The sequence below is a fragment of the Pseudonocardia sp. genome, assembly GCF_050250275.1.
Lineage (GTDB): Bacteria > Actinomycetota > Actinomycetes > Mycobacteriales > Pseudonocardiaceae > Pseudonocardia.
The window spans coordinates 1-55852 of sequence record NZ_JBFWOY010000014.1; the positions used below are offsets into that span (position 1 = coordinate 1).

Here is a 55852-nt window from a genome sequence, read left to right on the forward strand (position 1 = left end):
TCGCGGCGGAGCTCAACGGCCGACCGCGGGAGACGTTGGGCTGGGACAGCCCAGCCCAACGTCTCGCTACCGTGTTGCCCACACCGAACTAACAGCAGTGTTGCCACGACCCCACGAATCCACCTCGCTTGCGCCACTGTGCCGTTCGTGCAGAAGAGAAAGCCGGGGGCTGCCCGGGGCGGCAGGGGCCGAGGGGTCAGACGCCCTTGACGGCGCGCCAGTCGCCGCGGGGAGGGGCGTCGGACTCGGGGTCGTTCACGTCGAACGGGCCCATGCTGACGATGTAGAACTGGCAGCCGTCGGGCCCTGCGGACTCGGAGCCGTAGGCGGTGCCGCCCTTGACCCAGCGGATGTCGCCGGGACGGTAGGTGCCTTCGCCCTCCACTGCGAACTCGCCCTGCGTGATGATGTAGATCGTGTCGGACGGGTGCCAGTGCGAGGGCGCCTGGTAGTTCGGGGCGAAGCGGGTGAGCATGAACGTGTGCCCGGACTCCGGGTCGATCAGCGGCTTGACGGCGGCTCCGGGCGGGATGAACCCCGTCTCGTCCTCGTAGTCCACCCACGCCTGGTCGTCGACATGGATCACCTGCATCTGGTCGAGCGGGTTCGTGGCGGTCATCCGGTACTCCCTACGTCATTGGGGGGTCTGTGGTGGGCGTGATCCAGTTCATACCCAAACAAGGGACATTGTTATCAGTGATTCGGTGCCGGGGCAACCATCCGGTGCGACTGCCCGGGCAGCAGGCCGGGGGAGGCGGGGCGCGGGCCCCGGGGACCCCGTCCGGCGGAGCCCGGGCCGGGTGAAAGCCGGCCGGGACGTCGGCTCGTGGCCGCCGTGCGCCCCCGCCCGTCGCAGGGCGACGCCGGGTGGTCTGCGCAGCACGGTGCGGCCCGACGCGGCACGGCTGCAGGCGGTGACGGCAGCCTGGACGCGGCGTCGACCACCGGGGTACACCCGGTCGCGCCGCCGCCGGTGAGCACGGGCGGCGCCGGGCGCAGCACCGCCGACAGCCGGCGCCGACGACCGACGCCACGCCGTGGACGCGCGTGCACGCCACGAATCGCGCGACGGCGCGCAACCTCACGGTCGCGCGTCACGCCGCGGACAGCAGTGGGGTTGCGGTCCCCGGTCCCCGGTCCCCGGTCCCCGGTCAGGCGTCGTGGGTGGCGGGCACCTCTCGGGGGACCCAGACCCAGTCGATCTCGGGGCGGTTCTCGATCACCCCGGCGTGCACCCGGCGCTCGGCGAGCTGCCAGCCCTCGCGCGTGTGCGCGAGGACGTCGACGTAGCGCAGGTGGGCCCGCCACTGCCGGCCCTCCCACTCCTCGTGGGAGGCGGTCACGTAGGTGACGGCGGTGGCACGGTCGGGGTCGGCGGGGTCGAAGGTGACCCGGCTCTGCCCGAGCTGGTGATGGGTCCGCCGGAACTGCGCCTGCCCGCCGGCGATCCGGTCGCGCACCGCCTCCCGCCCGCTGACGAGCCCGCCGCGGCCGGGGCCGTAGTCGGTCACGCAGTCGGGGGTGAAGAGGGCGGCGACGGCGTCGATGTCGTACTCGTCGACCCGTTCGCAGTACAGGGCCATCAGGTCACCGATGGCCACCCGGTCCTCGATGCGCATCGTCAGGTCTCCTTCAACCGTGGCAGCACCTGCTCGCCGAGGGTGGCGAGCCGGGCGAGCTGGACGTCCAGATCGGGTTCGGGGAAGAGCACGCGCAGGACGAGGTGCACGTCGGCCCAGCCGCGCAGGCCGTCGAGGACGGCCCGGAGGCCGGCGACGACGTCGTCGACACCCCCGGCGACCTGGATGTAGGACTCGATCGAGCCCTGGGCGAGCCCGGCCGAGCCGGAGGGGTCGCCGACCAGACCGGCGTAGACCGGGCGGCCGGCCTGGATCGACTCGTAGACGAGCTGTTGCGCCTCGAAGCCCACGCGGGCGGAGGCGGCGCCGCCGCCGGGGGCGTCGAGGACGCAGGTGACGTTGACGGCCCGGGTGAACGTCGGATCGGACGGGTCGCGGACCGCGGCGAGCTGCGCGGACGCGGCGTCGACGATGTGCGGCGCACCGCGGCCGACGAGGTGCCCGTCGGCGATCCGGCCGGCCCGGGCGACGGCGGTGGCCGCATACCCGCCGAGCCAGATCGGGACGGGCCGGGTCGGGGTGGGGGTGACCCGGACGTCGTGCAGCCCCAGCTCCTCCGAGGAGAACGGCTCCCCGGTCCAGGCGTCCCGGAGGACGCCGACGAGCGCCGCGAGCCGAGCGCCGCGAGACGCGGGATCGACCCCGAAAGCCTTGTACTCGTGCGCTGCGTACCCCAGCCCGAGCCCGAGGATCAGCCGCCCGCCCGACAGCCGGTCGACGACGACCGCGTCCTCGGCCAGGCGCAGCGGATGGTGCAGGGGCGCGAGGGCGAGCCCGGTCCCGAGCTCGATCGTCGACGTCGCCGGGGCGAGCGCGGCCAGCAGCGGCAGTGGCGACGGCAGGTACCCGTCGGGGAGCCCGTGGTGCTCGGTCACCCAGAACGAGTCGAAGCCCGCCTGCTCCGCGGCGACGGCGAGGGGGACGGCGTCGCGGTAGTCGCTGCCCTGGCCGGTGTAGAGCCCGATCCCGACCCGCAGCCTCATCCCCGCAGCCCCGTCATCCGAGGACGTCCCCGAGCCGGGCCCGCCACAGGCCGAGGTCGACGTAGTCGCGGAACGCGGTGATCAGCCCGGACGCCGGGTCGATCTCGACGACGCCGTTGCACTCGATGGCGTACTCGCGGCCGTCGATGCGGAAGCGGTCGACCCGCTCCAGCCAGGCCCGGGTCTCGGCGTAGCTCGCGGTGACGATCTCCCACTCGACGTACTCGGCCCGGTCCAGGATGGGCGCCAGCATCCCGCGCACGCCGGCGGGCCCGACGACGGGCGGGTGCGGCATGTTCGCGTACGTCGCGTCGGGGGCGAAGCAGGCTGCGGCGGCGTCGGGGTCCCCGGCCCCGACGGCGGCGAGGAACCTCTCGACGACGTCCCGGGCGTTCGTCATCCTCCGAAGACGACCGGGTAGGACGAGAAGTGGTCGCGCGCCGAGTGCGGGTCGCGCTGGGGCGCCCGGTCGGGGTCGGGACGTCCACCGGCGCCGAGCAGCGCGTCGAGCATCAGCGTGACGGTCCCGAGCACCTGGTCGTGGGCCTCGTCGGGGGACGGGGACGGGGACGACGGGACCCCACCCGCCAGCTCGGTCCCGATGCACGCGTGCATCCCGCCGCCGAAGGCGTGCCCCCAGCGCGGCACCTCGGCGGGGATCTCGCGCAGCGGGTCGAAGACGTCGGGACGGTCGAAGACCGAGGGGTCGCGGTTGGCGGCGGCCAGGTCGAGGACCACCGACGAGCCCTCGGGGATCTCGGTCCCGCCCTTGAGTGTGATCGGGGCGAGGGCCCGGCGCTGGGCGACGGGGCTCGCCGGGTGCAGCCGCAACGTCTCGTAGACGCATGCCTGCAGGACCGCCGGGTCCTTGCGGGCGGCGGCCGCGGCGGCCGGGTCGCGGGAGGCCCAGGAGAAGTAGTCGTCGGCGGCGTGGGTGAAGGCGTCGGCCGTCGAGTGGGAGCCGGCCTGCAGGTAGAAGGCGCATTCGCGGCGCAGGATGTCGTCGTCGATGTCGAGCTCGTCCCAGTTGCGCAGCAGCGCGGTGAGGACGTCGCGGGGCAGGTCGTCCTCGGTGATCTCGCCGGCGTCCAGCTGCGCGAGCAGTGCGCGGCGGCGGGTGATCGACGGCTGCAGGAACATGGCGTCGAACTCGTCGAGGGCCTGCTGCACCTCCGCGCGCACGGCCTCGGGGTCGCGGGTGGTGTGCACGAGCGTCGCGCCCTCGGAGAACTTCTTGGCGAAGCGGTAGAGCGCGTCGGTCTCCTCGACCGAGCCCGTCGGCTGGTCGAGCCCGGCGACCATGGCGGTGAGGTTCATGATCGTGCGATAGCCGAGCTCCTGCAGGTCGGCATGCCCGCGTTCGACGAACGGTGCCAGGGTGTCGCGGACGACGTCGCGCAGGAACGCCTTCTCCCAGTACCGGAAGGTGCCACGCCGGAACAGCCGGTTCTCGACGCGGCGTCGTTTGCGGTGGTCGGATCCGTGCAGCACGAGCAGGCAGTCGGCCATGACGACGCCACCGGCGTCGTACAGCGACTGCTGCAGGTCGTGTTGCCGGAAGGCCTCGCGGACGTCGGCAAAGCCGTCGAGGGTGATCGTCTGCATCGGCGTGTCCCTGCCCGGTCGGTTCGGCGTGATACTTCTAACGACGCTATCAAGCGGCAATGGGGTCGTCCAGGCTCCGGAACTGGAGTCGGCGGTGGAGTTCGGCGTACTGATGATGGACCCGGTGACCTCCCGTGCGCAGTGGCGCGACCGGGTCCGGCGGATGGAGGACGACGGCGTCTCGACGCTGCAGGTGTCCGACCACTTCGACCGTTCCCCGGTCAGTCCGCTGCTCGCGCTCGCGGCGGCCGCCCAGGTCACGAGCCGGATCCGGCTCGGAACCCTGGTGCTCAACAACGACTTCCGGCAGCCGGCCGTGCTGGCCAAGGAGATCGCGTCGCTGTCGGTGCTGTGTGACGGTCGCCTCGAGATCGGTGTCGGCGCGGGCTGGATGGACGGCGACTACGAGGTCTCCGGCATCGTCCGCGAGCCCGCGGGCAGGCGCATCGACCGGCTCGACGGAACGCTGCAGCTGCTGCGGGCCCTCGCGAGCGGCGGGCCCGTCGACCTCGACGCCCCGGGCGTCGTCGTCCGCGACCTGCGCAACGTCCCCGCCGTCACCACCGCGCCCCGGCTGTTCGTGGGCGGCGGCGGACGCCGGGTGCTGACGCTCGCGGCGCGCAACGCCGACGTCGTCGGCATCAACTTCGACGTCCGGGAGGGGCGCCTCGGGGCGCACGCGACGGCGTCGGCGTCGACCGCCGCGACCGACGAGAAGGTGGGCTGGGTCCGGGCCGCGGCCGGGAGCCGCGAACCGCTGCTGCACCTGGTCGCGTACTGGTCGGAGGTCACCGAGGACCCGCAGGCCGCGGCGGCCCGCCGGATCGCCGCGCTCGGGCTCGACCTGACCCCCGACCAGCTCCTGGCCTCGCCGCACGCGCTCATCGGACCTGTCGGTGCCGTCGCCGAGCGGCTCGCCGAGCTGCGGGAACGCTGGGGGTTCGGATATGTCTCGTTCTACGAGTCCGACATGGCGTCGATGCTGCCTGCCCTGGAGCGCGTGGCACGCTGACCCCGCTCGCGGGCGGCGGAGCCGGCGCGGCTCCCGACCACCGTCGTTAGGGGGTTGACGCCGCTTCGTCTGCAAGAGAAGGTTCGGTGACTCCAGTCACCCCTCGTCACCACTGCGAAAGGCGGTCACCGTGACCGAGACCCACGAGGCCGACGTCGTCGTCCTCGGCACCGGCCCCGCAGGCATGGCCGCCGTGTCCGCGGCCGCCGCGGAGGGTGCCCGGGTCGTCGCGGTCGAGGCCATGGACCACATCGGCGGCAACGCCGTCTGGTCCACCGGATACCTGGCCTTCGTGAACTCGGGGATGCAGGCCGAGCAGGGGATCGTCGACAGCGAGGAGACCTTCGTCGCCGACGCCCGGCACATGGTCGACCTCGCGCGCGACCAGTTCGGCGTCGAATGGGACGAGGCGCTGGTGCGGCTCTACGCCCGCGAGTCGGCCGAGACCTACCGCATCCTCACCGAGCGGGGAGTCCGGTTCAGCCGGTTCATCCCGCGGCCCAAGCAGCACAGCGTCGACCGGATGGCCGCCGTCGAGGACACCTGGATGATCGGCCGGGCGTTCCAGCCCGACTTCGAGCGCGACAACGTCACCACGCTCTACCGGACGCTCGCCGACCGGCTCGTCGTCACCGACGGCCGCGTCACCGGGGTACTGGCCCACCGCCGCGACGACCCCGACGCGACCGTCGAGATCACCGCCCGGCGCGGCGTCGTGCTCGCGACCGGCGGATACCAGTCCAACCCGCAGCTGCGGCGTCGCTACCAGCCGGAGTTCGTCGCACAGGCCCCCTACCTGGGCGTCGACTCCTGCCGCGGCGCCGGGCACCTGATGGGCCAGGCCGTCGGCGGCGATCTCATCAACATGACGTTCGTGCCGCCGCTGGTCATCGTGTCGTCGTCGGTCGTGGAGGACGCGATCGCGGTCAACGCGTCGGGAGAACGCTTCCACGACGAGGCCGGCCCCTACGAGGAACGCGTCGAGAAGCTGCACGCCCAGGCCGGGCGGCGGGCCTGGTACGTCGTCGACGCCGTCGTCGCCCGCGAGAAGGAAGGCCTGATCGGGCAGATGCCCGAGCCCGCGGTGCAGGCCGACACCCTCGACGCGCTGGCCTCGACCATCGGGGTCCCGGCCGACGCGTTGCGCGCCACCGTCGACCGCTGGAACGCCTTCCTCGCCGGCGACGCCGACGTCGACCCCGACCACGGGCGCGTCGTCCTGCCGCCGAACCGCCGCCCGTGCGCGACCGGACCCTTCACCGCCGTCCCGATGATCGAGGGCATCAACTTCTGCTGCGGCGGCTTCCGCACCACCACCGACATGCAGGTCGTCGACGTGTTCGGCACGCCCATCCCGGGCCTGTTCGCGGGCGGCGACTGCGTCGGCGGGCTCAACCCCGTCTCCGATCTCGGCGGGATCCACATCTGCGGCGGGCTCACCCTCGGCCGCATCGCCGGGCGGGCCGTCGCGCGCGGGGTCGACGACCGCACCGACCACGGCAGCGTGATGCACGTCGGCATGCCGAGCATGCTCGACACCAGGATCGCGCTGGTACACCTGGATCCCGATACCGAGAAGCAGTCCGTCGAGCCCTGAGCTCGACCCGAGCCGGGCGGGTCCCAACGCCGTGACCCGCCCACCCCACCACCACGAGGAGCGTCATGTCGGTCGGAGTCTTGTTCACCCAGGGGCTCGTCACGGGCGATCCGCACACGGTCCTCGGTGAGATTCTCGAACAGGCCGAGGCCGCCGACCGGCTCGGCTTCTCCCACGCCCTGACCACCGAGCACAAGTACTCCGACGAGTACTTCGGGTCGCCGCTGCACCTGTCGTTCGCCATCGCCGCGCGCACGCGCAACGTCAAGGTCGGCACCGCCATCGCGATCGCGCCGCTCTACAACCCGATCGAGCTCGCACAGGACTCCGCGATGCTCGACCAGCTCTCCGGGGGCCGGGCCTGGCTGGGGCTCGGCGTCGGCTACATGCCCGTCGACTACTCGACCGTCGGCGTCTCCTGGGACGACCGCGCCCAGCGGTTCGACGAGACCGTCCGCATCCTGCGCGAGGCCCACACCAACGACCGGTTCTCCTTCGCCGACGAGATCTACTCCTTCGACGACGTCTCCGTGATCCCCAGGCCGGTCCGCGCCGAGGGCGTGCCGCTGCACCTCGCGGCGTGGACGCCCGGCGGCATCCGGCGCGCCGGGCGCCTGGCCGACGGCTGGATCACCAACGCCCTCATGTCGCTGGAGACCATGACGGCGATGGCCGGGCAGTACCGGGAGGCCGCCGCGGCCGGGGGACGCGACCCGCACGTCACCTCGATCCGGTTCTGCTGGCCCTACCGCGACCGGCAGGCGGCGCTGGACAAGTTCGGCGACACCGCGCTGGCCATGGCGCGCACCCTGTTCGACTACGGCGCCATCACCGACCTGCCCGGCGTCACCTCCTCGGACCAGATCACGCTGGAGGAGTTCGTCCGCGACCGCTTCGTGTTCGGCACGCCCGACGAGTGCGTCGACACCATCGGCCGCTTCCGCGACCAGGCCGGCGTCGACGACTTCCTGATGATCTTCCGGTACCCGACCGGCCCCGACAACGCCGCCGTCCTGGAGGCCATGGAGCTGTTCGGGACCGAGGTGCTGCCGCAGCTGGACACCGCCGTGGTGCAGGCATGATCGCTCGTCCACTGCGGGTCGGGGTCGTCGGCGCGAGCTACGCCTCCGGCACGCACCTGCCCGTGTACGCCGAGCTGGCCGAGGCCGGCATCGTCGAGCTGGTCGCGGTCGCGACCGCCCACCTCGAGACCGCCGACGCCGTCGCCGCCAAGTTCGGCATCCCGCACGCCCACGTCGGGTTCGAAGCCCTCTGCGAGGACCCCGACGTCGACCTCGTCGACGTCGCCACCCGGCCCAGCCGGCACAAGGACATGGCCCTCGCCGCGATCGCCGCCGGCAAGCACGTGCTCTGCGAGGCACCGCTCGCCCCGACCGTCGACGACGGGCTGGCCATGGCCCGCGCCGCCGCCGACGCCGGCGTGTGCGGGGTCGTCGACATGCAGTCGCGGTTCCGGCCCGGCATCGCCGAGCTCCGCAGGCTCGTGCTCGACGGCTGGGTCGGACGCGTCGACAACATCGTGGCCCACGCCTTCTACCCGACGTTCACGCTGCCCGCGGCCGCGGCGGCGTCGGGCTGGTGCGCCGATGCGGGAGACGGCGCCAGCTCGTTGCGCGTCCACGGCCTGCACACCACCGACATCCTGCGCTGGACGTTCGGCGAGCTCTCCGACGTCACCGGCACCGCCGCGACGCGGCAGCCCGACTGGCCCGGTCCCACCGGCCCGATCCCCGCCACCAGCGTCGACAGCTCCGCCTTCACCGCCCGCACCGCCGGCGGTGCCGTCGTGTCCGTCCACACCTCGTGGGTCGCGCCGTTCGGCGCCGGCTGGCGGCTCGTCGTCCACGGCTCCGAGGGCGTCCTCGTCGCCGAGGCCGCCGGCCACACCGGGCACTTCCCCGTCGGGCTCAGCGGTGCCCGGCTCGGCGACGACGGCCTGCGCACGCTGCTGCCCGCCGAGGGCACCGCCACCGAGCCGTTCGCCCTGCTCGTGCGCGCGCTCGCCATGGGCGACACCGACGACATCCCGACCTTCGACGACGGCGTCGCGGCCCTGCGCGTCGCGGCCGCCGTCGACGCCGAGAGTTTCGCGACCGTGCCCACCACCACGGAGGAGTCATGACCGCAGTCGCCGAGGGCGCCCCGCCGATCGTGCTCAGCACCTTCGCCGACGCCAAGGACGCCTACCGCAACAAGGACCTGCGCCAGGCCCTCTACGACGAGGGCGAGGTCGTCATGTCGGGCGTCCTCGTGAACCTGCACGGGCGCGAGCACCGCGACCGCCGCCGCGTCGAGAACCGGATGTTCCGCCGGGAGGTGTTCGAGCGTTACGAGCGCGAACTGTTCCCGCAGGTCACGGTCCAGACGCTGGCCCCCTACCTGGAGTCGGGCCGCGTCGACCTCGTGCACCTCGGGCACGAGCTGATGCTCAACCTCTCCGCGCTCACCGCCGGTATCGACCGGCCGCTCGGCACCGCGGAGGAGACCGGGCGCCTCTTCGACTACAACGCGAAGTTCATCGAGGGTGCGACCATGGCGCACCACACCGGTGACAAGGACGCGCTGCGCCGCGAGATCGCGAAGGCGCTCGACGACTGGGACGAGGAGTTCCTCGCGCCGTCGGTCGCGCGCCGCGAGGAGCTGCTGGCCCGCGAGGCCGCGGGCGAGGACGTCGACGTCCCGCGCGACGTCCTCGCCACGCTGCTGCGTCACCGCGAGGAGCTGGACGTTCCGCACCACGTCATCCGCCGGGAGGTGGCGTTCTACCTGCTCGCGGGCGCGCACACCAGCGCCACCGCGTTCGTCCGCTCGATCGACCACATCCTGGGCTGGCTCGAGCAGCACCCCGAGGACGTCGACAAGGTCCGTGACGACGCGCTGTTCGTGCAGCGCTGCATCCACGAGACGGTGCGGCTCAACCCGTCGAGCCCCACGGGGCGGCGCCGGGCGCTGGCCGACGTGACACTGCGCTCGGGCGTGCACATCCCCGAGGGCTCGATCGTCGTCCTCGACCTGCAGGCGATCAACCGCGACACCGAGCTGTTCGGGCCCGACGCCGCCGACTTCTGCCCGACGCGCACCCTGCCGCCCGGCGTCGCGCCGTTCGGGCTGAGCTTCGCCGCCGGCATGCACGTCTGCATCGGCCAGGACCTCGCCGCCGGGGTCGTCGCCGTCCCGGGCACCGACCCCGACGACCACCTCTACGGGCTGGTCACCGGGGTGGTGCGGCACATGTTCGGGGTCGGCGTGCGCCGCGACCCGGACAACCCGCCGCAGCGCGATGCGTCCACCGCCCGCCCCTACTGGGGCACCTACCCCGTCCTGCTGGGGAAGTGAGCCGACCGTGTCCTACCGCATCAGTGTCGACAGTGCCGTCTGCATGAGCTCCGGCAAGTGCGTCGCCGACGCCCCCGACGTCTTCCGCTTCGACGACGACGAGATCGCCGAGATCGTGCCGGGCGCCACCCAGCCGGCCGACGAGCGCATCCTCGACCTCGCCCGGGCCTGCCCCGCAGGCGCCCTCGTCGTGACCGACGTGGACTCCGGCGAGGAGATCGACGTCGACTGACGGGTTCGGCGTCTGCTGCAGGAACGGCACTTTCCTGCAGCTGGGCTACGGGAAAGTGCCGTTCCTGCGCAACGGTGGGGGCGGCGCAGGAGGATGAGGGCATGGACTTCGGGATCGCGGGAAAGCGCGCGGCGGTGGCCGCGGCCAGCGCAGGGCTCGGCTACGCCAGCGCGGAGGCGCTCGTCGCCGAGGGCGCGCAGGTCACCATCTGCAGCTCCGACGCCGACCGGGCCCGCGCCGCTGCCGAGAAGCTGGGCGGCGGCACCGACTGGCTGGTCGCCGACCTGCGCGGACCGGACGGCGCGACGGCCTTCGTCGAGGGTGCCGCCGACCGGATGGGTGGCGTCGACATCCTCGTCGTCAACGGTCCGGGCCCGGCCCCGGGGATCGTCACCGAGGTTCCCCTCGACGCCTACCAGGCGGCGCTGGACCGGAGCCTGCTCGCGGTGGTCGCGATGTGCCTGGCCGCGACGCCCGGGATGCGCGAGCGCGGGTGGGGGCGGGTCGTGGCGATCACGTCGCTCGGCGTGCGCCAGCCCTACATGAACCTCGCGCTGTCGAACACCGCGCGCACGGGCGCCACCGGTTTCCTGCGCACCCTGGCCCGGGAGATCGCGGGCGACGGCGTCACCGTCAACTCGGTCCTGCCCGGCCTGCACGAGACCGACCGGGTCACCGGTGTCTACGGAACCGGGGGCCCCGCGCTCGACGGCGCGCTCGCCGGTGTCCCCGCGGGCAGGCTCGGCAGCCCGGCCGACTTCGGCGCCGTCGTCACATTCCTGTGCTCGCAGCAGGCGGGCTTCCTCACCGGCGCCGCGGTGCCGGTCGACGGTGGGGCCTACCAGGCACTGCTCTGACCGACGCCACGACGCGGGCGGTGCCCGGTCCGGCGGTGCCGCCTGCGATCACTCCGGCCACGCGCTGCTGCGGATGACCTCGACGAAGTCCGTCCGGTGGAAGGACGGGTCGAAGTGCGCGAGCACGTCGTCGTTCATGGTCCCGAACGTGGTGTCGGGCCGGTCGGCCATCCCGTCGTGGAACGCCCGCAGGATCCGGTTCTTGAAGTCCGGTCGCGGGTGTGCGGCGACGACCTGGGCGCGCTGCTCGTCGGTGATCTCGTGCAGGTCCAGTCCGAGGACGTCGGTCTCGACGCCGAGGGTGACGACGGCCACCTCCGGGGCGAGGTGCAGCGGGACCTCCGGGGTGGTGTGCAGCGCGATGCCCAGCCAGACGGCGCGAGCGTCGGCCCGGGACGCGCCGTGGTCGAGCAGGAAGGCCTGGGCGGCCTCGGCCCCGTCGATCTCGAACCGGCGGTCCCGGGTGCGGTAGGTGTCGGTGAGCCCGAGATCGTGGAAGAGCGCGCCGACGTAGGCGAGTTCGGGATCCACCTGCAGCCCGCGCGCCGCGGCCTTGAGCGAGCCCCAGAGGAAGACGCGCCGCGAGTGGTGGAACAGGGTGTCGTCGGCGGCGGCGCGGACGAGGTCGGTGGCCTGGCGGACGAGGTCGGTGTCCGGGATGTCGATCCCGGCGATCGTCTCCGGCATTGGGTGCCTCCTGGAGCTGCTCGTGTGTACTGGACTGGTTCCAGTCTTGCGAGCGGTCTGCGGTGTGCCCACCGCGAGACCTGCCGGGCGCCCCACAGATCCGGACATGGCACGCCCACCGGTGTCAGGGCGTGCGGCGGGGCTCCGCGGCGCGCCGCGTCGTGCCGAACCGTGCCCGGTACTGGCTCGGCGACAGGCCGAGCCGGCTGACGAAGGTGCGCCGCATCGTCTCCGCGCTGCCGAACCCCGACCGCCGGGCGACCTGCGCGACACCGTGCCCGTCCGCGAGCAGGGCCTGGGCGTGCTCGAGACGGACCTGCTCGACGAACCTGGCCGGGGTGGACTGCAGCTCCGTGGCGAACATCCGGGCCAGCTGGCGCGGACTCACCCCGACCCGGGCGGCGAGGGCGTGTGCGCTGTGGTCGAGGTCGGGCCGGGCGGCGACCAGGTCGACCACCGTGCGCAGGCCGGCGGTGCGGGGAGGGTGCCGCTGCAGGGGCGCCGAGAACTGGGACTGCCCGCCCGGGCGCTGCATGAACATCACCAGGTCGCGGGCCACCGTGCGGGCCAGCTCGGGCCCGTGGTCCTGCTCGACGAGCGCGAGGGCGAGGTCGATCCCGGCGGACACCCCGGCCGAGGTGAAGACCCCGTCGTCCTCGACGAACAGCGCGTCCGGCTCCATCCGGACCAGCGGGTGGGTCCGGGCCAGCAGCGCGGCGTGCTGCCAGTGGGTGGTGGCCCGCCGACCGTCGAGCAGACCGGCCGCTGCGAGGGCGAACGAGCCGGTGCAGATCGACACGACGCGGCGGCTGCGTGGCGCCAGCTCCCGGACCGCCCCGACCAGCTCCGGCGCGACGGGCTCCTCGGCGAGCACGTCACCACCGGCGACGATCACGGTGTCGGGATCGGGGGCGGAGCCGGGGCAGCCGTCCACGGGGAGCTCGAGCCCGATCGAGGTCCGCACCGGCCTGCCCGAGGGCGAGACGTAGCGGAGCCGGTAGCGGGCACCGAACCGGTGGGCGTCGGCGAAGACCTCGGCGGGGCCGGTGACGTCGAGCATCTTCACGCCGTCGAACACGACGAAGACGACGTCGCGGGCATCAGGCTCGCCGAGGTCGCCGTGTCGGCCTGACATGGCGTCGCCGCCCCCTCGCCCGGACGCCGGTCGTCCGGGCACCAGTGTCGCAGCCGCCCCCCGGGTGGCGTCGCCTCGTCGGCGACGCCACCGGGGGCCGCTCACGGTCAGAGGCGCAGCAGGCGGGCGGCGTTGGCGGAGAGGGTGGGGCCGAGATCGCCCGCGGGGTGTTCGCCCGCGCCGGAGTCCCAGCCCGCGAAGTTGGTCCCGAACACCAGGCGCTCGGTTCCCGCGTGGCTGACGAGAAGATCCAGCGACTCCTCGTCGTGCACGTGGGTGTCGAACCAGATGCGCTTGTAGTAGTGGTCGAACCCGTTGTCGCGCAGGGCCTTGCTGGCCCACGGGCGCTTCTCGACGGCGCGCGCGAACCGGCCCGACACGAAGGCCGCGGCTCCACCGCCGTGCGAGATGCAGATGTCGAGGCCCGGGTGGCGCTCCAGCACCCCGCCGAAGACGATCGCCGCGACGGCGAGGGTCTCCTCGTAGGCGAAGCCGAACGTCAGGTCGAGGTCGAAGCGGCGCAGCCGCACGTCGTCGGCCGGGCCGTTCTTCCCCAGGGGGGACGGGTGCACGAACAGCGGGGCGTTCAGGTCGACCAGCGCCTCGTAGAGCGGGTCGAGCTCGGGGTCGTCGAGGGTGCGCCCGGCGGGGTCGGTGTCGATGTAGACGCCGGGCATGCCGAGGTCGCGGACGGCGCGGCGGGCCTCGGCCACCGACGCGGTGATGTCCTGCACCGGCAGCTGCGCCGTCGCGAGCAGCCGCCCCTTGTGCTTGCCGACCAGCTCTGCCAGCCCGTCGTTGTGCTTGCGCGCGAAGTCGGTCGCGGCGTCGGCGGGGAGGTCGTTGAAGTAGGTGATCGGGTTGGGGGACAGCACCTGCAGGTCGATTCCGGCGGCGTCCATCGCGGCGAGCCGGACGTCGACGTCCATGAACGGGCTGCCCGCGTACTTGACGCCCATGAGCCGGTACTCGCCGACGCGGTAGAACGGGACGCCGTCGTCGGTGGCGCCGAGCTCGGGGCCGGCGGCGCCCGCCGCTCCCTCGGTGAGCTCCAGGACGGCGTGCGCGTGCACGTCGATGATGCGGGCCTCAGACATGCGACATCCGCTCCAGCTGCTCCTCGGTGAACGCCAGGGACCGGGTCAGCGGACAGGCCGCCAGGAACCGCACCTGGTCCGACGTCCGCTGCTTCTGCTCGGGGATCGGGGTGACGAGGTCGATCCGCCTGCCCGCCTTGATCACCTCACGGATCCGGGTCTTGTCCTGCAGGATCCGCACGTCGGCGAGCGGGTCGCCGTCGATGACGAGGACGTCGGCGACCTTGCCGTGCTCGAGCGTGCCGAGGTCGTCCTCCATGCGCATCGCGAACGCGCCGTTGCGCGTCGCGGCGACGATGGCGTCCATGGGCGACATCCCCATGTACTCAACGAACATCTCCAGCTCGCGGGCGTGCCACTCGCCGACGGGCGTGACGGCGAAACCGGTCTCGGAGCCGGTCAGGAACTTCACCCCGGCGGCGTGGGCCTTGGTGAGCTGCTTGGCGGTCACCTCGATCTCGGCGCGGAACACGTCGAGCAGCTCGGGGGCGGTGCCGACCTTCTCGCCGTAGTCGGCGAGGTTGCCCAGCAGGGTGAACGTCGGGCACATCGCCGAGCCGGCCTCGATGACGGCCTCGATGGCCTCGTCGTCGAGGTAGGAGGCGTGGTAGATCAGGTCGACGCCGGCGCGGGCGGCGTCGCGCGTCGAGTCGGAGTTGCGGCAGTGCGCCACGACCTTGGTGTTCAGCTCGTGCGCGGTGTCGCAGACGGTCCGCAGCTCGTCGATGTTCCAGACCTTGACCTCGGGGCCCTTCATCGACGGGATCAGCCCCGTCACCATGATTTTGATCCAGTCGACGCCGTACTTGATCTGCCGGCGGATCTCGTTGACCATCACGTCCCGGCCGGAGACGACCGTCGCGTAGCCGGTGGTGCCCTCGTCCTTGATCATCCGGCCTGCGGTGCCGCCGAGCATCGTCATCAGCGCCTGGCCGCCGGCGCGCATCCGCGGGCCCTCGACGATCCCGGCCTCGATCGCGTCGCGCAGCTCGCAGCCGATGTTCCACAGGCAGTCGGCGTCGAGCACGCTCGTGACGCCCGCCCGCAGCACCTTGCGCGCGTTGTAGGCCGACAGCATCGAGCTGTAGGCCTCGGTGCGGTGGTTGAACAGCTCGTCGTTGCCCGTGGGCTCGCCGAACGTGAGATGGGTGTGCGCGTCGATCAGGCCGGGCATCACGGTGCGGCCGGTGGCGTCGATGCGCTCGTCGACGCCGTGGGCGTCCGCGTCGTCGACCGCCTGCGTGCCGAGCGCGGTGACGCGCCCGTCGCGCAGCAGGACCGCCTCGCCCGGGCGGGCGGGGGAGCCCGTGCCGTCGATGACCGTGCCCCCGCTGATGAGGATGCTGCCGCTCACGGCGCCTCCAGGAACGTCGTCGTGGCTGGGTGGTGGGTGGCGCGGACCCGCCGTAAGAAGCCTGACGACTAGTCCCGCCCTGTGGTCAGTGTCGCACAGCTGCGGGGCATGCGGGGAGTCCTCGTGAACGGCGCATTCACGCGGATTTCTGACGTTCGCCCGGCGTGAGGACGCCGTGTCACCCCGGAGGATGTGGACGTCGACCCCTCGCGCCACTAGCGTCGTCAGAAAGCCAACGCCGCACCTCGGTCAGGCGCGGTGGTGGAGTGCGATCGACGACGGAGGTCGGGCCGTGGGGAACGAGTGGGCCGTGGTCACCGGCGCGGGTAACGGCATCGGTGCCGTCATCGCGCGCAACGCCGTCAAGGAGGGCTACCGCGTCGCCGCATGGGACGTGGACCGCGCCGGGGTGGAGGCGCTGGCCGCCGACCTCGGCGGCGCGTGCACGGCGTCGGTCGTCGACGTCACCGACGAGGCCTCGGTCGCCGGCGCCGTCGCGGCGCTCCCCGCGGCGCCCGCGCTGCTGGTCAACAACGCCGGCATCGCCCGCTTCGGCCCGCTGCTCACGCTGCCCGCCGCCGAGTGGCGCGCGGCCGTCGAGGTCAACCTCACCGGGACGTTCCTGGTCGGCCGGGCCGTCGCCGCCCGGATGATCGAGGCCGGGGGCGGCGCCATCGTCAACATGGCGTCGATCAACGGGCTCGCCGCGGCCCCCAATGCCGGCGCCTACACCGCGTCCAAGGCCGGCATCGTCATGCTCACCGAGCACATGGCGATCGAGTGGTCGCCCGCCGGTGTGCGCGTCAACTGCATCGCGCCGGGCCTCATCAACGCCGGCATGTCCGACGCCGTCAACGCCGACCCGGAGGTGCGGCGGCTGCGCGCGAGCCGGGTCCCGCAGGGCCGCCTCGGCACGGCCGAGGACATCGCCGACGCCGTGCTGTTCCTCGCCTCGGCCAAGGCCTCCTACATCTCGGGGCAGACGATCGCCGTCGACGGTGGCATCAGCAAGGGCGCGCTGGCCTCGCTGCCGCGGCCGAAGTCGGTCGACTCGGTCGGCATCCAGTAGGGCGCACCCGGTCCGACCAGCGGCGGGGGAGTGCCGCGGCGGGACGTGCGGATGCGACGATGGGCCGCATGTCCCAGCAGAGCGTCATCGAGGAGCTTCAACGCCTCGGGATGTCGGGATACGAGGCCAAGGCCTATGTGGCGCTCGTCGCCGCCGGCACACCGCTCAACGGCTACGAGGTCGCGAAGCGCTCCGGCGTGCCCCGCAGCACCGTCTACGAGACGCTCGCGAAACTCGTCGTGCGAGGTGCCGCCTACGAGGTGCGGGCGGGCGAGGCGAGCGTCGGGTACATCTCGCTGCCGCCGTCGGCCCTGCTCGACCGGATGCGCCGTGACTTCGACCACTCCATCGACACGCTGCGCGAGGCGCTGCCGCAGGTCGCGTCGCCGCCGCAGGTCCGGCTGGTGCACAACCTGTCCGACCGCGAGTCGCTGCTCGCCCGCGCCGAGGACGTCGTGGCCGCCGCGCGCGACGACCTGTTCCTCTCCGGATGGCCGACCGAGATCGAGCCGCTCAAGCCGGTGGTGCGGCGCGCGGACGCCGAGGGCGTCGACGTGTCGGTCGTGATGTTCGGCGACGACCCCGACCCCGTCGGCACCACGATCCCGCACCGGTTCTCCACGCCCGAGGTCGCCCTGGAGAACCTGGGCTGCCGGCTGCTCGTCGTCGCCGCCGACCGGGAGCAGGCCGTCATCGGCGGCGTCGTCAACGGCGACGCGTGGGGTGTCTACACCGACGACCCCGCCGTCGTGCTGGTCGCGGTCGAGTACGTGCGCCACGACATCGCCATGCACCTGATCGCGGAGAAGTTCTCGCCGGAGGACTTCGAGTCGTTCTGGACGTCCGACCCCGCGCTGCGCCGGCTGCGCGCCGACCACGGCATCCCGGCCGCGTTGCTGGCCCGTGGCCCGGTGGGGACGACGGCCCCGCCGCGGCGCAGCGGCCGCCGGGGGAGCTAGGCGTCCCGGGCGCAACGCCCCCTGGTCGCACCGCCCCCTGGCCACACCGCCGCCGGCGACGGCGTGCAGGTCCTGACCACTACCGCCTCGGGGTCGTCCCCGGGCTGCGGCGCGGCTGCGGGCGTCGGCCGCGGCGTGCCGGTCAGGCCTCGGCGCGCGCGGCCCGGGCCCGCGCCGTCACACGGCGGCACCGCACGAAACACAGCACGCTCGCCGCGGCCAGCACGACGCTCACCCCCCAGCCCAGCCCGTAGCCGCCGGTCACGTCGACCGCGAGGCCGAACAGCGGGGCGCTGAGCAGGGCGCCGAGGTAGTAGCCGGCCATCGTCGCGCCCGAGGCCCGCCCGACCAGGTGCGGCGCGGTCGCGACGACCGCCGCGTGCATCAGCCCGATCGCCGTCAGCTGGGCCATGCCGCCGAGGACGAGTCCGGCCGTCATCGACACCGGCCCGGCGACGATGCCCAGCCACAACAAGCCGACCCCCACCGTCGCCACGCCGGTCAGGAGCACGACCGGGCGGACCCGGTCGCCCCCGATGCGGTCGGCGCGTCCCGCCAGCACGATCATCGCGGCGACGGCGACCGCCGCACCGATCGAGGCGAGCGCCCCGGCCGTCGGCAACGACAGGCCACCGACCTCGTCGAGGTAGAGCACCGACCACGAGTAGATCGGCTGGGTGCCCGCGATCATCAGGAACGCCGCGATCGGGTACCACGCGAAGCCCGCGGGCAGCCGGACCCGCCGGGGGGTCCCCGGCCCGTCGCCGACCAGGTCGTGGGCCTCGACGACGGCCGCCGCCGGGTCGCCCGAGCTGCGCGCGGCGGGCAGCAGCCAGAAGCACAGCACTGCCACCACGAGGAGCACCGGCACGACGACCGCGAGGACCGGCCGCCAGCCGAACGTGACCGCCGCGGCGACACCGGCCAACGACTGCAGCGCACCGACGGCCGGGACGCCCGCGGTGCGCACAGCCATCGCGATGCCGTGCCGGGCCGGCGCGATGCTCGTCGCGATCGCCATGTTGGTACCCGCATTGGCCAACGCGTACCCGGCGCCGGTGACGGCGGCCATGACCAGCAACGACGCGAACGTCGGCACCAGCACCGCGAGCAGCAGCCCGGCCGCGAGGACCAGCATGTCGAGCCCGACCGCCTTGTGGGCGCCGAGCCGTTCCGCCCACGCCCCGCCGACCGTCGACGCCAGCCCGGTCGCCCCGAAGAAGACCCCGATCAGCACCCCGAGTGCGGACTTGGAGACGCCGAGGTCCTCCTCGAACACCGCGCCGAGATAGCCGAACAGGAAGCCGGGGATGCTGCCGAGCCCGATCGCGACCGTCGCGACGGCCAGCACGACCCCGCCGTGGCGGGGCCTGCGCCCGCCGCTCACGACGGGTCAGCCACGAATGGTCCACCCGATCGCCCGGCGCACCATCTCGCGGTGCTCGGGCACCTCGTACGACGGGACGTGATGGCCCAGCGCGTCGTAGACGACCCGGCCGCCGCCGTGCTCGCGCGCCCACAGCAACGGCTGGGCCGGGCCGGCGTCGTCGCCGGGGCGCCGGGCCGCGAGCAGCGGCTCGATCCCGGGGCGCATGTCCAGGTCGGAGTAGACCTCGTCGACGATCGAGAAGTCGTCGAGCCCGTCGACGATGGGGTGGGCGCCGGTCACCGCGACCGACACGTCCGGGCCCAGCGGCGGGTGCGACGACGACCCCCACACCCACGCCCCGCCGAGGGTGTCGCCCCAGCCCGGCCAGTCGTCGAAGCAGATCCCGGCGGTGTGCATCCCGAGGACGCCACCTCCCGCGGCGAGATGCGCGGCCAGCGCGTCCCGGGCCCGCGGGGACGGGCTCGCGCCCTCCTCCGCGGCCTTGTCGCGGTAGCGCTGCGGCGTCTGCTCGCCGGTCATCGACCAGCGCAGCGCGTTGACGACGAGCAGGGCCGCCCCGGGCAGGGCCGTGAGCGCGGAGTCGACGCCCCCGGTCCCGGTGTGCACCTCGACCTGCAGCCCCGCGGCCTCGAGCAGCCCCGACAGGGCCGCCGTCGTGGCGGGGAAGTCGTGGGTGAGCCCTCCGGACAGAACGACGGCGCGCACGACCACCTCCGACGGCGTGATGCTTCTGACGACTAGCAGACCCTAACTGTCGGGACCGTCGCGTGGCACCCCCCGCGCGGCCCGCCGCCGCAGGGCTCAGCGGGCGGGGGCCGGCGTCGGTACGGACCGGCGCCACGCCACCGCGGCCGCGGCGAACCCGACCGCGGTCAGTGGCAGGCTGCTGCTCGGCGGCGCGGTGTTCCAGGGGGCGACGGCCGTTCCCGGAGCTCACGCCACGGGAGCGGGAGGTGCTGACGCTGATGGCCGGTGGCCTGCCGATGGCGACCATCGGGGCCCGGCTCGGTCTCGCGCCCAAGACGGTGACCAACCATGCGTCGGCGGTGTTCGCGAAGCTGCAGGTCGCCGGGCGTGCGGAGGCGGTGGAGCGGGCCCGTCGGGCGGGGCTGCGGCCCGGACCGCACTGAGCACGCGTCACATGCGAGAGCAGTGCTCTTGACAGTGCGGGCGGCGAGCGGGATGCTCTCCGTGGTCGAGAGCACCGTTCTCGTTGAGGAGCAGCGATGACAACCCAGGTCCACCGACCCGCACCCCTTGCGCCCGCCGCCACCGCACGCGCGTGGGCCGGTCCCCTCGCCCTCGCCCTCGCGGGGGTGCTCTTCCTCGTCCATCCGGCGCTGCGGCCCGCCGGCGACGCCGTCCCCGCCACCACGGCCGCCGCGTTCGCCGGCTGGAGCTGGCCGGTCGCGCACCTCGCGGGTGTCGCCGGGTTCGCCCTGGTCGCGGCCGGTCTGCTCGCGCTGCGCGACCGGCTCGCCGGCACCTCGGGCCGGGGCATCGCCGGCTGGGCGCTCGGCACCTGGGCCGCGGGGGCGGCACTCGTGCTGCCCTACTACGGCGCCGAGGCCTTCTCCCTGCACGCGCTCGGCGCGAACGTCCCCGACACCACCACGCTGCTCACGCTCACCGAGGCCGTCCGGATGGGCCCGATCCAGATGACGGTCTTCGGGGCAGGACTGGTGCTGCTCGCCGTCGGCGGCATCCTGGCGGCCGTCGCCGCGGCCCGGTCGCGTGTGCTGCCCCGCTGGTCGGGGGTGCTGTTCGCGCTCGGGTTCGCCCTCTACCTGCCGCAGTTCTGGTTCCCGATGGAGCTGCGCATCGCCCACGGGGCGCTGGTCGCCGTCGGCTGCATCGTCCTCGCCGCGGCCCTGCGCCGGCCCCGCCCGGCCCGCTGACCGGGGAGATGGGGGACATGCGCGACGGAGCCGTCGCGAATGTCCCGCTTCCGGTGATCAATCCGGGAGCCGAGGGTCACGCCTCGGCGGTCTGCCTGCTGCCGTTGCCGGTGTGCTCGGGGGCCGCGACGGGCGCCGCGTCGGCGTCGGCGGAACCCGCGGGCCCGACCTCGTAGGCCGGGGCCCCGGGGGTCGGGTAGGCCCGGTGGAGCGGGGCGGTCGGGGTGTCGTTGAGCACCAGCGACACCAACTCCGGGCGCGAGTAGTGGCCGACCGAGTCGAACATCCGCTTGCGCTTGGTGATCAGCGACATGTCGAGGTCGGCGACCAGGATGCCCTCGCCCTCGGTGATCGGCGGGACGATGTGCTGCCCCTCCGGCGAGATGATCGCGGTCATGCAGCCGCCGCGCAGGCCCCGGCGCAGGCCCTCGTCGGGGGAGATCGTGGCGATCTGCTCCTCGGTGAGCCATGCGGTGGCGCACACGACGAAGGAGGCGCCCTCGGCGGCCTGGTGCCGGATCAGGGTCTCGACCTGGTCGGCGAACAGCTGGCCGACGAGCGAGCCCGGGAAGTGCGCGAGGTGGATCTCCTCGTGCTGGGCCTGCAGGGCGTAGCGGTTGAGCGGGTTGAAGTTCTCCCAGCACGCGAGCGCGCCGACGCGGCCCACGGCGGTGTCGACGACCGTGAGGCCCGAGCCGTCGCCGCGGCCCCAGATCATCCGCTCGTGGAAGGTGGGGACGGTCTTGCGGCGGCGCAGGACGAGCGAGCCGTCGGCGTCCCAGAGCAGCTGGGTGCAGTAGAGCGAACCGTGGTCGCGCTCGTTGACGCCGAGCATCACGACGATGCCGTGCCGGCGGGCCGCGGCCGACACGGCATCGGTGACCGGGCCGGGCACGACGACCGCGTTCTCGTACAGGCGCATGTGCTCGGCGCCGCTCGTCATCGGCGGCTGGACGAACGAGAAGTACGGGTAGTAGGGGACGACCGTCTCGGGGAAGACGACGAGCTCGGCGCCCTGCGCGGCCGCGTCGCCGATCGCCGCGACGACGCGGTCGACCGTTCCGGTGGGGGTGTCGAGGTCCGGGTTGAGCTGGACCGCGGCGACTCTGACCTTCCGTGCCATGTGTTGCCTCTTCCTCGAACCGTTCACTATGCGATGCGTCGTGTCGGATCGTAGGAAAGCTATAGCGGAACGTCAAACCACATGAACAGATCTTCAGTAAACAGGCGCTCACTCGACGCGACACAGCCCGGCCGCGAGTGGCGGCCGGGCTGCGGACGAGGGCGGGGCGGGGATCAGGCCAGGTGCACGTACTCGTACTCGAACGGCTGGCCGTTGATGCCGTTCGACGGGGGCGCGATCCAGCCCGCGATCTTCCCCGGCTCGTAGACCGGCCGCATCAGCGAACGGACGTGGGTCTTGTCGGCCTCCGAGGGCAGCCAGCGGTCGGCCTTCGCGTTCCAGGCGTCCTCACCGACGAGCTCGCCCGCGGGGGTGACGTGGTGCCCGGCGAACACGCCGACGTGCCTGTTGAACCCGACGTGCGGCAGCGTCAGCGTGCGGTCGACACCGGCCTTCTCCAGCACCCGGTTCCAGCGCTTGAGCCCGGACTGGCAGTCCTTGACGTACTCGTTGCGCAGGTCGTGGTTGAGCGCGAGCAGCGCCGGCACCTCGTCGGTGGCCAGTACCCCGTCGCGGACCACGTCGACGTGCGCGGCGTCCTCGGTCAGGAGATGGTCGTCCTTGCGCCGCTCCTCCTGCCAGCGGCCCTTCAGGCCGGCGGTGAAGTAGTTGGCCGCGTTGGTCGAGCGCTCGGAACCGAACAGGTCGAGCGAGACCGAGTAGTGGAAGTTGATGTACTTCTGGATCACGTCCAGCGGGATCCCGCCGTGGGGGGCGACGTCGTCGCTGTCGTGCTCGCGCATCAGCTCGGCGGTGCGCCCCACCACGCGGTCGACACCGGTGGTGCCGACGAACATGTGGTGCGCCTCCTCCTTGAGCATGAACTCACAGGTGCGCGAGAGCGGGTCGAACGCCGACTCCTTCAGCGTCCCCAGCTGGTACTTCCCGTCGCGGTCGGTGAAGTAGGTGAACATGAAGAACGACAGCCAGTCCGGGGTCTCCTCGTTGAACGCCCCGAGGATGCGCGGGCTGTCGACGTCGCCGGAGTTGCGCTGCAGCAGCGCCTCCGCCTCCTCGCGGCCGTTGCGGCCGAAGTAGGCGTGCAGCAGGTAGACCATCGCCCAGAGGTGCCGGCCCTCCTCGACGTTGACCTGGAACAGGTTGCGCAGGTCGTAGAGGCTCGGCGCGGTCTCGCCGAGGCGGCGCTGCTGCTCGACCGAGGCGGGCTCGGTGTCGCCCTGGATGACGATGAGCCGCTGCAGGTCGGCGCGGTACTCACCGGGCACCTGCTGCCAGGCGGGCTCACCCTTCTGCTCGCCGAAGGCGATGCGCCGGTCGTCGCCGCGCTCGGCGAGGAACACGCCCCAGCGGTACTCCTCCATGGCGACGTGGCCGAACTGCGCCCACCCCTCCTTGCCGACGTCGACGGCGGTGCGCAGGTAGACGTCCTGGGTCGGGACGGCCGGGCCCATGGTCTTCCACCAGTTGAGGAAGTTGGGCTGCCACGACTCCAGTGCCCGCTGCAGCTTGCGGTCGCCGGCCAGGTCGACGTTGTTGGGAATCTTCTCGCTGTAGTCGATGCTCACGATCTAGACCCGCTTCCTGTCGAACTCGGCCTTGCGTCCGGTGCCGTAGCGGCGCAGTGCTCCTTCGGGCCCGGACGCGTTGGGCCGCACGAAGATCCAGTTCTGCCACGCGGTGAGCCGGGAGAAGATCCGCGACTCCATGGTCTCGGGGCCGACGAACCGGTGGTTGGCCTCCATGCCGGTGAGCGCGTCGGGTGACAGTGACGCCCGTTCCTCCAGCATGATCCGGATCTCGTCGTCCCAGTCGATGTCGTCGGGGGCGTCGGTGACCAGTCCCAGGTCGAGTGCCTCACGGGCCTCGATGCGCCGACCGGTCTCGCCGCGCAGGGCCTCGACGTGCTCGTCGTCGCCGTAGAAGCGCGACGCGAGGCGGGTGAGGCCGTTGCTCATCGGGAAGGCTCCGAAGTTGGAGTCGGACAACATGATCTGGGCCTCGTCGCCCTGCTCGGAACCCTCCTCGTCGAGGGTGCCGTCGAGCATGTACTGCCGGTCGCAGGCCAGGGCGAGCTCCAGCAGTGCGCCCGCGAAGCAGGAACCCGGCTCGATCAGCGCGATCAGACTCCGCGAGGTCACGTCGAGCCGTTTGAGGACGCGCTTGAAGTAGTGGCGTACCTCGTTGACGAGCCAGTCGTCGCGGGAGTGCTCGGCGATGACGCGTTCCATCGCGAGCGCGTCCTCGACGTCGCCGCGGGTGCGCAGGACCCAGGTGCCGAGCTCCAGCTCGTTGGCGCGCAGGCGCAGGACCAGGTCGTCGAGCTCGCGGGTCATGGCGAGCGGCCAGAAGTCCGCGCCCAGCTCGTGGACGCGCTCCAGCGACTCGGGCACGCCGCCCTCGGGTCCGCGCACGACGATCTCGACGAGCCCGCGCTCGCGGTCGAACTCCGCGGACACGTGCCGGTAGCGGATGCCGTCGGGGGTCTCCTCGCGCTGCAGGGGCGGCAGTGCGATCCCGGTGGCGTCGGCGGGCCGGCTCGACGCCTCGGCCGCCGCCGCGGCGCGGGCGGCGACGGTCTCGTCCCAGGCGCGCTTGGGGATCGTCTCGTCGACGAACCTCCACTCGACGGCCTGCTTGCCGCGCACGCCCTCGGGGCGGGTGGCGAAGACATCGGCCCGGTCCTTGCGGACGCGCCGCTTGTCGGTGACGCGGGTGAGCCCGCCGGTGCCGGGCAGCACGCCCAGCAGCGGGACCTCGGGCAGCGACACCGCGGAGGAGTTGTCGTCGACGAGCAGGATCTGCTCGCACGCCAGGGCCAGCTCGTAGCCGCCGCCGGCGGCGGTGCCGTTGACGGCGGCGATCCAGGTCTGGCCGGAGTTGGCCGTCGCGTCCTCGATGCCGTTGCGGGTCTCGTTGGTGAACTTGCAGAAGTTCACCTTCCACGGGTGGCTGGACTGGGCGAGCATCCGGATGTTGGCGCCCGCGCAGAAGTTGCGGTCCTTCGCGCTGGTCACGACGACCGCGCGGACCTCGGGGTGGGAGAACCGCAGCCGTTGCGTGGCGTCGTAGAGCTCGATGTCGACGCCGAGGTCGTAGGAGTTCATCTTCAGCTCGTAGCCGGGGACGATGCCGCCGTCCTCGGCGACGTCGAGCCGCAGCCAGGCCACGCCCGTCTCCGCGGCCTGCGAGAGGTCGAGCTGCCAGTGCCGGTACTGCTCCGGCGACGTGTCGAAGGAGACGGCCGGGGTCTCGGCGGTGTCCGGAGCGGCCGCGGCGGCTGCCGGTCCGGACACCGTCGTGGTCATCGCTGTGGTGGTCATCGATGTGCCTCCTGCGCACAGGCGCGGTGGACGGCGCGGTGGGATGAGGAAACTCTACAACGTGAACGCGCGACGCGCTAGTTCTGTAGAACGTCAGCGCGGACGGGTGCCGCCGCCCGCTCCCGCAGCCGGTACCGCTGCACCTTGCCCGTGGCCGTCTTGGGCAGCTCGTCGACGAGTACCACCGCGCGCGGCCGCTTGAACGCGGCGAGCCCGGCCCGGCAGAACTCGACGACCTCGTCCGGGTCGACGGTCATCCCCGGCCGCGCGACGACGTAGGCGACCGGCTTGTCCAGCCCGTCGGCGTCGGGCACGCCCACGACCACGGCCTCCGCAACCGCCGGGTGCTCCAGGATCCGGGACTCCACCTCCACCGGGCTGACCCAGATGCCGCCGACCTTCAGCACGTCGTCGGTACGGCCCAGGCAGGTGTAGCTGCCGTCGTCGTTGCGGACGTACTGGTCGCCGGTGCGCATCCACTCGCCGTGGAACACCGCGCGGTTGACCTCGGTGCGGCACCAGTACCCGGTGCACAGCGACTCTCCGGCGACGTAGAGCATCCCCGACTCGCCCGTGCCGTCGACGACCGTGCCGTCGGTGCGGCGCAGCTCCACGCGGTAGCCCGGGACCGGGTAGCCGGAGCTGCCGGGCACGACCTTCCCGGGCACGTTGGAGATGAAGATGTGCAGCGCCTCGGTCGAGCCGATACCGTCGAGCACCTCGAAGCCGAACCGGTCGCGCACGCCGTGGAACATCCGCGGCGGCAACGCCTCGCCCGCCGACACGCCGCGGCGCACCGTCGCGAAGGCCGCCGGGTCGACCGTCGCCTCGTCGGCGGCGATCAGCGGACCCCAGAACGACGGGACGGCGAAGAAGAGGGTGACCGCGTGCTCACGGGCACGCCGCGCGAACAGCGCGGGGGAGGGGCGCTGCGGCTCCAGCACCACCGAGGCGCCCACCGACAGCGGGAAGAACATGCTGTTGCCGATGCCGTAGGCGAAGAACAGCTTGGCCACGGACAGGCACACGTCGTCGCGCTCGATGCCGAGGACCTGCTGTCCGTAGGTCTCGGCGACGACGCGGATGTCGTGGTGGCGGTGCATGGCGCCCTTGGGCTTGCCCGTCGTCCCCGACGTGTAGAGCCACAGCGCGGGCGACTCGTCCCACGTCGGCGCGGGGGCGCCGACCGGTGCACCCGCGCCCGCGTCGAGCAGTTCCTGCCAGGTCAGCGGCGTGACGTTCGGGCCGAGCGCGGCCGGGTCGGGCCCCGCGTCGCCGGTGAGCACCACGTGGCGCAGGTCCGGCGCGCCCGCGGCCGCGGCGTGCACGGCGTCGGAGAACTCGGCGCTGCCCAGCAGCGCCCGGGCCCGTGAGTCGGCGACGAGCACGCCCAGCTCGGGGCCGGTCAGCATCGTCGACGACGGGACCGCGACCGCGCCGACGTACATCGTCGCCAGGATCGCCGTGAACAGCTCGACGTCGTCGGTCATGCAGAGCAGGACGCGTTCCTCGGGGCGCACCCCGATCCCGACGAGCCCGGCCGCGACGCGCCGGACCTCGTCGGCGAGCCCGGCATAGGTGAGGGTGCCGCGCGGGTGGTGGACCGCGACCCGATCGCCGTCGCCGGCGAGCACTCGCCTGTCGGTCAGGTACTCGGCGGCGTTGAAGAGTTCTGTCATCGACGGCTCCTGTGCCGGTTCGGAAGTGGGAACTCTACTGGTGGGCGACGTGTCGTCAACGTTTCGTAGAAGAAGGGGGTCCGGGCTCGGCGCAGGTGCTCGGCGAGCGATCTTCCCAACGCCCGGCCATGCTGTTAGGCAGTGCCATGCACGCCGGTGAATGTGACCGTGCGCACCGTCGCATCGTCGCCCCCCGCCGGTACCCCGGACAACCACGCCAGGAGGGTCAATGAAGACCAGGGCCGCCGTGCTTCGCGGTGTCGGTCAGCCGTTCGAGATCGAGGAGCTCACGCTCGACCCGCCCAAGGAGGGCGAGGTCCTCATCAAGTACGTCGCAGCGGGGCTCTGTCACTCCGACGAGCACCTGCGCCACGGCGACATCGTGCCGCGGTTCCCGATCGTCGGCGGCCACGAGGGCGCCGGGATCATCGAGGAGGTCGGCCCCGGTGTCACCCGGCTCAAGCCCGGTGACCACGTCATCTGCTCGTTCCTGCCCGTCTGCGGGCACTGCCGCTTCTGCTCCAGCGGCATGACCAACCTGTGCGACCTCGGCGCCACCATCCTCGACGGCGTCCTCCCCGACGGGACCTACCGGTTCCACGACTCCAAGGGCGAGGACCTCGGCGGCATGTGCATGATCGGCACCTTCGCCGAGCGCGCCACGATCTCCGAGAACTCGGCGATCAAGGTCGCCGACGACGTGCCGCTCGACAAGGCCGTCCTGATCGGCTGCGGCGTCCCGACCGGTTTCGGCTCGGCCACCAACGCCGCCGACACCCAGGTCGGGGACACGATCGCGATCTACGGTGTCGGCGGTATCGGCGTCAACGCCGTCCAGGGCGCGGCGCTCGCCGGCGCGGCCAACGTCGTCGCCATCGACCCGCTCGCCAACAAGCGCGAGATGGCCGAGCGCGTCGGCGCCACCCACTCGGCGGCCACCGCCGAGGAGGCGCACGAGCTGATCCAGCAGCTCACCAACGGTGTCGGCGCCGACAAGGCGATCGTCACCGTCGGCATCGTCGACACCGAGGTCACGACGAACGCCTTCAACGCCATCCGCAAGGGCGGCACCGTCGTCGTCACCGGGCTCGCCGACCCGGCCAAGAACACCATCGAGATCCCCGGTGCGCTCCTGACCCTGTTCGAGAAGCGGATCCAGGGGTCGCTCTTCGGTTCCGGCGACCCGTTCAAGGACATCCCGCGCCTGGTCAACATGTACCAGTCGGGCCAGCTCAAGATCGATGAGCTGATCACCAACACCTACACGCTGGACCAGATCAACCAGGGTTACGACGACCTCATCAACGGCGTCAACGTCCGCGGCGTGATCATCCACGACCCCGCCGCCTGACCGACCCTGTCCGAACGGCCAGGCCCCGTTCCGACGTCTGTTCCACGACGCGCGGCCATCCGGACCCTCTCGCGGGGCCCCGGGTGGCCGCGCCGCCGGAGGTAGCCCCGCACGTGACCACCCTCACCCCACCCGACTCCCGCACGCCCACCCCCGTCGTCGGGCTCCAGCGCGAGCGGGAAGTCCTCACCGTCGCCCTCGCGACCGGCCGCCACGTCGTCATCGAGGGGCCGCCCGGCACCGGCAAGTCGACGCTGCTGCGCTCCATCGCGCGCGCGGCCGGCAGCCACGTCGTCTTCGTCGAGGGCAACGCCGAGCTCACCCCCGCGCGCCTCGTCGGCGCCTTCGACCCGTCGCAGGTGCTCGCCGAGGGCTACCTGCCGGCGAGCTTCGTCGACGGCCCGCTGCTCACCGCGATGCGCGGGGGACCCGACCTCGGCCCCGGCGGCGCCCCGGGGGGTGGGCTGCTCTACCTCGAGGAGCTCAACCGTGTCCCCGAGGAGACCCTCAACGTGCTCATCACCGTCCTCACCGAGGGCGAGATCGCCGTCCCGCGCCTCGGCACCGTCCGCGCCGGGCCCGGCTTCCGGCTCATCGCCGCCATGAACCCGTTCGACGCCATCGGCACCGCACGCGTCAGCCAGGCCATCGCCGACCGCATGTGCCGCGTCGTCCTCGGCTACCAGGACGAGCACGCCGAACGCGCCATCACGTCGTCGGTCAGCGGGGTGCAGGGCTGGGTCACCGACCTGTCGGTGATGCTGACGCGCGCCACCCGCGAACACCGCGACCTGCGGATGGGGTCGTCGGTCCGCGGCGCGATCGACCTCTCCCTCGTCCTCACCGGGCTCACCGAGATGCGGGGCGAGGCCGTCATGGCCCGCGACACCGCCCGTGACGCCGCGCACGCCGCGCTGTCCGGACGCGTCCGCATCGCCGACGGCGTCGACCGCACCCCCGAGTCCGTCATCGACGAGCTGCTCGAACGGTTCTGGCCCGAGAACGAGGCGCAGCCACCGCAACGCCCGTCCGACGACTCCGGCGGAGGTGAGCCGGGAAAAGCTGAGGGCCCGCCGCCCCCCGCGGCGGGCCGCAGCAAGGAACCCCCGCACCGCAACCGCGGCCAGCGCACGCTGGGCCGCCAGGAGCTCGGCGCGCGCCACGAGCTGTTCGACGACATCTCCCCGGAGCTCGGTGAGCTCGACGAGGAAGCCTTCGACCAGGCGCTCGCCGAGGACCCCGAGGCCGCTGCGGCGTTGCTCGCCGACCTGGCCGTCGCCACCGACGGGCAGCTGCGCGCCGCCGCGCGCCGGCTCGCCGGGCGGGTGTTCATCCAGCTCGGCAAGGTCGGCCCGGCCAAGGCCCGGGGCACCCGGCGGATCGCGCCCGTCCGCGGCGGGTCCGGCGACCTCGACCTCGACCGCACCCTCGACGGCTGGCAGCCCGGCATCTCCCGACGTCCCGCCGCCGACGAGCTCGTCACCCGTGACTGGACGGCCCACCGGCGCGCCGTCTGCCTCGTCGTCGACATCAGCGGGTCGATGCAGGGGCTGGCCGTCGCGCTCGCCGCCGTCGCCGCGGCGGGCGTCGTGCTCGCCGCGGAGGACGGCGGGTCGCGGCTCGAACCGGGCGTGCTCGCCTTCGGCGCCGACGTCCGCACCCTGCAGGCCCAGGGCCGGCGCAAACCGCCGGACCAGCTCGTCGGCGAGCTCGTCGCGCTGCGCGGGCACGGGACCACCGACCTCGCGGCGGCCCTGCGCGCGGCGTCGCTGGGGCTGGCGGGCGCGGTCGCCGAGGAACGCATGGTCGTGCTGCTCTCGGACTGCCTGCACACCGCCGGCGACGACCCCGCCTCCGCGCTGGCCGGGATCGACCGTCTGCACGTCCTCGTCCCGCTCGGGCCGGGGGAGGACGGCCGCGACGCCGAGGCCGCCGCCGCGGCGCTGGCGGCGAAGGGGGGCGGCACGTCCCGGACGGTCCGGCGGCTCAAGGAGATCGGCCCCGCGCTGACCCGGGTCCTGGGCTAGCGCCTGTGGGTGAGGGTCGCCCGGCTGCCCGGATAGGGTCGCGTCCGTGGGGACGATCGTCAGCTTCCATGCCCATCCCGACGACGAGTCGATCGGGTCAGCAGGCACGCTCGCGCGCGCCGTCGCCGAAGGGCACCGCGTGGTGCTCGTGTTCGCCACCCGTGGGGAGCTCGGCGAGCCGGTGCCCGGGGTGCTCGCCCCCGGCGAGCAGCTGCCCGTGCGCCGCTCCGCGGAGTGCTACGAGTCGGCGAAGATCATCGGTGCCGCCCGCGTCGAGTTCCTCGGCTACGTCGACTCCGGGATGATGGGGCAGCCGACCAACGACGCGCCCTACTGCTTCTGGCAGGCCAAGGTCGAGCACGCGGCCAAGCGGCTCGCGCTCATCCTCGACGAGGAGGAGCCCGACGTCCTCACCGTCTACGACGACAACGGCGGCTACGGCCACCCCGACCACATCCAGGTGCACCGCGTCGGCAAGCGCGCCGCCGAACTGTCGGCGGTACCGGTCGTCGTGCAGGGCACGATCAACCGCGACTGGATGGTCCGCGGGATGACGGGGCTGGCCAAGGAGGGCGGGCTGCCCGACGGCTGGGAGCCCCCGAACCTCGACGAGGCCACGTTCGGCAAGCCCGAGGCGGAGATCACCCACCGCGTCGACGCGGTCGACTACGTCGACAAGAAGCGGGCGTCCATGCGGGCGCACGCCAGCCAGATGGGCCCCGACCACTTCATGCTGAGCATGCCCGAACCCATGTTCGCGATGGGTATGGGCACGGAGTTCTACATCGTCGACCCGCCGCCGAACCCGGCGTCGGCACCCGACGTGTTCCTCGACCTGTTCGCACCGATGCGCTGAACGGTCCCCGGCCCCGATCCGTGCGCCGCTCGCCCGCCCACCGAGTGTGACGTGGTCCGCGGTGGTCGTTCTACCTTCCGTAGAGCACAATGAGCCCGCGGCGCGGTCGCCCGCCCCGGGCCCTCACCCGGGGGCCGGAGGGCCGATCCGCGCGATATAGAGTCCGGGCCTGCCCACCACAGGCCAGTGCAGGAGGCACCAGTGACAGCCGTCGCGCCCAAGCCGATCACGTCGCGCCCGTACCCGGCGCGACGGTCGGTCAAGGGATCCACGCTGCTCAAGATGATGCGGACGACGGACCCCAAGGACATCGCGATCCTGTACATGGTCACGTCGTTCGGGTTCTTCCTGGCCGGCGGGGCGATGGCGCTGCTCATGCGCGCCGAGCTGGCCGTGCCGGGGATGCAGTTCCTGTCCCCGGAGCAGTACAACCAGCTGTTCACGATGCACGGCACGATCATGCTGCTGCTGTACGCGACGCCGATCCTGTTCGGGTTCGCCAACTACATCGTGCCGCTGCAGATCGGTGCCCCCGACGTCGCGTTCCCGCGGCTGAACGCCTTCTCCTACTGGCTGTTCCTGTTCGGTGGCCTCACGGTGCTCGCCGGCTTCCTTACGCCGGGTGGCGCGGCCGACTTCGGCTGGTTCGCCTACTCGCCGCTGTCGGACGCCGTGCACTCGCCCGGTGCGGGTGGCGACCTGTGGATCATGGGCCTGGCCGTCGCCGGTCTCGGCACGATCCTCGGTGGTGTCAACTTCATCACCACGATCGTCTGCATGCGCGCGCTCGGCATGACGATGTTCCGGATGCCGATCTTCACGTGGAACATCCTCGTGACGGCGATCCTGATCCTCATCGCGTTCCCCGTGCTCACCGCCGCCCTGCTCGGCCTGGCCGCCGACCGGCACCTCGGTGCCCACGTGTTCGACCCCGCCAACGGCGGCGCGATCCTGTGGCAGCACCTGTTCTGGTTCTTCGGCCATCCCGAGGTCTACATCGTCGCGCTGCCGTTCTTCGGGATCGTGACCGAGGTCTTCCCCGTGTTCAGCCGCAAGCCCGTGTTCGGCTACAAGGGCCTGGTGTACGCGACCATCGCCATCGCGGCGTTGTCGGTCGCGGTGTGGGCCCACCACATGTACGCCACGGGCGCGGTGCTGCTGGCGTTCTTCTCCTTCACCACGTTCCTCATCGCGATCCCGACGGGTGTCAAGTTCGTCAACTGGATCGGCACGTTGTGGAAGGGGAAACTGACGTTCGAGACGCCGATGCTGTTCGCGCTCGGCTTCCTCGCGACGTTCCTGTTCGGTGGGCTGACGGGCATCCTGCTGGCCTCGCCGCCGTTGGACTTCCACGTCTCCGACAGCTACTTCGTGGTGGCGCACTTCCACTACGTGCTGTTCGGCACGATCGTGTTCGCGACGTACTCGGGCATCTACTTCTGGTTCCCGAAGATGACCGGCCGGATGATGGACGAGACGCTGGGCAAGGTCCACTTCTGGCTGACGTTCGTCGGCTTCCACACCACGTTCCTGGTGCAGCACTGGCTGGGCAACGAGGGCATGCCGCGGCGCTACGTGGACTACCTGCCCACCGACGGGTTCACCACGTTGAACACGGTCTCCTCGATCGGGGCGTTCGTCCTGGGTGCGTCGACGTTGCCGTTCATCTGGAACGTGTTCCGGTCCTACCGGTACGGCCGGGTGGTGACCGTCGACGACCCGTGGGGTTTCGGTAACTCGTTGGAGTGGGCGACGTCGTGCCCGCCGCCGCGGCACAACTTCACCGAGCTGCCCCGGATCCGTTCGGAGCGTCCGGCGTTCGAGCTGCACTATCCGCACCTCGTCGAGAGGTTCCGGCAGGAAGCCCACGTCGGCGGCCACGCCGCACCCTCGGAACTGGCCGCCTCGGCCACCGGGCAGGAAGCGATGTCGGGCGACGACCCGAAAGACCGGTGACGACCGGCGAAGCCGCTGACACCGTGACGGGACCGACGTCCGCCGCCCACCCGGCGGCGGACACGGTCCTCGTCACCGTGTCGGGCCCCGACCGTCCCGGCGTCAGCTCCGTCCTGTTCGCCGCGCTCACCGCACACGGCGTCGACCTCATCGACATCGAACAGGTCGTCGTCCGCGGCAGGCTCACCCTCGCGGCCCTCGTCGCCGCGCACCGCGACCCCGAAGGGCTGCAGGAAGCCGTCGAGCAGGCCATGGACGCCATCGGCATGCACGTCGAGACCTCCCTGCACCACGGCGACGACCCCTCGCCGCGCCCGACGTCCACCCACGTCGTGGTCGTCCTCGGCCGGCCCATCACCGCGCGGGCCTTCGGCGCCGTCGCCCAGGAACTCGCCGCCGTCGGCGCCAACATCGACTCCATCCGCCGCGTCGCCGACTACCCGGTCACCGGCCTGGAACTGCACGTCTCCCCGGACCCCGGCGGCACCACCCGCTACCCCCACGGCACCCTGCGCGCCCGCCTCGTCGACGTCGCCCGCCACGCCGGCGTCGACGTCGCCGTCGAGCGCGCCGGCATCGCCCGCCGCGGCAAACGGCTCATCGTCTTCGACGTCGACTCCACCCTCATCCAGGGTGAGGTCATCGAGATGCTCGCGGCCCGCGCCGGCAGCGCGGCCGAGGCCGAGGTCCGGCGCGTCACCGAGGAAGCCATGCGCGGCGAGCTCGACTTCGCCGCCTCCCTGCGCCGCCGCGTCGCCGTGCTCGAAGGCCTGCCCGCCACCGTCCTCGACGACGTGGCCGCCGAGATCGAGCTCACCCCCGGCGCCCGCACCACCGTCCGCACCCTCAAACGGCTCGGCTACCGCTGCGGCGTCGTCTCCGGCGGCTTCACCCAGGTCGTCGCCGGCCTCGTCGACGAGCTCGGGCTCGACTTCTGCGCCGCGAACGAGCTGGAGGTCCTCGACGGGGTCCTCACCGGCAAGGTCGTGGGCGACATCGTCGACCGCCCGGGCAAGGCCGTCGCCCTCCGGCGGTTCGCCGACTCCTTCGGCGTGCCCCTCGACCAGACCGTCGCCGTCGGCGACGGCGCCAACGACATCGACATGCTCTCCACCGCCGGCCTCGGCATCGCCTTCAACGCCAAACCCGCGCTGCGCGAGGTCGCCGACACCGCACTCTCCCAGCCCTACCTCGACGTCGTCCTCTTCGTCCTGGGCATCACCCGCGACGAGGTCGAGCGCGCCGACGCCGCCGAAGGTGTCCTGCGCCGCGTCCCGATCGCGTGAGCACCAGCGTCCTCGACGCCGTCGTCCGCCGGTACGTCGGCGTCCGTGAGGTCTTCCCGGAGGCCGACGGGATCGTCCGCGCCATGCCCGTCGTCCTGCGGATCGAACGCGAGCTGCCCGGCCGCACCGCGCTCCTGGAAGCCGCCGCACGGGCCGCGCTCGCCGTCTGCGTCGACCCCCGCGCCGGGGCCGAGGGCGAGTGGCACGACCAGGTGCTCACCTGGATCGACGGCCGCATCCGCAAGATCGCCCGGCGGGCCCGCGGCGCCCACTGGGCAGCGGTGCAGGAACTGCCCGGCGTGACCGTCTCCGTCGACGGTGCGCACGCCCGCGCCCTGCTGCCCGGCCCGGTCGACGACGTCCCGCGAAGCGTCGCACGCCTGCAGATCGGCGGCACCGACCTCCCCACCGACGACCCGGGCCCCGCCCCGGCCGGGGCGCCGGTGATCTGGCTGAACCCCACCGTCACGATGACCGTCGGCAAGGCCGCGGCGCAGGTCGGGCACGCCTCGATGATCGACGCCGCCGTCCGCGGCCTCGTCGAGGTGCCCGACTACGCCGTGCGCGTCCCCACCCGTGAGCGATGGACCGCGCTCCAGGCCGACGCCGACGCGGGCGCCGCCGTCGCCGTCCGCGACGCCGGCTTCACCGAGGTCGACCCCGGCACGGTGACCTGCGTCGTCACCGTGTCCGGCTGACGGGCCCGCCACCGCTCACCGGGCGTGCGTGACCCCACCCTCGCGGTCCTCCGGCATCACGTAGCCCGGGTCGAGCAGACCACGGTGCTCGACCACCGAGGTCAGCGCCGCGACCCAGTGCTCGTAGTACTCCCACCGGCCCCGCGCGTCCGACGGTGCCTCCTGCCAGTCGCCGATGGCCCCGATCAGCTGCTGCTGGAACTCGCCCCACGGATAGTGACCGAACTCCGACAGTGCCACTGCCAGCCCGAACGCCCGCCGCTGCCACTGCGCGTCGAACTCCGGACGGCCCACGTCGCCCACACAGGACGGGTGCAACCCCGCCTCCGGGTCGTAGTCGTCGTGGTGATCGCCCGACATCACGCCCCCCGGGACGCGGGAGCCGACGCCAGCGCGACACCCATCATCGCCTCGGTGGTGACCAGCTCGGCCAGCTCGTCCTCGCTCAACCCGTCCGTACCCGGCGGCCGCTGCGGGACGACGAACCACCGCGAGTGGCCACTGGAGTCCCAGACCCGGACCTCGGTGTCGTCGTCGAGCGGTACCCCGAGCTCGGCGAGCACGATCCGCGGCTCGCGGGCGGCGCGGGCCCGGAACACCGGGTCCTTGTACCAGTAGGGCGGCAGCCCCAGCACCGGCCACGGGAAGCACGAGCACAGCGTGCAGATGACGACGTTGTGCACGCCCGGCTCGTTGCGGACCGCGGCCAGGTGCTCGCCCTCGGCCCCCGCCATCCCGACCGGCAGGTCGAGCTCGGCGACCGCGGCGGGGGTGTCGGCGACGAGCCGGTCGGAGAAGCCCGGGTCCACCCAGGCGCGGGCGACGATCCGGCGCCCGTTGAGCGGGGTCATCTCGGACTCGAAGTAGCCGAGCACCTTGTCCACGGTCCCGCTGGAGATGATGCCCTTCTCGATCAGCAACGCCTCCAGCGCGCGGACCTGCGCGGCGCTGGCCGCCTCCCGGTCGTCGGGATAGCTGAACCGTTCGGTCATCGCCGTGTCTCCAGGTCAGGGGTGAGGTAGGGCTCGTAGAGCTCGGCGTAGAGCGGCCCGGGTGTCGCCTCGGTGCCCGCCCCCCACAGCTCGTGCGGGTCGAACTCGACGACGTAGACCGGGACGGGCGCGCCGAGCCCGTCGTCGCCGGTCGACCGGAAGTAGCCGTAGGCGCCCTCGAAGACGCGTCGCACCGTGCCGTGGCGCCCGCGCAGGTAACCGGGTAGCCGGGTGTGCTCGGCGGCGGGCGGGTCGGCCACGACGACGGTGTCGCCCACGGCGAAACCGGGCGTCGCCGCACCGCGCCGGGGTGAGTCGCCCTCCCGCAGGTACCGCTCGACCTGCGCGTCGACGGTCGGCTCGGCGCGCTCGGGCAGGGGCGCGGTCGGGTCCGCGCGATAGCGCTCGGTCGCGGCCGCGAGCTCGTCGGCATCGACGTAGCCCTGCTCGACGAGGAACGCGGTGATGCCGCCGAGCCACTTCTCGTAGTAGCGGAACCGGAAGTAGTCGAACGGGTCCATCGCCTCGGCCCCGCTGCGCAGGTCCGCCCACGTCCAGGTGCTGTCGAACGCGGTGGGGACCGCGTCCATGTCGTAGCCCGGCAGCGCGTCACGCAACGACGCGCTCAGCCCCATCATCGCGGTGTGGATCCCGAAGATCCGCTTCTCCCAGTCCTCGACGAAGACCCGGCGTTCGAAGTCGATCGGCCCCTGGATCCCCTCGAGCCCACCCAGGTGGTGTTGCAGTTTCACGGTGCCCCCGTCTCGATGCGGCGGCTCGGGACGCTACCGGCCACGGCCCGGCGCAGTGGGCCAAGAAACGATCACATTCGGCCATCCGGCCGCTCCGGCCGTGCGGCGCACTACGCTCCGGCGGTGCCCGTCGAGACCCGGCCCGCCCGGCGGCCGACGCTGCCCGTCGCCGTACTCGTGGCCGACGGCGTCCGGCTCCTCGACGTCACCGGGCCCCTGGAGGTCTTCGACGTCGCGACGACCCTCGGCGCCCCCTACGAGGTGGTCGTCTGCTCGCCCGACGGCGCCGACGTGCGGGCGTCGAGCGGGCTGCGGATCGGGGTCGACCGGGCCGTCGCGGACGTCGACGACGTCGACACCCTGGTCGTGCCCGGCGGCGAGTTCCTGGTCCGTGAGGCGCCGCCGCGCGCGCTGCTCGACGGCGTACGCGAGCTGGCCGCGGGTGCCCGGCGCGTCACCTCGGTGTGCGCCGGGTCGTTCGCGCTCGCCGCGGCCGGGTTGCTCGACGGCCGCCGCGCCACCACGCACTGGCGGCACACCGCCACGCTGGCCCGCCGGTACCCGGCGGTCGACGTCGACGAGGAGTCGATCTACGTCCGCGACGGTGCCCTGCTCACCTCGGCGGGCGTCACCGCCGGTATCGACCTGGCGCTGGCCCTGGTCGAGGAGGACGCCGGCGACGAGGTCGCGCACGCCGTCGCGCGCGACCTCGTCGTGTTCATGCGCCGCTTCGGTGAGCAGCCGCAGCTGTCGGTGCCCTCCCGCACGCTGCGCGCACGCCGCCGGTCGCTCGCGGCGGTGTGCGACAGCATCGCCGCCGATCCCGCGGCCGACCACAGCGTGCCGACGCTCGCCGCGCGGGCCGGGATGAGCGTGCGCCACCTGGGGCGGACGTTCCGGCAGGAGGTCGGGTGCACCCCGGCCGAGTACGTCGCCGCCGTCCGTCTCGAGGCCGCCGTCAACCTGCTGCGCTGCGGGGAGACCGTCGCCACCGCCGCCCGGCGCGCCGGGCTGGGCAGCGAGCAGACGCTGCGCCGCCGGCTGCGGACCCGACCGCCCGACCCGGTCCCCACCCGCGACTGAACGGGCCACCCGAGCGCAACCTCACGGTCGTCGCGGGGCGCCCGGACAGCGGTGGGGTTGCGCTCGGTCGTGGGCGCGCAACCTCACGGTCGTCGCGGGGCGCCCGGACAGCGGTGGGGTTGCGCGCGGGTGAGTCAGGCGTCGCGGAGGCGGGTGAGGGCGGCGCGGACCTTGTCCGGGTCGTGGGTCTGCCAGAACGGCGGCAGCGAGGCGCGCAGGAAGCCGCCGTAGCGGGCCGTGGCGATGCGCGGGTCGAGGATCGCGACGACCCCGCGGTCGTCCATGCCCCGCAGCAACCGCCCGGCGCCCTGGGCGAGCAGCAGGGCGGCGTGGGTGGCCGAGACGGTGAGGAACCCGTTGCCGCCGCGGGCGTCGGTGGCGCGCTGGCGGGCACCGATCAACGGGTCGTCCGGGCGGGGGAACGGGATTCGGTCGATGATCACCAGCGACAGCGACGGCCCCGGGACGTCCACGCCCTGCCACAGCGACAGCGTCCCGAACAGCGAGGTCTCCTCGTCCTCGGCGAACCGCTTGACCAGCAGCATCGTCGAGTCGTCGCCCTGGCACAGCAGGGGAGTGGACAGCCGGCCGCGCAACGCCTCCGTGGCCTGCTTGGCCGCGCGCATCGAGGAGAACAGCCCGAGGGTGCGGCCCCCCGCGGCCTCGACGAGCTCGGCGATCTCGTCGAGGTAGGCCGGCGGCAGCCCGTCGCGACCGGGCGGGGGCAGGTGGCGTGCGGTGTAGAGGATGCCACTGCGCGCGTGGGCGAACGGGGAGCCGACGTCGAGGCCCGACCAGCGGGGCAGGTCGGGGTCGGGGACGGGGTCGCCCGCCGTCGCCGCGACGGTGGCCTCGGGCGGCAGCCCCCACTGCCGGGCGAGGGCGTCGAACGAACCACCGAGGGTCAGCGTCGCGGAGGTGAGGATCGTCGTCGACCGGCCGAACAGCCGTTCCCGCAGCAGCCCGCCGACCCACAGCGGCGCGGCGCGCAGCACCGGGGTGCGCGCGCCCTCCGGTCCCTGCTCACCGAGCCACACCACGTCGCGGCGGGCCGCCGGGTCGTCCTCGGCGAACACCCCGAGGACGCGGACGGCGACGTCGAGGACCTCGTCGACCAGCGCGAGGGCGATCTTGCGGGCGGCGGCCCCCTCGGGGTCCTCGCGGCGTTCCCCGCCCAGGCCCTGCTTGCAGGCGGCGGCGCAGTCGCGGATGACCGACAGCACCCCGGCCACCCCGCCGGGCAGCGAGTCCCAGCGCCCGGGCGCCAGGTCGGCCAGCACCATGGCGAGGCCCTCACCGGCCTCGGCGAGCCGGTCGGCGACGTTCTGGTCGACGAGCTTGCCGCAGCGACGCGCGGCGGCGGCCACGGTGGCGGGGGTGAGCTCGGCGGTGGCGGCGCCGGTGACCCGGTCGACGAGCTCGTGGGCCTCGTCGACGATCACGACGTCGTGCTCGGGCAGGACCTGCGCCTCGCCCATGGCGTCGATGGCGAGGAGGGCGTGGTTGGTGACGACGACGTCGGCGCGGCCGGCCTCGGCCTTGGCGCGCTCGGCGAAGCAGTCCTCCCCGACGGGGCAGCGGGTGGCGCCCAGGCACTCCCGCGCGGTGACCGACACCTGCCGCCACGCCGTGTCGGGGACACCGGGGACGAGCTCGTCGCGGTCGCCGGTCTCGGTGTCGGAGGCCCACTCGTGGAGGCGTTTGACGTTGCGCCCCATGGCCGAGATGGCGAACGGGTCGAACAGCTGCTCCTCGCCGTCGTCCATCATGGACTCGTCGCCGTGGAGCTTGTTGAGGCACAGGTAGTTGCGGCGGCCCTTGAGGATCGCGAACGTGGGCAGCCTGCCGAGCGCGGGCTTGAGCGCCTTGGCGAGCCGGGGCAGGTCGCGGTCGACGAGCTGGCGCTGCAGGGCGATCGTCGCCGTCGACACCACGACGGTCGCGTCGGCGGCGACGGCGTGCCGGATGGCGGGGACGAGGTAGCCGAGCGACTTGCCGGTTCCGGTGCCGGCCTGCACCGCGAGGTGCTCGTGGCCGGCGATGGCCTTGCGGACGGCCGCGGCCATGGCGTCCTGGCCCTCGCGGCGGGCCCCGCCGAGCGCCTCGACGGCCACCTCCAGCAGCTCGGCGACGCCGGGGAGGTCACGGGTCGACGGCAGCGCGGCAGGCACCCCGGGAGGCTACCCGGCACCGGCGACGGCACCGCGCGGTGCGGGGCCGGGCGTTCGCACCCGGCACCGGACGGCTGCGGGGTGCGTCGGGGCGACCGGGTATACACGGGCCCGACACGTGGGCGCCCGCCACACGCTGTCCCGACAGCGTCGTGGGACGCCGAGGAGTGACGACGCGATGATTCCGGCCTTCGCCCCACCACGCCAGGAGCCGTCGCTGTACCCGGTGCGGTTCGACCGCACGGCGCGTTTCCACGAGCTGGGGCCCGGCGGCGAGATCGCGCGCACGACTGTGCTGCGCTGGTTCGAGCAGGCCCGCCGCGCCGTCGAGACCCGTGCGTTCGGCCCGGACCGGCCGGTCACACGGCCGCCGCTGAGCGCGGTGCGGGTCGAGATGCTCGGCCCGGTCCCGGCGGGTGCGTCCTACGAGATCGGGGCGGGCGTCGCCACGATCTCGGCGGCGTCGTTCACCTGCACCTACGGCCTGTTCCGCGACGGCGAGTGCGTCGCGCTGGGCGAGTCGGCGAGCATGCACAGCCGCGACGGGATGCCCGCCGAGCTGCCGGGCGACGTGCGGCACCGGCTCGCCGCGATCGGCGGCACCCGCATCCCGGGGCGTGACGTCGAGCGGGACCCGGCCCGGCTGGTCCGCGACGCCTACCCCTTCGGCGTCGACGTGCGGGCCCGCTTCGGTGAGCTCGACACCGGCCGCACCGTCGGCAACGTGGCGCTGGCCGGCTGGTACCTCGACGTGCTGGCGGAGCTGCACCTCGACGTCCTCGGGCACGTCCACGCGCAGCCGGTCGGCAGCACGCTCGACCTGCTGGCACCGCGGTCGTTGTCGGTCGGGCACCTGGCCGACGTGATCTACCCCGGGACGTACCGGGTCCAGGTCGGGGTGCTCGACGTCGACGACACGTCGGTGCACTACGCCTGCGGCCTGTTCGAGGGGGTGCACTGCGTCGGGTTGGCCGAGGCGATCGGGACGCACGCGGTCGCGGCGGCCGTCGGCCGCGGTGCGATCGAGCTGGCGGACCGGTTCGACCGGCTCCGGATGCGGCGCTGACCCGCACCCGCCACCGGCGCCGCTAGCGCAGCGTGACGCCCGCCCGGCGCATCCGTTCCAGCGCGGCGCCCGTCGTCTCGGGGGCGACACCCGCGCAGTGCTCGAGCAGCACCGTCGTCGCGAAACCGCCGGCGACGGCGTCGAGCGCGGTCGCGAGGACGCAGTGGTCGGTCGCGAGGCCCGCGACGTGCACCTCGTCGACGTCGCGTGCGCGCAGCCAGTCGCCGAGGGTGAGCCCGCGGGGCTCGCTGCCCTCGAAACCCGAGTAGGCGGCCTCGAACGAGCCCTTGTCGAACACGGCCTCGATCGGGGCGACGTCGAGCGCCGGGTGGAACGCCGCACCCGGGGTGTCGGCGCGGCAGTGCACCGGCCAGGTGTCGACGAAGTCGGGCGCGTCGCTGAAGTGCGGGCCCGGGTCGACATGGTGGTCACGCGTCGCGGCGACGTGGTCGTAGCCGTGCTCACGCATGTGCGTCGAGACCGACGCGGCCACCGCCGACCCCCCGACGACGGCGAGGGAGCCGCCCTCGCAGAAGTCGTTCTGGACGTCGACGACGATCAGGGCACGCACTCAGGAACCTCCGGTGACGTCGGTGAACACGGTCGGGACGGCGGGCTCGCCACGGGAGAGCTTCAGCCCCTCCCAGGGCACGGAGACCAGGGCGGCACGCAGCCGCTCGCGGCCCTGCTCCAGGGTCTCCAGGTCGGGGACGGGCCGCCCGCCACGCATCAGCGGCACCGGCACCACCCGGTCGTGCGGGCCGACGACCGGCGGCGCCGCCCACGGGTGCACGACCTCCTCGACGGCGGTGCCCGTCGGCTTGTGCCTGCGCACCGCCGACTTGCGCCCGCCCCGCGACTCCTTCGACGTGCTCCGCTTGGCGACGGGCCGGCCGTCGACCTCCACCAGCTTGTAGACCAGCCCGGCGGTCGGCGCGCCGGAACCCGTCACCACGGAGGTGCCGACACCGTAGGAGTCGACGGGTTCGGCGCGCAGCGAGGCGATCGCGTACTCGTCGAGATCACCCGACAGCACGATGCGGGTGCCGGTCGCGCCGAGGGCGTCGAGCTGCTCACGGGCCTGGTGGGCCATGACGCCGAGGTCGCCGGAGTCGATGCGGATCGCCCCCAGCCCCGTCCCGGCCGCCTCGATGGCGTTCGCGATGCCGGCGCGGATGTCGTAGGTGTCGACCAGCAGCGTCGTCTTCTCCCCGAGCGAGGCGACCTGGCTGCGGAACGCCGCCGGCTCGTCGTCGTGGAGCAGGACGAACGCGTGCGCCGCGGTACCGGTCGTCGGGATGCCGTAGCGGCGGCCCGCCTCGAGGTTCGACGTCGCCGCGAACCCGGCCAGGTATGTCGCGCGCGCGGCCGCGACCGCCGCCTCCTCGTGGGTGCGCCGCCCACCCATCTCGATGATCGGTCGCCTGCCCGCCGCCGACACCATCCGCGCCGCCGCCGCGGCGACCGCCGAGTCGTGGTTGAGGATCGACAGGGCCAGCGTCTCCAGCATCACGGCGTCGGCGAACGTGCCGGTGACCGACAGGATCGGCGACCCCGGGAAGAACAGCTCGCCCTCGGGGTAGCCGTCGACGTCGCCGGAGAACCGGTAGCCGGCCAGCCAGTCGAGGGCCGCCGGGTCGACGACCCCGGCCAGCATCTCCAGCTCGGCCTCGCCGAACCGGAAGTCGGCGATCGCGTCGATCAACCTGCCGGTGCCCGCCACGACCCCGTAGCGACGGCCGTCGGGCAGCCTGCGGGCGAACACCTCGAACGCGCACCGCCGGTGCGCCGTGCCGTCGGCGAGCGCGGCCGCGACCATCGTCAGCTCGTAACGATCGGTGAACAGGGCCGTGCTGGCCGACCCGGGAAGCCCGCTCATGGAACGGGAGCCTATGTGGCCTGCACGCACCGGTGCACGGATGACACCATGTGGTCATGTCCGCGCCGCTACCCGTCCCCACCCGCCAGGTGGAAGAGGTCACCGACGAGGCAGCGTCTGCCGACACGCCCTGGCAGGCCATCGTCTGGAACGACCCGGTCAACCTCATGTCCTACGTCACGTACGTGCTGCAGAAGCTGTTCGGCTACCCCGAGCCGAAGGCCACCGCGCTCATGCTCGACGTGCACCACAAGGGCAAGGCCGCCGTGTCCTCCGGCGACAAGGACAAGATCGAGGGTGACGTCGCGAAACTGCACGCGGCGGGCCTGTGGGCCACCATGCAGCGCGCATGAACGGCTGGAAGAGGTCGGGTCGCGGCGCGAAGCTGCGCCTGGTCGCGACGATGGAGCCGCAGGAGGTCGTCGTCCTGCGCGGACTGATCGGCGAGGTCCGCGACATGCTCGCCGCCCGCACCGCCGAGACCCCCGCCGACGAGCTGGCCGAGCTCACCGGCATCCGCACCGGCTCCCCGGTCCCGCCCGAGGACAAGGTGCTCGCCCGGCTGCTGCCCGAGTTCAGCCGCGACGACGCCGCGCTCGCCGGCGCCCTGCGCTCGCTGCACGAGCCCGCGCTGATCGAGGCCAAGGAGGGCGCGGCCGCGGCGGTGCTCGACACGCTGCCCGACGGTGGCGGCCGCATCGAGCTCACCGTGGGCCAGGCCGACGCCTGGCTCGCCGCGCTCAACGACGTCCGGCTCGCGCTGGGTACCGCGCTCGACATCAGCGAGGACATGCCCGACGAGCTGCCCGACGACGACCCCCGCACCGCGCACCTGGGCGTGTACCAGTGGCTGACGTTCGTCCAGGACGCCCTCGTGCAGTCGCGGCTGCAGGTGCGGTTCTAGGCCGTCCCCTTCTCGGAGTGCCCCAGGCTGCGGCCCGGGGCGACCCGGTCGCGCACCAGCCGCTTCAGCTCCGGCAGCTCCGGGAAACCGCCCTGCTCACGACGGTCCCACAGCGTCTCGCCGTCCAGCCGGACCGTGAACACCCCACCCGTGCCCGGGACGAGCGCGACCTCCCCGAGATCGGCGGCGAACGTCGTCAACAGCTCCTGCGCGGTCCAGCCGGCGCGCAACAGCCAGCGGCACTGCGTGCAGTACGTGATCTCCAGGCGGGGTGCGGGCACGCACCGAGCATGGCATTCCCACAGTTCGGGAAATGTGAGAGGCGACCGACGTGTTCGCCCCCGCGCGGGGCCACAACGTAGTCTTGAGCCGTGCTGGTGATCCGGAAAGACCTCGTGGACGGGATCGTCGCCCACGCACGCCGCGACCATCCCGATGAGGCCTGCGGCGTCGTCGCCGGTCCCGAGGGCTCCGACCGCCCCGAGCGGTTCATCCCGATGCTCAACGCGGCCCGCTCGCCCACGTTCTACGAGTTCGACTCCGGCGACCTGCTGCGCCTCTACCGGGACATGGACTCGCGCGACGAGGTGCCCGTCGTGATCTACCACTCGCACACCGCGACGGAGGCCTACCCGTCGCGCACCGACATCTCCTACGCCTCCGAGCCGGACGCGCACTACGTGCTGGTGTCCACGCGCTCGCAGAACGACGAGGCGAGCGGGCCCGGGAACGAGCCGGAGTTCCGGTCCTTCCGGATCGTCGATGGCGTGGTCACCGAGGAACAGGTCGAGGTCGTGGAGACTTACATGTTCGCGCACACCGGCGCGGACGACGTCCCCGACAACGCCTGACCTGCTGTTCCCCCAGGGGCAGTCCGACCACGAACCAGCCGATCCAGTACGACCGACCAGGAGCACAACGACATGGCCACCGTCTCCATCCCCACCATCCTGCGCACCCACACGGGTGGCGAGAAGGCCGTCGAGGCCAGCGGTGGAACCGTCGCCGCGGTGATCGACGACCTCGAGTCCCGCCACAGCGGCATCAAGGGCCGCCTCATCACCGACGGCGCCCTGCACCGCTTCGTGAACATCTACGTCGACGACGAGGACGTCCGCTTCGCCGGCGGCCTCGAAGCCCCGGTCAAGGACACCTCGACCGTCACCATCCTGCCCGCCGTCGCCGGCGGTATGCGCTGACGCAGGCCCGCGTGGGCGGCGTGCGTCACGGGTAACCCCCGGTACGCACGCCGCCCGGCGACGCCGTGTCGACAGGCGGCTCGCCGCCCGAGGGAGACACCCATGGCCCGGTACGACTCGCTGCTCGCCGCGGTGGGCGACACACCACTCGTCGGCCTCCCGCACCTGCAACCCGCACCCGACGTGCGGCTGTGGGCCAAGCTCGAGGACCGCAACCCCACCGGCTCCATCAAGGACCGGCCCGCGCTCGCGATGGTCGAGCGCGCCGAGGCCGAGGGTCTGCTGCGACCCGGCTGCACCGTCCTGGAGCCGACGTCGGGCAACACCGGCATCTCGCTGGCCATGGCCTGCAAGCTCAAGGGCTACAAGCTGATCTGTGTCATGCCGGAGAACACCTCCGTCGAACGGCGCCAGCTGCTGCAGATGTACGGCGCCGAGATCATCTCCTCGCCCGCGGCCGGTGGTTCCAACCAGGCCGTCGCGATGGCCAAGGAACTCGCCGCCGCCAACCCCGACTGGGTGATGCTCTACCAGTACGGCAACCCCGCCAACGCGGACGCGCACTACCGCACCACCGGGCCCGAGATCCTGCGCGACCTGCCCACGATCACGCACTTCGTCGCGGGCCTGGGCACCACGGGCACCCTCGTCGGCACCGGCCGCTACCTGCGCGAGCACAAGCCCGACATCCAGATCGTCGCCGCCGAGCCGCGCTACGGCGAGCTCGTCTACGGCCTGCGCAACCTCGACGAGGGCTTCGTCCCCGAGCTCTACGACGCCGAGGTGCTCACCTCCCGCTACTCCGTCGGGTCGCACGACGCGCTGCGCCGCACCCGGGAACTGGTGGAGAAGGAAGGCATCTTCGCCGGCATCTCGACGGGCGGCATCCTGCACGCCGCGCTCGCCGTCGCGGAGAAGGCGGCGGGAGCGGGGGAGTCGGCCGACATCGTGCTGATCGTCGCCGACGCCGGCTGGAAGTACCTGTCCACCGGTGCCTACTCCGGCACCCTCGACGAGGCGACCGAGGGCATCGAGGGTCACCTCTGGGCCTGACGGCCTCCTCTTCCCGTTCGTGGGAGTCGGCTGAGAACACTGTTTTCCGCGTACGCTCGGCGTCATGGACGCGACCGTGCCTCCGCTCGGCCCGACCCCCGCCCCGGCGTCGCGGCGCCCGCTCAACCGGGTACTGCCCGCGAAACCGGTGCCCGCGGCGATCACGATGGTCGCGTTCACCGTCGTGCTCTACCTCATCGAGCTGGTCGACCAGCTGACACCGCTGAACCTCGACGACGACGGCATCGTGTCGCGCCGCGTCAGCGGGCTGCCCGGCATCATCTGGGCGCCGCTGCTGCACGGCGGGTGGGGGCACCTGTTCGCCAACACGCTGCCGTTCCTCGTCCTCGGCTTCCTGGTGATGGCCGGCGGGATCGGGCAGTTCATCGCTGTCACCGCGCTGATCTGGATCCTGTCCGGGCTCGGGGTGTGGCTCGTCGGGCCGTCGAACACGTCGACGATCGGCATGTCCGGCGTCATCTTCGGCTGGCTCGTGTTCCTGCTGGTCCGGGGCTTCTTCGCGCGAAGTCTCGCCCAGCTGGCCGTCGCGGTCGTGCTGTTCGCGGTGTGGGGCAGCATCCTGCTCGGCGTCATCCCCGGCCGCCCGGAGATCTCCTGGCAGGGCCACCTGTTCGGGGCGCTCGCCGGGCTCCTCGCGGCGTTCATGGTCTCCCGCGCCGACCGGGGGGCGCGCGCCACGTCGACTACTCTCGGGGCGTGACCGGCCCCGACCACTCTGTCGATCGGACCGTCGATCGGGACGCGCCGATCGGCATCTTCGACTCCGGGGTCGGCGGGCTCACCGTCGCCCGCGCCGTCATCGACCAGCTGCCCGCCGAGCGCATCGTCTACGTCGGCGACACCGCCAACGGCCCCTACGGCCCGCTACGCATCCCCGAGATCCGCCGACACGCCCTCGCCATCGGCGACGAGCTCATCGAGCGCGGCGTGAAACTGCTGGTCATCGCGTGCAACACGGCCTCCGCCGCCTGCCTCGCCGACGCCCGCGAGCGCTACCCCGTCCCCGTCGTCGAGGTCGTCCTGCCCGCCGTCCGGCGCGCTGTCGCCGCCACCCGCAACGGCCGCATCGGCGTCATCGGCACCAAGGCCACCGTCGCCTCCGGCGCCTACGCCGACGCCTTCGCCGCCGCCCGCGACGTCTCCGTCACCTCCGTGGCCTGCCCCCGGTTCGTCGACTTCGTCGAACGCGGCGTCACCAGCGGCCGCCAGATCCTCGGCATCGCGCAGAGCTACCTCGAACCGCTGCAGCAGGCCCGGGTCGACACCGTCGTCCTCGGCTGCACCCACTACCCGCTGCTCACCGGGCTGCTCCAGATCGTCCTCGGGCCCGAGGTCACCCTCGTCTCCAGCGCCGACGAGACCGCGAAGGACGTCGTGCGCACCCTGATGGGTGCCGACCTGCTGCGTGACCCCGAGACCGACCCGCCGCCCGCGGCCCACGAGTTCCTCGCCACCGGCGACCCCGAACCCTTTCGCCGCCTCGGCCGCCGGTTCCTCGGCCCCGAGATCGGGCCGGTCGTCGGGCGGGCGGGCCTGCAGCGCCTGTGACCCGGGGGAGCGCCCGGGCCGGGTCCCGCCCGCGCACCCGCGCGCGGCGCTCCCGCGGCGACCGCCGGGGTGCACCGCGGGCGTTCGGGGCCGCGGCAACAGCCACGCAGGGCGGCTCCGGTAGCGTCGTCGCGTGATCGGCGCGCTGGTGATCGTGGTGTACGTGGCGGCTGGACTGCTGGCCCTGTACGGCCTCGTGCGTACCGCACAGGGCCACCACCCCGGCCGCGACATCCGCATCGGCGTCGGCATCGTCGAGGCGCTCCTCGTCGTGCAGGCCGCCATCGCGGCCTTCCGCGTCCTCGGCGGTGGCGTCACCCTCCCCGAACAGGGCACCTTCCTGATCTACCTCGTCGTGACGGTCTGCGTGCTGCCCATCGGGATGCAGTTCGCGGTGACCGAGCCCACGACGCGCTGGGGCGGAGCGGTCGTCGCGGTCGCCGCCATCGGGACCGGCGTCGCGGTCTGGCGCACCGCCGAGCTGTGGGCCGCCGCGAATGTCTGAGCACCCCGACGCCGACGCCCGGCACCCCGGTGCCCGGCCGACCTCCAGCGGCCCCGGCCGCGTCCTCATCGCCGTCTACGCGATCTTCGCGCTGTCGGCCACCGCCCGCGCCGGCGTGCAGATCGCCACCTCGTTCTCCGAGGCACCCGTCGCCTACCTGCTGTCGGCGTTCGCGGCCGTCGTCTACATCCTGGCGACGATCGGCCTCGCCGGTTCGAGCCCCGGCCATCGCACCGTCGCCTGGGTCGCAGTCGGCATCGAGCTCGTCGGCGTCCTCGCCGTCGGCACCCTCACCGCGGTCGACACCACCGACTTCCCCGCCGACACCGTCTGGTCGCTCTACGGCCGCGGCTACGGCTTCGTGCCGCTCGTGCTGCCGATCATCGGCCTCTGGTGGCTGCGCCGCACACGCGGACGGTAGGAGCGGGCGTTAGCGTGTCGAGCCATGCGGCTCACCGTCCTCGGCTGTTCGGGCAGCGGACCCGGCCCCCGTTCGCCCGCCTCCGGCTACCTCGTGGACGCCGGCGGCACCCGGATCGCCCTCGACCTCGGTAACGGCACCGTCGGTGCGCTGCAACGACATCTCGACCCGTGGGAGCTCGACGCCGTGGTCCTGTCCCACCTGCACCCCGACCACTGCGCCGACACCTCCGCGCTCGTCGTGCACCGGCGCTACCACCCCTTCCCGCCCCACGACGCCGCAGCCCGCACCCTGCCCGTCCACGCGCCCGCCGGGGCAGCCGACCGGCTCGCCGCCGCCTACGCCCCGTCCGCCGCCGAGCGCGCCGAGGCCGACCTCGGCGACGTCTGCACGTTCGCGACCATGACCGACGGCGGCACCGCGACCGTTGGCGACGTCACCCTCGGCTTCGGTGCCGTCGACCACCCCTGCGAGGCCTACGCGATCCGCGTCCACCACGGCGGGCGCAGCCTCGTCTACAGCGGGGACACCGGCCCCTGCGAGGGGCTCGTCCGCACCGCCACGGGCGCCGACGTGCTGCTCTGCGAGGCCACCTGGCCCCACGTCACGCAGTGGTGGCAGGAGCCGCCACCGGGAGTGCACCTGTCGGGGCGACAGGCCGGCGAGCACGCCGCCGCGGCCGGGGTCGGGCGGCTGCTCCTGACCCACGTCCCCGTGTGGTTCGACGGCGACGCCCTCCTCGCCGAGGCACAGGAGGTCTACGACGGCCCCGTCGAGCTGGTCCGCCCCGACGCCACCTACGAGATCTGACGCGCGCGTCCCCCGCGCCGGGGGACCGGGTTCCCGCCGATCGCGACCGTGGCGGACGCCCGGCCCCGACCTCGCCCGAGGTGCGATGAACCGGCCCGTGAACCGCTGCCTAAGCTGTCGCGGTGACGCGAGCAGACGGCAGGACCGACGACGAACTGCGCCCCGTGCGCATCACCCGCGGCTTCCAGAAGCACCCCGCGGGCTCCGTGCTCGTCGAGTTCGGCGACACCAAGGTGCTGTGCGCCGCCAGCGTCACCGTGGGCGTCCCGCGGTGGCGCAAGGGCAGCGGGCTGGGCTGGCTCACCGCCGAGTACGCGATGCTCCCGTCGGCCACGAACACGCGCAGCGACCGCGAGTCGGTCCGCGGGCGCATCGGCGGCCGCACCCACGAGATCAGCCGGCTCATCGGCCGCTCGCTGCGCGCCTGCATCGACCTCAAGGCCCTGGGCGAGAACACGATCGCGCTCGACTGCGACGTCATCCAGGCCGACGGCGGCACCCGCACCGCGGCCATCACGGGCTCCTACGTCGCGCTCGTCGATGCCGTCACCTGGCTCGCCGCCCACGGCAAGCTGGCCGACCCGAAGCCCATCTCGTGCCAGGTCGCCGCGGTGAGCGTCGGGGTCGTCGACGGCCGCGTCCGTCTCGACCTGCCCTACGAGGAGGACTCGCGGGCGGAGGTCGACACCAACGTCGTCGCCACTGACACCGGAACCCTCATCGAGGTCCAGGGCACCGGCGAGGGCGCCACCTTCTCCCGGGCGACCCTCGACGCCATGCTCGACTCCGCGCTCGCCGGGATCTCCACCCTGGCGACGATCCAGGCCGAGGCCCTCGCCGCGCCGTACCCGGGCGAGCTGCCGGGGGCGTCGGCGTGACCGCACTGCTCGTCGCCACCCGCAACACCGCCAAGCTCTCCGAGCTGCGCCGCCTGCTCGACGCCTCCGACCTCGGCAGCATCGCCGTCTGGGGGCTGCGCGACGTCGAGGAGTTCCCCGAGGCCCCCGAGACCGGCGCGACGTTCGCCGAGAACGCGCTGGCCAAGGCGCGTGACGCGGCGGCGGCCACCGGGTTGCCGTCGGTGGCCGACGACTCGGGCCTGACCGTCGACGCCCTCAACGGCATGCCCGGCGTCCTCTCCGCGCGCTGGTCCGGCCGTCACGGCGACGACGAGGCCAACCTCGACCTCGTGCTGGGCCAGATCGGCGACGTCCCCGACGAGCGTCGTGGCGCCGCGTTCGTGTGCGCGGCGGCGCTGGTCGTGCCGGGCGGCGAGGAGCGCGTCGTCGAGGGGCTGTGGCGGGGCAGGCTCGTGCGTGAGCGCCGCGGCAGCAACGGCTTCGGCTACGACCCGATCTTCGTGCCCGACGGTGAGCATCGGACCTCCGCCGAGCTCTCCCCGGAGGAGAAGGACGCCGCCTCGCACCGCGGCATCGCGATGCGCGCGCTGCTGCCGCACCTGCGCACCCTGACCTGAGCACCGCGCGCAACCCCACTGTCGTCCCGGGCGCCCGGGACGACAGTGAGGTTGCGCGCGACCCGGTCGGTCCCGGGGCAGGCTTCGGTCGGTCCTGCGGGCGCCCTCGGTCGGTCCTGGGGGTCGGCCTCGGTCAGTCCTGGGGGTCGGCCTCGGCCAGGACACGGCGGGCCACGCCGAAGGCCGCGTTGGCGGCCGGGACGCCCGAGTAGATCGCGCACTGCAGCAGCACCTCGACGATCTCCGCACGGCTCAGCCCGTTGCGCAGCGCTCCGCGCAGATGCAGCTCCAGCTCGCCCAGATGCCCGTGCGCGACCAGCGACGTCAGCGTGATCGCGCTGCGCATCCGGCGGTCGAGGCCGGGACGCGTCCAGATCCCACCCCACGCGTAGCGGGTGATCATCTCCTGGAACGCGGCGGTCGTGTCGTCGGCGCGGGCCAGGGCCGCGTCGACGTGCGCGGGGCCGAGGACCTCGCGGCGCACCGCGAGGCCGTCCGGGTCGAGGTCGAGGTGGGGGGAGTCGTCGGTCGTCACGTCCGGACGCTAACCCGTAGCCGTCCGTGGCGTGCCAGACCGTTTCCGGATGGCGGGAGCCTGAACGCGGGGTGACGGCCGGACCGGACACGCCGGCGTACCCGGAGCGGTCGGTACCGTCGACTCATGCGGTGGTGGCGCCAGGTGGGGACGACTGTGTTCGTCGTCGCCGCCGCCGTCGGCGCGGTGCTGGTCCTGCGGGCCTACGGGGTGCCGGGAATGTCCGACGTCCGCGCGACGGTCGCCGCCGCGGGCGTCTGGGCGCCGCTGGCGTTCCTCGCGCTGCAGACGGGGCTGACCGTCGGCCCGGTACCGCGGACGGTGTTCACCCTCGTCGCCGGGGCGCTGTTCGGTTGGGCGCTCGGGTTGCTCCTCACCCTGGTCGCGACGACCCTCGCCGCCGTCATCGCATTCGCCCTCGTCCGCGCGACCGGCGGACGGCTGGTCGAGCGCTACGCCCGGGGGCGGGCGGTGAACTGGGTGCGGCTGCGGCTGGACCACCACGGACTGCTGGCGGTGACCTCGCTGCGGCTCGTCCCGGCCGTGCCCTTCGCGGTGCTCAACTACCTGTCGGGACTCTCGGCGGTCCGGTTCTGGCCCTACCTGCTGGGCACCGCCCTCGGCATCGTGCCGGGGACGGTCGCGATCGTCGTCCTGGGCGACGCCGTCACCGGGACGCCCCCGCCCGCGCTGATCGTGGCGTCGGTGGTCTGCGGGCTGATCGGGCTCGCGGGTGTCGTGATTGCGGCCCGGCGGCCGATCCCGGAGGACGTCCCGGAGCCGGAGCCGCAGCACCTGTAGGGGGCCTTCCGCTCGTGGGAAGTTCGATGAGCAGCGCTGTTCAGGGTTGTGCCGGCGGCGGGATTCGAACCCGCACTGAATCGGTTCTAAGCCGAATCCCTCTGCCAGTTGGGGCACGCCGGCCGTTCTTCCGCCCGCACCAGGTGTCGGTGAGGGCGTGGCAGTTCGGGCACAGGATACGGAGGTTCTCCAGCCTGTTGTCGTTGTGGATCCCGTTGACGTGGTCCAGCGCCAGTGGGAGCGGTTCTCCTCGCCACCTGTCGAGGCCGCAGTGTTCACACCTCGCGGACTTCATGCCCGCGGCGACGAGACGGCGACGGAGGTCTCCGGCGCTCGAGTACGTCGAGTTCTCGACGAGAATCTCCTCGAGCGGAAAGGCGTTGCGCGCAGGAAACCGTCGCCCCTTCGCCCATCGCTGTCCGAGGAAGTGGGAGGTGTCCAGGCCCATGGTCCGGATATGGGCGGTCACGGCGCGGAACATGCCGCCGTTCGGGTTGTATCCCAATGCCCGCAGCACGTCGTGCACCGTGACCGCTTCACGTACGGCCTCCCTGAGCTGCTCGTCCGTGTAGCGGCGCCGCGTTCGGGGCGAGCCGTCCCCGCCGCGCGGGAGGTGCGAGGCATCGATCCCCAGCCGCACGATGTGCCTGCGCAGTGCGTCGTACTTGCCGGGCAGGATGCCGATGCGGCGACACACTTCCGCCAGCGTCGCGCTCCTGGCGACGGCCTCGATCAGCTGCTCGTCGGTCCACCGTCTCGCTCTGGGCATGCGGCGATCATGGCGAACAGATGTTCGAGGCGGAACGGAAATGTCCGCGAAGATCACACCGCGAGGTCCTTGCGCAGCTTGGCGACGTGCCCGGTGGCGCGGACGTTGTACATCGCCTTCTCGATCTTTCCGTCCTCGTCGACGAGGAAGGTGGAGCGGATGACGCCGGTGACGGTCTTGCCGTACATCTTCTTCTCGCCGAAGGCGCCCCAGGCCTGCAGGGTCTCGCGCTCGGGATCGGAGAGCAGGGGGAAGGTCAGGCCCTCGGCGTCGCGGAACCTGGCGAGCTTGGCGGGCTTGTCGGGGGAGATGCCGACGACGTCGAGGCCGGCGCCGCCGAGCTCGGCGAGGTTGTCGCGGAAGTCGCAGGCCTGCTTGGTGCAGCCGGGGGTGGAGGCGGCGGGGTAGAAGTAGACGATCACCTTGCGGCCGCGGTAGTCGGCCAGCGACACGGGCTTGCCGTCGGCGTCGGGCAGGGTGAAGTCGGGTGCCGGGTCGCCCTCGGCGAGTCGCTCGGTCATGGTCGCCGATCCTTCCAGGTTCGCGCCGGGTTCGGCGCGGGACGGCGCGGGTAGGGCCCCGGCACGGGCCCGCGGTGCAGCCCGCCCGACGCGATCGGGGGCTGTGATCTACGGTGTTGCCTCGCAGGCACTGCAGACCGCAGCCGGGCCACCCCGCATCCCGAGGAGGAGTCGTGGCGCGCGACCCCGAAGCAATTCAGCGTGAGATCGAGAAGACGCGCGACCAGCTCGCCGAGAGCCTCGACGCGCTGACCGAGCGTGCGCACCCGAAGCGGTTCGTCGACCAGGGCAAGCAGCAGGTCCAGGCGAAGCTCGAGGACCCGAGGATCAAGTATGCGCTGATCGGAGTGGGTGCGATCGTGGCGCTGGCGGTGCTGCGCAAGCTCTTCAGGTAGGCCTCACGCCAGCGAGGCGGCCATCTCCTCGACCTCCGCGAGGCTCGCTCCGGTGCCGACGAGCCCCCGGTAGCGCGCGACCCGGCGGGCCGCGCCGAACCCGGCGACGGCGACGAGGGTGTCGTCGTGCAGCAGGCCGACGACGGTGCCCTTGACGGGGCCGCCGTCGAGGCCGTCGCCGTGCAGGGGGACGTGCCGGGTGGCGGGTTCCGGTCGCCCGAACAGCTGAACCTTGAGTCCGAACTGGTCGGACCAGAAGTAGGGGACGCCCGCCGCGGGGGGTTCGCCGCCGGCGATGGCGGCGCCGACGGCGGCGGCCTGGTCGACGGTGTTGGTCCAGTGCTCGCGGCGGGCGGGCCGGCCGAGGACGTCGTCCCACCAGGCGGCGACGTCACCGACGGCCCAGAGCCCGTCGACGCCCTCGACGCGACCGCCTGCGTCGCAGACGAGGCCTCGGGTGACGTCGATCCCGCTGTCGGACAACCAGTCGAGGCGGGGTTCGCCGCCGATCCCGACGAGGGTGACGTCGGCGGCGACGCGGTCGCCGTCGGCCAGCAGCAGGGCGCCGGAGTCGTCGAACCCGTCGATGCCGACGCCGGTGCGCAGCCGGGCGCCGGACTCGACGAGCAGCCGGGCGCAGAGGCCGCCGAGGTCCTCCCCGAGGGCCCGGGCGAACGGCACGGAGAGTGCTTCGAGGACGGTGACGTCGATGCCGCGGTCGCGGGCGTTGGCGGCGACCTCGGCGCCGACGAACCCGGCGCCGACGATCGCCAGCGACGACGCGGTGTCGAGTGCGGCGCGCAGGGCGAGGGAGTCGTCGAGGGTGCGCAGCGTGTGCACGGTGTCGGGCTGGTCGGGGAGGCGGCGGGCGACGACCCCGGTGGCGACGACGATCGCGTCGGCGTGCAGGGTGGCGCCGTCGTCGAGCTCGATCCGGCCGGGCTGCCAGCCGACGGCGCGGGTGCCGAGGTAGGTGCGGACGCCGAGGTCGTCGTAGGCGTCGGCGGCGCGGAGGGCGACGCGGTCGGCGTCCCAGGTGCCGGCGAGCAGCTGCTTGGACAGCGGGGGCCGGTCGTAGGGGAGGTGCTGCTCGGCGCCGACGAGGCTGATGCGACCGTCGTAGCCGTTGCTGCGCAGGGCCTCGACGGTGCGGAGGCCACCGAGGCCCGCGCCGACGACGAGGACGTGCCGGACGTGCTCCGCCTGCACCGTCGTGATCTCCGTTCCGCCCCGGACCGTCCCGGGCCAGGGTCCATCTTGGCCGATGGACGCTGCGTTGCGCGGTGACCGCCGTCTCCCTCGATCGGGTCGTCAGTCGGGTGCGGCGTCCTGGTCGAGTCCGGAGCGGAGCCGGTCGAGGGTCTGGGCGAGCAGCCGGGAGACGTGCATCTGGGAGATGCCGACCTTCTCGGCGATCTGGGTCTGCGTCATGTTGCCGAAGAACCGCAGCATGACGATGGTGCGTTCGCGGTCGCCGAGTTCGGCGAGTGCGGGGCGCAGGGCCTGGCGGGTGTCGACGCGGGCGAGCTCGGCGTCGGCGGCTCCGACGAGCTCGCCGACGGTGGCGCTGCCCTGTTCGGAGGAGAGCATCTCGTCGAGCGAGGAGCTGCGGTAGGCGTCGGCGGCCTCGAGGCCTTCGAGGACGTCGCCGACGGGGATCTGGAGGTGTTCGGCGAGCTCGCTGGGCTTGGGGGCGCGGCCGAGCTGCTGGGACAGGTCGGCGACGGCGCCGTTGAGGGAGACGTGGAGGTCCTTGAGCCG

58 protein-coding genes, 1 tRNA gene and 1 pseudogene (1 of these 60 cut by a window edge) are annotated in these 55852 nt (G+C 72.9%); 33 read left to right on the forward strand and 27 right to left on the reverse strand.

The window, feature by feature from the left end:
• Positions 1-196: 196 nt before the first annotated feature.
• The 5 genes from AB7F12_RS14170 to AB7F12_RS14190 all read right to left on the reverse strand — a co-directional run bounded on the left by AB7F12_RS14170 (position 197) and on the right by AB7F12_RS14190 (position 4228).
• A complete protein-coding gene (locus AB7F12_RS14170) occupies positions 197-619 on the reverse strand; it encodes a cupin domain-containing protein (RefSeq protein WP_428502663.1) in 423 nt (140 codons plus the stop codon).
• Positions 620-1151: 532 nt separating this feature from the next.
• Entirely contained in the window at positions 1152-1619 is a 468-nt protein-coding gene (locus tag AB7F12_RS14175; RefSeq protein ID WP_428502664.1) for a nuclear transport factor 2 family protein, read from the reverse strand.
• Between the two features lie 2 nt (positions 1620-1621).
• Positions 1622-2623: an LLM class flavin-dependent oxidoreductase gene (locus tag AB7F12_RS14180; RefSeq protein ID WP_428502665.1), complete on the reverse strand. Its 1002-nt coding sequence runs from the start codon at positions 2621-2623 to the stop codon at positions 1622-1624.
• 13 nt (positions 2624-2636) lie between these two features.
• Complete coding sequence (locus AB7F12_RS14185; RefSeq protein WP_428502667.1) at positions 2637-3023, reverse strand: nuclear transport factor 2 family protein; 387 nt, start codon at positions 3021-3023, stop codon at positions 2637-2639.
• Positions 3020-4228 carry a cytochrome P450 gene (locus tag AB7F12_RS14190; RefSeq protein ID WP_428502668.1) on the reverse strand — a complete coding sequence of 403 codons (1209 nt, stop codon included), beginning with the start codon at positions 4226-4228 and terminating at the stop codon, positions 3020-3022. Before AB7F12_RS14190 ends, AB7F12_RS14185 begins: the two co-directional genes overlap by 4 nt.
• 94 nt (positions 4229-4322) lie before the next feature.
• On the opposite strand from AB7F12_RS14190, the gene AB7F12_RS14195 reads away from it, so the two are divergent.
• The 7 genes from AB7F12_RS14195 to AB7F12_RS14225 all read left to right on the forward strand — a co-directional run bounded on the left by AB7F12_RS14195 (position 4323) and on the right by AB7F12_RS14225 (position 11283).
• Complete coding sequence (locus tag AB7F12_RS14195; protein WP_428502669.1) at positions 4323-5240, forward strand: TIGR03621 family F420-dependent LLM class oxidoreductase; 918 nt, start codon at positions 4323-4325, stop codon at positions 5238-5240.
• A gap of 130 nt (positions 5241-5370) precedes the next feature.
• Positions 5371-6837: an FAD-dependent oxidoreductase gene (locus tag AB7F12_RS14200; RefSeq protein ID WP_428516574.1), complete on the forward strand. Its 1467-nt coding sequence runs from the start codon at positions 5371-5373 to the stop codon at positions 6835-6837.
• Between the two features lie 65 nt (positions 6838-6902).
• Positions 6903-7919 (forward strand): LLM class flavin-dependent oxidoreductase, encoded by a 1017-nt coding sequence (locus AB7F12_RS14205; protein ID WP_428502705.1) that lies wholly within the window; start codon positions 6903-6905, stop codon positions 7917-7919.
• Positions 7916-8980, forward strand: coding sequence for a Gfo/Idh/MocA family protein (locus AB7F12_RS14210; RefSeq protein ID WP_428502704.1), 1065 nt, complete (start codon positions 7916-7918; stop codon positions 8978-8980). The genes AB7F12_RS14205 and AB7F12_RS14210 overlap by 4 nt, the downstream gene beginning before the upstream one ends.
• A complete protein-coding gene (locus tag AB7F12_RS14215; RefSeq protein ID WP_428502703.1) occupies positions 8977-10194 on the forward strand; it encodes a cytochrome P450 in 1218 nt (405 codons plus the stop codon). Before AB7F12_RS14210 ends, AB7F12_RS14215 begins: the two co-directional genes overlap by 4 nt.
• Positions 10195-10201: 7 nt before the next feature.
• On the forward strand, positions 10202-10426 hold the full coding sequence (locus AB7F12_RS14220; RefSeq protein WP_428502702.1) for a ferredoxin: 225 nt from the start codon (positions 10202-10204) through the stop codon (positions 10424-10426).
• A gap of 101 nt (positions 10427-10527) precedes the next feature.
• The gene (locus AB7F12_RS14225; RefSeq protein ID WP_428502701.1) at positions 10528-11283 is read left to right on the forward strand and encodes an SDR family oxidoreductase; all 756 of its coding nucleotides are present in this window, start codon (positions 10528-10530) and stop codon (positions 11281-11283) included.
• A 48-nt stretch (positions 11284-11331) separates the two neighbouring features.
• Here AB7F12_RS14225 and AB7F12_RS14230 read toward each other — a convergent pair whose 3' ends face one another.
• The 4 genes from AB7F12_RS14230 to AB7F12_RS14245 all read right to left on the reverse strand — a co-directional run bounded on the left by AB7F12_RS14230 (position 11332) and on the right by AB7F12_RS14245 (position 15556).
• The gene (locus AB7F12_RS14230; RefSeq protein WP_428499160.1) at positions 11332-11970 is read right to left on the reverse strand and encodes an HD domain-containing protein; all 639 of its coding nucleotides are present in this window, start codon (positions 11968-11970) and stop codon (positions 11332-11334) included.
• Positions 11971-12094: 124 nt separating this feature from the next.
• A complete protein-coding gene (locus AB7F12_RS14235; protein ID WP_428499159.1) occupies positions 12095-13105 on the reverse strand; it encodes a GlxA family transcriptional regulator in 1011 nt (336 codons plus the stop codon).
• Positions 13106-13212: 107 nt separating this feature from the next.
• The gene (locus tag AB7F12_RS14240) at positions 13213-14202 is read right to left on the reverse strand and encodes an amidohydrolase family protein (protein WP_428499158.1); all 990 of its coding nucleotides are present in this window, start codon (positions 14200-14202) and stop codon (positions 13213-13215) included.
• Positions 14195-15556: an amidohydrolase family protein gene (locus AB7F12_RS14245; protein WP_428499157.1), complete on the reverse strand. Its 1362-nt coding sequence runs from the start codon at positions 15554-15556 to the stop codon at positions 14195-14197. The genes AB7F12_RS14240 and AB7F12_RS14245 overlap by 8 nt, the downstream gene beginning before the upstream one ends.
• A gap of 292 nt (positions 15557-15848) precedes the next feature.
• Between AB7F12_RS14245 and AB7F12_RS14250 the strand changes: the two genes are divergently transcribed.
• On the forward strand, positions 15849-16625 hold the full coding sequence (locus AB7F12_RS14250; protein ID WP_428499156.1) for an SDR family NAD(P)-dependent oxidoreductase: 777 nt from the start codon (positions 15849-15851) through the stop codon (positions 16623-16625).
• 68 nt (positions 16626-16693) lie between these two features.
• Complete coding sequence (locus AB7F12_RS14255; protein ID WP_428499155.1) at positions 16694-17584, forward strand: TrmB family transcriptional regulator; 891 nt, start codon at positions 16694-16696, stop codon at positions 17582-17584.
• A 142-nt stretch (positions 17585-17726) separates the two neighbouring features.
• Here AB7F12_RS14255 and AB7F12_RS14260 read toward each other — a convergent pair whose 3' ends face one another.
• Together AB7F12_RS14260 and AB7F12_RS14265 are read right to left on the reverse strand one after the other, a co-directional pair.
• A complete protein-coding gene (locus AB7F12_RS14260; RefSeq protein WP_428499154.1) occupies positions 17727-18971 on the reverse strand; it encodes an MFS transporter in 1245 nt (414 codons plus the stop codon).
• 6 nt (positions 18972-18977) lie between these two features.
• Positions 18978-19679 carry a ThuA domain-containing protein gene (locus tag AB7F12_RS14265; protein WP_428499153.1) on the reverse strand — a complete coding sequence of 234 codons (702 nt, stop codon included), beginning with the start codon at positions 19677-19679 and terminating at the stop codon, positions 18978-18980.
• Positions 19680-19897: 218 nt separating this feature from the next.
• Between AB7F12_RS14265 and AB7F12_RS14270 the strand changes: the two are divergent.
• Positions 19898-20104, forward strand: a pseudogene (locus AB7F12_RS14270) (response regulator transcription factor); the annotation flags it as partial.
• Positions 20105-20200: 96 nt separating this feature from the next.
• Positions 20201-20872, forward strand: a complete 672-nt coding sequence (locus AB7F12_RS14275) for a hypothetical protein (protein WP_428499152.1) — start codon at positions 20201-20203, stop codon at positions 20870-20872.
• Between the two features lie 76 nt (positions 20873-20948).
• On the opposite strand, the gene AB7F12_RS14280 is transcribed toward AB7F12_RS14275, so the two are convergent.
• From AB7F12_RS14280 to AB7F12_RS14295, 4 genes are all read right to left on the reverse strand, one after another.
• On the reverse strand, positions 20949-21995 hold the full coding sequence (locus AB7F12_RS14280) for a Nit6803 family nitrilase (protein ID WP_428499151.1): 1047 nt from the start codon (positions 21993-21995) through the stop codon (positions 20949-20951).
• Between the two features lie 173 nt (positions 21996-22168).
• Positions 22169-23581: a benzoyl-CoA 2,3-epoxidase subunit BoxB gene (gene boxB / locus AB7F12_RS14285; protein WP_428499150.1), complete on the reverse strand. Its 1413-nt coding sequence runs from the start codon at positions 23579-23581 to the stop codon at positions 22169-22171.
• Between the two features lie 3 nt (positions 23582-23584).
• Positions 23585-25321 carry a 2,3-epoxybenzoyl-CoA dihydrolase gene (boxC, locus tag AB7F12_RS14290; protein ID WP_428499161.1) on the reverse strand — a complete coding sequence of 579 codons (1737 nt, stop codon included), beginning with the start codon at positions 25319-25321 and terminating at the stop codon, positions 23585-23587.
• A gap of 92 nt (positions 25322-25413) precedes the next feature.
• The gene (locus AB7F12_RS14295) at positions 25414-27015 is read right to left on the reverse strand and encodes a benzoate-CoA ligase family protein (protein ID WP_428499149.1); all 1602 of its coding nucleotides are present in this window, start codon (positions 27013-27015) and stop codon (positions 25414-25416) included.
• A gap of 229 nt (positions 27016-27244) precedes the next feature.
• Here AB7F12_RS14295 and AB7F12_RS14300 point away from each other — a divergent pair, with 229 nt between their 5' ends.
• The 6 genes from AB7F12_RS14300 to AB7F12_RS14325 all read left to right on the forward strand — a co-directional run bounded on the left by AB7F12_RS14300 (position 27245) and on the right by AB7F12_RS14325 (position 35189).
• Positions 27245-28366 (forward strand): NDMA-dependent alcohol dehydrogenase, encoded by a 1122-nt coding sequence (locus AB7F12_RS14300; protein WP_428499148.1) that lies wholly within the window; start codon positions 27245-27247, stop codon positions 28364-28366.
• Between the two features lie 113 nt (positions 28367-28479).
• Complete coding sequence (locus AB7F12_RS14305) at positions 28480-30393, forward strand: AAA family ATPase (protein ID WP_428499147.1); 1914 nt, start codon at positions 28480-28482, stop codon at positions 30391-30393.
• 46 nt (positions 30394-30439) lie between these two features.
• Positions 30440-31249 carry a PIG-L family deacetylase gene (locus tag AB7F12_RS14310; RefSeq protein WP_428499146.1) on the forward strand — a complete coding sequence of 270 codons (810 nt, stop codon included), beginning with the start codon at positions 30440-30442 and terminating at the stop codon, positions 31247-31249.
• A 201-nt stretch (positions 31250-31450) separates the two neighbouring features.
• Entirely contained in the window at positions 31451-33205 is a 1755-nt protein-coding gene (ctaD, locus tag AB7F12_RS14315) for an aa3-type cytochrome oxidase subunit I (RefSeq protein ID WP_428499145.1), read from the forward strand.
• 23 nt (positions 33206-33228) lie between these two features.
• Complete coding sequence (gene serB / locus AB7F12_RS14320) at positions 33229-34491, forward strand: phosphoserine phosphatase SerB (RefSeq protein WP_428499144.1); 1263 nt, start codon at positions 33229-33231, stop codon at positions 34489-34491.
• Positions 34488-35189, forward strand: coding sequence for a peptidyl-tRNA hydrolase (locus AB7F12_RS14325; RefSeq protein WP_428499143.1), 702 nt, complete (start codon positions 34488-34490; stop codon positions 35187-35189). The genes serB and AB7F12_RS14325 overlap by 4 nt, the downstream gene beginning before the upstream one ends.
• A gap of 15 nt (positions 35190-35204) precedes the next feature.
• Here AB7F12_RS14325 and AB7F12_RS14330 read toward each other — a convergent pair whose 3' ends face one another.
• Genes AB7F12_RS14330 through nthB form a run of 3 tightly spaced genes read right to left on the reverse strand, consistent with a single transcriptional unit; the run spans position 35205 to position 36933 of the window.
• Positions 35205-35549: a nitrile hydratase accessory protein gene (locus AB7F12_RS14330; protein ID WP_428499142.1), complete on the reverse strand. Its 345-nt coding sequence runs from the start codon at positions 35547-35549 to the stop codon at positions 35205-35207.
• Complete coding sequence (gene nthA, locus AB7F12_RS14335; RefSeq protein ID WP_428499141.1) at positions 35549-36181, reverse strand: nitrile hydratase subunit alpha; 633 nt, start codon at positions 36179-36181, stop codon at positions 35549-35551. The genes AB7F12_RS14330 and nthA overlap by 1 nt, the downstream gene beginning before the upstream one ends.
• Positions 36178-36933: a nitrile hydratase subunit beta gene (gene nthB / locus AB7F12_RS14340; protein WP_428499140.1), complete on the reverse strand. Its 756-nt coding sequence runs from the start codon at positions 36931-36933 to the stop codon at positions 36178-36180. Before nthB ends, nthA begins: the two co-directional genes overlap by 4 nt.
• 123 nt (positions 36934-37056) lie before the next feature.
• On the opposite strand from nthB, the gene AB7F12_RS14345 reads away from it, so the two are divergent.
• Positions 37057-38016: a GlxA family transcriptional regulator gene (locus AB7F12_RS14345; RefSeq protein WP_428499139.1), complete on the forward strand. Its 960-nt coding sequence runs from the start codon at positions 37057-37059 to the stop codon at positions 38014-38016.
• Between the two features lie 134 nt (positions 38017-38150).
• On the opposite strand, the gene AB7F12_RS14350 is transcribed toward AB7F12_RS14345, so the two are convergent.
• A complete protein-coding gene (locus tag AB7F12_RS14350) occupies positions 38151-40187 on the reverse strand; it encodes an ATP-dependent DNA helicase (protein WP_428499138.1) in 2037 nt (678 codons plus the stop codon).
• Between the two features lie 178 nt (positions 40188-40365).
• Here AB7F12_RS14350 and AB7F12_RS14355 point away from each other — a divergent pair, with 178 nt between their 5' ends.
• Entirely contained in the window at positions 40366-41253 is an 888-nt protein-coding gene (locus AB7F12_RS14355; RefSeq protein ID WP_428499137.1) for an acyl-CoA thioesterase, read from the forward strand.
• Positions 41254-41275: 22 nt separating this feature from the next.
• On the opposite strand, the gene AB7F12_RS14360 is transcribed toward AB7F12_RS14355, so the two are convergent.
• The gene (locus AB7F12_RS14360) at positions 41276-41824 is read right to left on the reverse strand and encodes an isochorismatase family protein (protein WP_428499136.1); all 549 of its coding nucleotides are present in this window, start codon (positions 41822-41824) and stop codon (positions 41276-41278) included.
• Positions 41825-43132: a nicotinate phosphoribosyltransferase gene (locus AB7F12_RS14365; RefSeq protein WP_428499135.1), complete on the reverse strand. Its 1308-nt coding sequence runs from the start codon at positions 43130-43132 to the stop codon at positions 41825-41827.
• A 56-nt stretch (positions 43133-43188) separates the two neighbouring features.
• Between AB7F12_RS14365 and clpS the strand changes: the two genes are divergently transcribed.
• Both clpS and AB7F12_RS14375 read left to right on the forward strand, forming a co-directional pair.
• On the forward strand, positions 43189-43485 hold the full coding sequence (gene clpS, locus AB7F12_RS14370; RefSeq protein WP_428499134.1) for an ATP-dependent Clp protease adapter ClpS: 297 nt from the start codon (positions 43189-43191) through the stop codon (positions 43483-43485).
• Entirely contained in the window at positions 43482-44036 is a 555-nt protein-coding gene (locus tag AB7F12_RS14375; protein WP_428499133.1) for a DUF2017 domain-containing protein, read from the forward strand. The genes clpS and AB7F12_RS14375 overlap by 4 nt, the downstream gene beginning before the upstream one ends.
• On the opposite strand, the gene AB7F12_RS14380 is transcribed toward AB7F12_RS14375, so the two are convergent.
• A complete protein-coding gene (locus AB7F12_RS14380) occupies positions 44033-44317 on the reverse strand; it encodes a SelT/SelW/SelH family protein (RefSeq protein ID WP_428499132.1) in 285 nt (94 codons plus the stop codon). The two genes, AB7F12_RS14375 and AB7F12_RS14380, sit on opposite strands and share 4 nt — an antisense overlap.
• A gap of 90 nt (positions 44318-44407) precedes the next feature.
• Between AB7F12_RS14380 and AB7F12_RS14385 the strand changes: the two genes are divergently transcribed.
• The 10 genes from AB7F12_RS14385 (at position 44408) to rdgB (ending at position 51070) form a co-directional block, all read left to right on the forward strand.
• A complete protein-coding gene (locus AB7F12_RS14385) occupies positions 44408-44887 on the forward strand; it encodes a Mov34/MPN/PAD-1 family protein (RefSeq protein WP_428499131.1) in 480 nt (159 codons plus the stop codon).
• A gap of 72 nt (positions 44888-44959) precedes the next feature.
• Complete coding sequence (locus tag AB7F12_RS14390) at positions 44960-45235, forward strand: MoaD/ThiS family protein (protein WP_428499130.1); 276 nt, start codon at positions 44960-44962, stop codon at positions 45233-45235.
• Between the two features lie 102 nt (positions 45236-45337).
• Entirely contained in the window at positions 45338-46288 is a 951-nt protein-coding gene (locus tag AB7F12_RS14395) for a PLP-dependent cysteine synthase family protein (protein ID WP_428499129.1), read from the forward strand.
• A 64-nt stretch (positions 46289-46352) separates the two neighbouring features.
• The gene (locus AB7F12_RS14400; RefSeq protein ID WP_428499128.1) at positions 46353-47009 is read left to right on the forward strand and encodes a rhomboid family intramembrane serine protease; all 657 of its coding nucleotides are present in this window, start codon (positions 46353-46355) and stop codon (positions 47007-47009) included.
• Positions 47006-47857 carry a glutamate racemase gene (gene murI, locus AB7F12_RS14405; protein WP_428499127.1) on the forward strand — a complete coding sequence of 284 codons (852 nt, stop codon included), beginning with the start codon at positions 47006-47008 and terminating at the stop codon, positions 47855-47857. The genes AB7F12_RS14400 and murI overlap by 4 nt, the downstream gene beginning before the upstream one ends.
• 133 nt (positions 47858-47990) lie before the next feature.
• Positions 47991-48362, forward strand: coding sequence for a hypothetical protein (locus AB7F12_RS14410; protein WP_428499126.1), 372 nt, complete (start codon positions 47991-47993; stop codon positions 48360-48362).
• Positions 48355-48783 carry a hypothetical protein gene (locus AB7F12_RS14415; protein ID WP_428499125.1) on the forward strand — a complete coding sequence of 143 codons (429 nt, stop codon included), beginning with the start codon at positions 48355-48357 and terminating at the stop codon, positions 48781-48783. The genes AB7F12_RS14410 and AB7F12_RS14415 overlap by 8 nt, the downstream gene beginning before the upstream one ends.
• A gap of 24 nt (positions 48784-48807) precedes the next feature.
• Positions 48808-49593, forward strand: a complete 786-nt coding sequence (locus AB7F12_RS14420) for an MBL fold metallo-hydrolase (RefSeq protein ID WP_428499124.1) — start codon at positions 48808-48810, stop codon at positions 49591-49593.
• A gap of 122 nt (positions 49594-49715) precedes the next feature.
• Positions 49716-50471: a ribonuclease PH gene (rph, locus tag AB7F12_RS14425; protein ID WP_428516578.1), complete on the forward strand. Its 756-nt coding sequence runs from the start codon at positions 49716-49718 to the stop codon at positions 50469-50471.
• The gene (gene rdgB, locus AB7F12_RS14430; RefSeq protein ID WP_428516580.1) at positions 50468-51070 is read left to right on the forward strand and encodes an RdgB/HAM1 family non-canonical purine NTP pyrophosphatase; all 603 of its coding nucleotides are present in this window, start codon (positions 50468-50470) and stop codon (positions 51068-51070) included. Before rph ends, rdgB begins: the two co-directional genes overlap by 4 nt.
• A gap of 133 nt (positions 51071-51203) precedes the next feature.
• On the opposite strand, the gene AB7F12_RS14435 is transcribed toward rdgB, so the two are convergent.
• Positions 51204-51605: a carboxymuconolactone decarboxylase family protein gene (locus AB7F12_RS14435; RefSeq protein WP_428499122.1), complete on the reverse strand. Its 402-nt coding sequence runs from the start codon at positions 51603-51605 to the stop codon at positions 51204-51206.
• Between the two features lie 126 nt (positions 51606-51731).
• Here AB7F12_RS14435 and AB7F12_RS14440 point away from each other — a divergent pair, with 126 nt between their 5' ends.
• Positions 51732-52406 (forward strand): TVP38/TMEM64 family protein, encoded by a 675-nt coding sequence (locus tag AB7F12_RS14440; protein WP_428499121.1) that lies wholly within the window; start codon positions 51732-51734, stop codon positions 52404-52406.
• Between the two features lie 49 nt (positions 52407-52455).
• Here AB7F12_RS14440 and AB7F12_RS14445 read toward each other — a convergent pair.
• Both AB7F12_RS14445 and bcp read right to left on the reverse strand, forming a co-directional pair.
• Positions 52456-52529: transfer RNA gene (locus AB7F12_RS14445), tRNA-Leu, on the reverse strand.
• Between the two features lie 699 nt (positions 52530-53228).
• Positions 53229-53696 (reverse strand): thioredoxin-dependent thiol peroxidase, encoded by a 468-nt coding sequence (bcp, locus tag AB7F12_RS14450; protein ID WP_428499120.1) that lies wholly within the window; start codon positions 53694-53696, stop codon positions 53229-53231.
• Between the two features lie 173 nt (positions 53697-53869).
• Here bcp and AB7F12_RS14455 point away from each other — a divergent pair, with 173 nt between their 5' ends.
• Positions 53870-54091, forward strand: a complete 222-nt coding sequence (locus AB7F12_RS14455; RefSeq protein WP_428499119.1) for a DUF3618 domain-containing protein — start codon at positions 53870-53872, stop codon at positions 54089-54091.
• Positions 54092-54094: 3 nt separating this feature from the next.
• On the opposite strand, the gene AB7F12_RS14460 is transcribed toward AB7F12_RS14455, so the two are convergent.
• Both AB7F12_RS14460 and AB7F12_RS14465 read right to left on the reverse strand, forming a co-directional pair.
• A complete protein-coding gene (locus AB7F12_RS14460) occupies positions 54095-55300 on the reverse strand; it encodes an NAD(P)/FAD-dependent oxidoreductase (protein WP_428499118.1) in 1206 nt (401 codons plus the stop codon).
• A gap of 102 nt (positions 55301-55402) precedes the next feature.
• Positions 55403-55852, reverse strand: the 3' portion of a protein-coding gene (locus AB7F12_RS14465; RefSeq protein WP_428499117.1) for a SigB/SigF/SigG family RNA polymerase sigma factor. It continues 330 nt past the right edge of the window; the window shows 450 of its 780 coding nt (coding positions 331-780); its start codon lies off the right edge, out of view — the gene reads right to left on this strand; the stop codon is at positions 55403-55405.

Bases quoted from the DNA above. Each gene is read 5' to 3' on its own strand.
- AB7F12_RS14170 (WP_428502663.1), bottom strand. From the start codon at position 619: ATGACCGCCACGAACCCGCTCGACCAGATGCAGGTGATCCATGTCGAC.
- AB7F12_RS14175 (WP_428502664.1), bottom strand. From the start codon at position 1,619: ATGCGCATCGAGGACCGGGTGGCCATCGGTGACCTGATGGCCCTGTAC.
- AB7F12_RS14180 (WP_428502665.1), bottom strand. From the start codon at position 2,623: ATGAGGCTGCGGGTCGGGATCGGGCTCTACACCGGCCAGGGCAGCGAC.
- AB7F12_RS14185 (WP_428502667.1), bottom strand. From the start codon at position 3,023: ATGACGAACGCCCGGGACGTCGTCGAGAGGTTCCTCGCCGCCGTCGGG.
- AB7F12_RS14190 (WP_428502668.1), bottom strand. From the start codon at position 4,228: ATGCAGACGATCACCCTCGACGGCTTTGCCGACGTCCGCGAGGCCTTC.
- AB7F12_RS14205 (WP_428502705.1), top strand. From the start codon at position 6,903: ATGTCGGTCGGAGTCTTGTTCACCCAGGGGCTCGTCACGGGCGATCCG.
- AB7F12_RS14210 (WP_428502704.1), top strand. From the start codon at position 7,916: ATGATCGCTCGTCCACTGCGGGTCGGGGTCGTCGGCGCGAGCTACGCC.
- AB7F12_RS14215 (WP_428502703.1), top strand. From the start codon at position 8,977: ATGACCGCAGTCGCCGAGGGCGCCCCGCCGATCGTGCTCAGCACCTTC.
- AB7F12_RS14225 (WP_428502701.1), top strand. From the start codon at position 10,528: ATGGACTTCGGGATCGCGGGAAAGCGCGCGGCGGTGGCCGCGGCCAGC.
- AB7F12_RS14230 (WP_428499160.1), bottom strand. From the start codon at position 11,970: ATGCCGGAGACGATCGCCGGGATCGACATCCCGGACACCGACCTCGTC.
- AB7F12_RS14235 (WP_428499159.1), bottom strand. From the start codon at position 13,105: ATGTCAGGCCGACACGGCGACCTCGGCGAGCCTGATGCCCGCGACGTC.
- AB7F12_RS14240 (WP_428499158.1), bottom strand. From the start codon at position 14,202: ATGTCTGAGGCCCGCATCATCGACGTGCACGCGCACGCCGTCCTGGAG.
- AB7F12_RS14255 (WP_428499155.1), top strand. From the start codon at position 16,694: ATGTCCCAGCAGAGCGTCATCGAGGAGCTTCAACGCCTCGGGATGTCG.
- AB7F12_RS14275 (WP_428499152.1), top strand. From the start codon at position 20,201: ATGACAACCCAGGTCCACCGACCCGCACCCCTTGCGCCCGCCGCCACC.
- AB7F12_RS14280 (WP_428499151.1), bottom strand. From the start codon at position 21,995: ATGGCACGGAAGGTCAGAGTCGCCGCGGTCCAGCTCAACCCGGACCTC.
- boxC (WP_428499161.1), bottom strand. From the start codon at position 25,321: ATGACCACGACGGTGTCCGGACCGGCAGCCGCCGCGGCCGCTCCGGAC.
- AB7F12_RS14295 (WP_428499149.1), bottom strand. From the start codon at position 27,015: ATGACAGAACTCTTCAACGCCGCCGAGTACCTGACCGACAGGCGAGTG.
- AB7F12_RS14300 (WP_428499148.1), top strand. From the start codon at position 27,245: ATGAAGACCAGGGCCGCCGTGCTTCGCGGTGTCGGTCAGCCGTTCGAG.
- AB7F12_RS14330 (WP_428499142.1), bottom strand. From the start codon at position 35,549: ATGTCGGGCGATCACCACGACGACTACGACCCGGAGGCGGGGTTGCAC.
- nthA (WP_428499141.1), bottom strand. From the start codon at position 36,181: ATGACCGAACGGTTCAGCTATCCCGACGACCGGGAGGCGGCCAGCGCC.
- AB7F12_RS14355 (WP_428499137.1), top strand. From the start codon at position 40,366: ATGATTCCGGCCTTCGCCCCACCACGCCAGGAGCCGTCGCTGTACCCG.
- AB7F12_RS14365 (WP_428499135.1), bottom strand. From the start codon at position 43,132: ATGAGCGGGCTTCCCGGGTCGGCCAGCACGGCCCTGTTCACCGATCGT.
- clpS (WP_428499134.1), top strand. From the start codon at position 43,189: ATGTCCGCGCCGCTACCCGTCCCCACCCGCCAGGTGGAAGAGGTCACC.
- AB7F12_RS14375 (WP_428499133.1), top strand. From the start codon at position 43,482: ATGAACGGCTGGAAGAGGTCGGGTCGCGGCGCGAAGCTGCGCCTGGTC.
- AB7F12_RS14390 (WP_428499130.1), top strand. From the start codon at position 44,960: ATGGCCACCGTCTCCATCCCCACCATCCTGCGCACCCACACGGGTGGC.
- AB7F12_RS14395 (WP_428499129.1), top strand. From the start codon at position 45,338: ATGGCCCGGTACGACTCGCTGCTCGCCGCGGTGGGCGACACACCACTC.
- AB7F12_RS14400 (WP_428499128.1), top strand. From the start codon at position 46,353: ATGGACGCGACCGTGCCTCCGCTCGGCCCGACCCCCGCCCCGGCGTCG.
- AB7F12_RS14415 (WP_428499125.1), top strand. From the start codon at position 48,355: ATGTCTGAGCACCCCGACGCCGACGCCCGGCACCCCGGTGCCCGGCCG.
- AB7F12_RS14420 (WP_428499124.1), top strand. From the start codon at position 48,808: ATGCGGCTCACCGTCCTCGGCTGTTCGGGCAGCGGACCCGGCCCCCGT.
- AB7F12_RS14440 (WP_428499121.1), top strand. From the start codon at position 51,732: ATGCGGTGGTGGCGCCAGGTGGGGACGACTGTGTTCGTCGTCGCCGCC.
- bcp (WP_428499120.1), bottom strand. From the start codon at position 53,696: ATGACCGAGCGACTCGCCGAGGGCGACCCGGCACCCGACTTCACCCTG.